Genomic DNA, 55,804 nt, shown 5'->3' on the forward strand with positions numbered 1-55,804 from the left:
CGCATGGTTCAGGTCCATGTGCCGCGAGGTGTGGGGGTTCGAGTCCCTCCGTGGGCACCAACGTTTTCTGGTTGTAGGGTGGACGGATTTTTGTCCACGCGGAAGTCAGCGTAGAGTTAGCAGTAATCAGTGCCCACGTGGCGGAATTGGTAGACGCGCATGGTTCAGGTCCATGTGCCGCGAGGTGTGGGGGTTCGAGTCCCTCCGTGGGCACCAACGTTTTCTGGTTGTAGGGTGGACGGATTTTTGTCCACGCGGAAGTCAGCGTAGAGTCAGCAGTAATCAGTGCCCACGTGGCGGAATTGGTAGACGCGCATGGTTCAGGTCCATGTGCCGCGAGGTGTGGGGGTTCGAGTCCCTCCGTGGGCACCAGAATCTACCTTCGGTTTTCGGACTGCATGTCCCGCAAAACGCCGTAGCCTTTGAAACAGGGTTACGGCGTTTTGCGTTAACCGCTCCCTTTTTATCGCGCCGCCAGGTCATCCAGGATCGGGCAGTCCGACCGATCATCGCCATGACATGACATCGCCAGGGTTTCCAAGGTGCGGCGCATCGATTCCATTTCCGCGATCTTGCGATTCAGTTCGGCAATATGCGATTGCGCCAGCGCCCGCACATCGGCGCTGGCCCGGTGTTTATCTTCCCACAGCGCCAGCAAATCCCTGATCTGGTCCAGCGAAAAGCCCAGTGCACGGCCGCGATGGATGAATTGCAGCACCCGCACGTCCGCTTCGCTGTACAGCCGATAACCCGCCTCGGTGCGGCGCGGTTCTTTCACCAGGCCGATCGATTCATAATGCCGGATCATCTTCGCGGTCACGCCGGACACGCGCGCGGCGTCACCGATATTCAGGCTGGGATGCATGCCGGGAGTCGGGCTGGACGCAGATTGCATGGGATTCTCCTGTTGTTTCCAGACCCAAGCATACACCTTCCCACGATGGGAAGCTCAAGCGGCGCTTGACTTGCGGCCGCGAACGTCCGAGCATGCAAGCATGCAGATTCTTCGACCCGCGGCACTCGCGACCGCACTCGTGCTCATCCTGTCCTCGGCCCTGGCGGCGCCAGCACCCTATTACCAATGGCGCAGCAAACTCACCGGCGAACTCGCCTGTTCACAGACGCCGCTGGGCGAAGGCTGGGAAAAATCAAACGGCCCCTATCGGGACATGCGTTGCGAAAAACTCATTGTTGTTAAATAATGAAAATGGAAGACGCGGTGTGTTGACGAACATCGCCGCCACACTTCATTACACATAACAGAGCATCCACTGAGGAGACACCCATGTTCACCAGCCCGGAACAGTTCGCCAACGCCACGAAAACCCTGTTCGACCTCCAGATGCAGACCTTCAACGCCCTGGCCGGCAAGACCGTCAAGGGCGTCGAGCAAGTGGTGGCGCTGAACATGAATGCGGCCAAGAGTTCGCTCGACACGACGATGGCGGCCGGCCGCAGCATGACCGAAGCGGCCCAGGCCGGCAATCCGAAAGCCGCCTTCGACACCCTGGCCGCGCGCATGCAGCCGGCGGCCGGCGTCACCAACGCCGCCGAGTACGCCACCCAGCTCAAGGCCATCATCGACGAAATGCACGACGAGTTCCGCGGCGCCGCCGACGCCCACGTGGCCGAAGCCAAGAATACGCTGTCGGCGCTGATCTACGACGTGACCCAGAACGTCAAGCCAGGCTCGGAGAATGCGGTCGAGATCATCAAGGCCGCGATCGAGAATGCGTTCAAGGGCTACGAGCAGGTGACCCAGGCCACGCGCCAGGCGGTGCAGACCGTCGAAGCGCAATTCGACCGCGCCAGTTCGATGGTCACGCCGGGCGCCGCCAAGACTGAACAAGCCGAATGATCATCCCATCCGGCGTCACGGCGCCGGATGCTCGATCCCCAGCAATTCCTCGAGACGCGCCAGCGAGGCGTCGTCCTTGATCACCGACCGCAGCCACGCGTGCAGCGGCTGCTCGCCCCAGCGCGCCGCCTTTTCGGCCAGGTAGGCCACGGGGCTGTGCGGCTCGGTGCGCCGGAAGAATGCGGCTACCTGCCGTAGTTGCGCCAGCGCCTGGTCGCGGTGCTGTAGCGGACTGTCGATCCGCAGCGCCAGCCCGAGCGCCGCGCCGGCGCCGCTGACCATGATCGCATCGGGCAGCGTCTGCCCCGCCCCCGCGGGCGCGGCGGGCGTGATCAAGCCGACCACGTCACGCACGACCGCGCGCCCCGAGCTGAACCCGGGACCGTCGGCGCCGAGCCGGACATCGACCACCCCTTCCAGCTCCTCCAGCGCCGCCAGGCAGGCTTCGCAATCGGCCAGCAGCGCCTGCACGAAGGCGGGCGTGGCGCGCGCACGCGCCGTATCGAGCTCGGCGACCGCGTCAAGGCCCCTGGCGCGCGCCACGTCACGCGCTTGCAGGGTCAGCGCGCCGCCCTCGGCCAGCGGCATCGTCTTGACCAGCGGCGCGATCCGGCCCGCCAGCCACGCCAGATTGCCGATGCGGCGCTCGAAGCCATCCTCGTCGGCCTGCGGGTGCAGCCCATCCCAATAGCGTTCGCACAGCGCCGCCACCAGGTTCAGGCCATCGGCCAGGCCGCGCATGCCGGCGGTTCTGGCGTTCGCCTCGGCCAGCCACACGGCCAGTTGCAAGTCCTTGCTCCGGGTTTCGAGCAGCGCCGTGCAGCGCTTGCCGACCAGCTTCCAGTCGGCTTCCTTGAGCGCCGTGACCCAGGCGCCCTGCTCCAGCGAGGGATCGTCGGCCAGGCGCGCACGCGCGATCTCGTCGACCTCGGGCGAGAAGGCCAGGTCCTCGCCGCAGGGATTGCCGGGCGTGATCGGCGCCAGCAACGCATTGATGTTCAACATGGCGTCCTCCTCAGGCCTGGGTCGGCTCGATCAGGTACTTGAACTTGCCGGCCCTGGTTGCGCCAACCTTCACGCGGGCAATGCCGCCACCCTCGGCCATGCGTGCCAGCACGCTGTCCGCGATCTCGGGCAGCAAGCTGCCGTTCAAGACGTTGTCGACGTTGCGCGCGCCAGAATCGACCTCGGTACAGCGCATCAGGACGGCGGCCACCAGCGCCTCGTCGTACTCGAACCTGGCCTGGTGGTTGTCTTGCACGCGTTCCCCGATGCGCGCCAGCTTGAGGCGGATGATATCGGCCAGCACCTCGTCGCCGATCGGATAGAACGGCACCACCGCCAGGCGGCCCAGGAAGGCCGGCTTGAAGTGCTTCATGAGCGCGGGCCGCAGCAGGTCGGACAACTGCTCGGGCGTGGGCATCGAGGCTGGCGGCTGGTTCAGGCAAGCCTGCATCACTTGGCTCGAGCCGGCGTTCGAGGTCAGGATGATGACGGTGTTGCGAAAGTCGATCTGGCGTCCTTCGGCGTCGTCCATGACGCCCTTGTCGAACACCTGGAAGAACATCTCGAGCACGTCGGGATGGGCCTTCTCGGCCTCGTCGAGCAGCACCACGCTGTAGGGATTGCGCCGCACCGCCTCGGTCAGCACTCCGCCCTCGCCGTAGCCGACATAGCCCGGCGGCGAACCCTTCAGGCCCGAGACGCTGTGCGCTTCCTGGTATTCGCTCATATTGATGGTGATGAGCTTGCGCTCGCCGCCATACAGGATGTCGGCCAGCGCCAGCGCGGTCTCGGTCTTGCCAACGCCCGAGGTGCCGACGAACAGGAACACGCCCTTCGGCTTGTTCGGATCGTCCAGCTTGGCGCGCGCGGTGCGCACACGCTGGGCCACGACGTTGCTCGCGTGCCGCTGGCCCAGGATGCGCTCGTCCAGCATGGCCTGCAGGCTGACGACGGTGCGGATCTCGTCCTTGACCATGCGGCCCAGCGGAATGCCGGTCCAGGCGGCGACGATCTCGGCCACCGTATGGCCGTCGACCTGCACCGGTACCAGCGGCGCCTCGCCCTGCAGGCCGCGCAGTTTCTCATTCAGCGCCTGCAAGTGCTTCGCGCCGCTCCCGTTGTCCCTGCCCGACTGTGTCACCCCAGCAGCTTCCAGCTCGCCGCGCAAGACGCCGATCTGGCCGGCCAGGACCTGTTCTTCTTCCCAGCGCCGCTGCAGCATCTCCTGTTCGGCCGCGGCGCTATCGCGCTGCAGGCCCAGGGTCGCCAGCACCTCGTCGTGGCTGCCGCCGGCGCTGGCGTCGCGATTCAAGGCGCTGATCCGGGCGTCCAACCGCTCGATGCGGCGGGTGCAGTCTTCCAGCAGCGCCGGCGTGGCGCTTCTCCCCAGCGCCACCTTGGCGCAGGCCGTGTCCAGGACGCTGATCGCCTTGTCCGGCAGCTGGCGTCCGCTGATATACCGGTGCGACAGGCGCACCGCCTCGGTGATCGCGTCGTCATAGACCCGCACGCCGAAATGACGCTCCATCAGCGGCGCCATCGCGCGCAGCATGGCCGACGCCGTGTCTTCGTCAGGCTCCTCGACCTTGATCACCTGGAAGCGGCGCGCCAACGCGGCATCCTTCTCGAAGTATTTCTTGTACTCGCCCCAGGTGGTGGCCGCGATCGTGCGCAGCTCGCCGCGCGCCAGCGCCGGCTTGAGCAAATTGGCGGCGTCGTTCTGGCCAGGGGTGCCGCCGGCGCCGATCATGGTGTGGGCTTCGTCGATGAACAGGATGATCGCGTGCGGGCTTTTCTTCACTTCGTCGATGACATTCTTGAGCCGGTTCTCGAACTCGCCTTTCACGCTGGCGCCAGCCTGCAGCAGGCCCATGTCGAGCGTGTGGATCTCGACGCCTTTCAATACATCGGGCACGTCGCCCTGGGAGATGCGCAGGGCCAGGCCCTCGACCACGGCGGTCTTGCCGACGCCGGCCTCGCCAGTCAGGATCGGATTGTTCTGGCGCCGCCGCATCAGGATGTCGATCGCCTGGCGGATCTCCATGTCGCGTCCGATCACCGGATCGACCTTGCCGTCGCGCGCGCGTCCCGTCAGGCAGGTGGTGTACTGGTCGAGGGCGGGCGTGGCGCGGGTGGCGGCCTGGGTCAGTTCGGACGCTGCATCGGGCCCGGCCGCAGGCATCTCGGGCGCCGTGCCGGGCGCCTCGCTCGAACCACGTGTCAGGCGCTCCAGGTCATGCTTCAAGCGATCGAGCGGAAAGCGCGCGAAGAGCGGCGAGGCGCGTTGCGCCAGCTGGGCCAGCGACGGTTCGGTCAGCAGCGCCAGCAGCAGGTGGCTGCTGCGGATCCGGTTCGGCTGGCACCCGTTCGGCGCAATCGCGAGAGAGGCGATCAGCCAGGCATGCTCGAACAGCAGCGGCAAATGGCGCGCAAACACCGGCGTGCGCGCGCTGCCGGTAGCGATGCGCCCCACTTCGCGCCGCAGGTCCGCTTCCAGGCCGGTGAGGCTGATGTCGCACTGGCGCGCGATCGCGGTAAGGTCGCTGTCCGGCTGCTCGATCAGGCCCAGGAACAGGTGCTCGACGTCGACCTCGTACTGGCCCAACCCCACGCAGATGCTGGCGGCGCGGGTGGCGGCCGCGCGGGTGGTGTCGTTCAGCTTGGAGATGAGCGTCTTGAGGTTGATGTCCATCGTGTCTCCTGATCGGTTATGGTGGGCTTCAGCCGCGCGCGGGCCGGGCGGTCCGCTCGATCTCGTAGTGCAGCGACGAAGGCTGCAGCACCGCATTGAAGTTGACCGGTTCGAGCAGACCGTCGACCGCCAGCCGCGCACGGATCGCGAAGTGCAGGCGATTGACGTCGCCCGCCGCCGGTTCGAGCACGGCGCGCACCTCCTGCAGGCGCGGCTCGTGGGTCGCGATCGCATCCTCGATACTGGCGCAGACGGCGGCGCGGTCGATGCTGCTGGTCAGGCAAAAACCGGCGAAGTCGATCAGGCCGTAGTGCAGGATCGAGGCGCGCGCTGCCGGGTAGCCGTCCAGGTGCGCGACGTCGAGCGCGATGCGCGTGTTGAGCAGGGCTTCGAGGTCGCGCGCGACACTGTCCTTGATCTGATCGACGCCTAGCGCCGCGCTGGCGGCGCCTGGGTCGACCATCAGGCGGTCGAGCAGGCCCGGCGTGTATGCTTTCATGCTGCCTCCCGGGCAATATCGGTGCGCGGCGGCGCGCGGCATGCACCGCGTGGCCGCCGCGTGAACCGAACGGCGAACGTCGCTCAGACGACCTTGTTGGCCGCCAGGTCCCAGCCTCCGGAGGTGTTACCGCCAGCGCCGCCGGTCACTTTTTGCTGGGTGTACTTCCATTTGATCTTCGAGAATTTCAGGCCGACCTGCTCCTGGATGATGCTGCCTTCGGCCACGCTGGGGCTGATGCCGCCGATCAGGACGTTCTCGAGCTCGATCTCGAAATACCTGATGCGCTCGCCCTGACCGTCGGCGCGCATGAATTCCAGCCTGGCCCTGGGGATCGTCTTGCCGGCCGAGCAGGTCTGCAGCAAGATCGGCGACGCCAGGTCGGCCAGCTTGGTCAGGGCGATCTCCTGGTGCTCGCAGCGCTCGGCCGTGTGGCCGCCGCCGGTGGACGCCGTGGCCGAGCGGGGCTGGGTCACGCCCCACGAGACCGAGGTGCACTCGATCCAGTCCTTGTGCCTGTCGTCCATCGATTCGCCCTTGATCCCGTCAATCTGCAGGTACACGTCAATTGCCATGTTCTACTCCAAGTAGGTTAATGATGATTTCTAGCTTTTGGTCGACTGCGGAAGCTCCGCGACCAAACGGAGCGAAACGGAGAGTTCGTCGAGCTGGAAGTGCGGCCGCAGGAACGACACCGCGCGGTACACGCCGGGACGGCCCGGCACCTCGGACACCTGCACGCTGGCTTCGCGCAGCGGGAACTGCGCCTTCTGGTCCTGGCTCGCGTTGTCGTCGAGCAGGACATATTGCGTCAGCCAGCGGTTCAGGTAATCCTCGACGTTGCTGGCGGAGGCAAAGCTGCCGATCTTGTCGCGCATCATCGACTTCATGTAGTGGGCGATGCGCGAAACGGCGAAGATGTACTGCAGCTGCGATGACAGCACGGCATTGGCATTGGCCGCCTCGTTGTTGTACCTGCGCGCCTTCTGGGCCGACTGGGCGCCGAAGAAGGCGGCATACGAGGTGTTCTTGCAATGCACCAGCGAGATGAAGCCGAGGTCCGACAGTTCCTTCTCGCGGCGGTCGGTGATCGCGACCTCGGTCGGGCATTTCAGCGCGACCTCGCCCTCGTCGGTCTTGAAGGTGTGGGTCGGCAGATTCTCGACCAGGCCGCCGCCTTCGACGCCGCGGATCGCCGCGCACCAGCCATAGTCCTCGAAAGCGTGCGTCAGCCGGGCGCCGAAGGCATAGGCCGCGTTGCACCACAGGTACTTGTGGTGTTGGATTGCTGCATACTGAGCACGCCTAGCTTGAGCTAGATCAACACGCGCATTGGTGCTCTCGTCATCATTGGATGATGCCTACCTACCAAAGCCCAGCGCCCCGTATCTCGGCTGCTCTCCTGGCGACAGCCTTGGCCCTGTGCGAGATTCACGGCCCCTACTATGCGAGATGCTTCCTGGAAGAGTGCGGCGTGGACAGTAGCGTGATTACGGAGCTGCTGAACGAAGGCGATACTCCCGGCCTCCTGGCCCTCCATGTGTCCCCACAGTAGCCACTAATCCGGCCTCCTGGTCAACACCCCGGATTGTTTAGCACCGAACCTCGCTCCCCTTCTTCTTTGACGCGTGAAATTCGCTCCGAAGCACCACCAACCGGCAACCATTGCCACTGCGAAATACCCCCCGTTTTACCTACTTTGGCCGATCCGATTATTTTGTAACAGGCGCTTGACAGGCCGGAGCTGATGTGATCAAAACTTGACAGATGAGGACAGCTAGTGTACAATTCATGGGTAAGGCAAGTTTCTCGCAATTCCCGCTCGACCCCTCCAGTTTCAATCCCGATTGACTCAACCTAATTAATCCTATTCAGCACAGGAGCTACACCTATGGACGCAACAAACGCAGTACCGGCATTCGGTGGCCGTAAAAAGACACCGGACTACTATTCAAAAATTTCAAACATCGTTCGCATTTTGAAAGGCAAGGCACCGCTGAGTATCATCGCCCTGCACCTCAATTCCCAGGGAATGACGACACCGACCGGCCTACCATTCAATCGTGATCGCCTAATCCGTTATATCAAATCGAACACAATCTAAATAAGGAAAATTATCATGGCAGCAAAACAAGCAGTAGAAATTCAAGAATCGACACCACTGGCGGAAATTGTCAAACGCCCGGACACAATTCAAGTATTCGGCCCAGCAAATCTTGTGCTGGATGAGTACGCCGTACACGCTAGGAACGGTTACAGGCTCCTGCCGGATGCCCTAATCCACTACTTCCCGAACGGCACTATGTCGATCACGCTTTGCTTGGGCGAACCGCTGGCGCTGGCTGTTCAACGCGCAAAAGAGAGCATCGCCCGTGAGCAAGCAGCAGAGACGGCACGCTTTGAAAAGCGAGTCACCGAGGAAGCCGCACGCCGCATCGCAGCCCAGGCGCAAGCTGAACTGGACGCTCGCATTGCAGCAGTCGAAGCTCTGGCCGAAGCAGAAGTAATCCGCGTCCGTGCTCAAGTCGCAGAAGAGCGCGCTCGTATCACCGCCGCCCAGTAAGACCCTGCCTCCGTAGCAGGAGCGCATCCCCGCCGACCCCGGCACCAGTAGCAAACAATCGAATCCGCAGACCGTAATCCGGCCCCCACCTGGAGCTACCGTTGCGTCTGCGCTTTCGTCACTATCGAAGGAAGAACTATGTATATGACAGACCAAGCAGCAAATGAATTCCGCATTACGGAGAGCCGGTCCGTATCACTCTCAGATCATGCACTGAGCCTGCTACGTGCCATGACCAAGCATACCGGCATGAGCGCCCGTGATGTAATTGAAACCGCTCTGTCAGGCTATAGCCGTGCATGGAAGGAGTCGGAATGAATGTACGCCGTATTCCTAATACCAACCGTCAGAAGCTGACAGCGTCGAACGGAAGCGCAATCGAACGAAGCTACGTGTATCTACCTGCTTCGGTTTGGGCACAGCTTCAAGAAATGGCACGCAGCAGCGAAACGTCAGTATCGAAAATCATTCAATCTTTTGCCATCAGTGGCACAGTCAATTCAAAGGAAAAAAATGCAGAACCAACCAACAACACCAACAACACCAACAACACCAATTAATGCTGCCGATAAGGCGCTGATTAAACTGTATGTAACGTACCTGAAAGAACGAGGTTTCTGCAAGATTGATGACAGCGCCTCAAATCAAACTCGACTCTTTAATCGTTACACTGGCGATATGCTTTACCCAGTTTTCATCCAGAACGATTTTGACAAATGGTGTGATGCGAACGGTCACAATGTGGCGTATCCAGGCGCTAACTATATCATGCGCACTCTGACACACGTTGTGGGGCATAAATTCGACCCATCGGGTGGTGCGTATTCGACCGATGCTAAATCAGGATTGAGCTACGTTAATATATGCAAGAAGTATGTGCCGACAACTACAGAAAGTGATGTCGATCCGTTGTGGCATGAATATTGGGAGCGCTTGATCGGCGATCCAATCCAACGTCATCAAGCCTTGCAGTGGATCGCACACATTTTCCAGCGACCTTCTGAGCGACCATCCTACCACTTGCTTTGGCCTTCCGATCCCGGCACTGGTAAAGGTTATTTGATTGAGTCCGTACTGCAACCGCTACTTCTACATACTGAAATCGCAGCTTCGTATGAGAAGGTAATGGGTAGGTTTTCCACGATGCTTGAAACTAGCTACCTCGTCCTTCTCGACGATTGCAAGACCTCAAGTGACGCCACACAAACAAAGCTGAAGTCGATTCTATCTGAGGAACGCCAATACGTTGAACATAAATTTGCGCAAGGTAAAATGGTTCCGAGCTATACCCGCTTCATTCTGGCGTCCAACGAAGCTCGACCTTTGTACCTTGATCCAGACGAGCGCCGCTGGCTTGTCTTTGATCGTTTGATTCACAGGGTGGATGGATCGGAAACACAACAGTTCATCTCTCGCCTTGATGCATGGATTAAAAGCAAAGGCGCACTGGACAGAGTTTATAACTGGTTTATGCAATACGATCTTGCCGATTTCAACCACAAGCGCGCACCGAAATCCAGGGCACTAGAGGCAATGGTGGCACTGAGCGTTAATCCACACGAAGAATTTACAGCAGGCTTTATCAAAGATAATGTAGCGTTCACACTTAAAGAGCTTCAGGACGCTTTGCTTGCTGCCGGATTGACGAAAGTAAAACCTGCCCACGTTCCACATATCATGTCAAAACTTGGATATACAAAATCGCAGATTCAATTCGATGGCGAGCGGCCCATGTATTACTATCCAATGAATGTGAGGCCGGATCAAGTGCAAGGGTTGCGCAATAGTCGTGCAAGGGCAGTGCAAGAGTCACACGTAGCAAATCCCCCTTTCTAATCAACGACTTACGCAAAGTGCAAAGGGTGCAATAGTGCAAGCACCGTCACCATTAATACGAAGTGCGATCTTTTCCGCACTGAGGAATGAAAGGAAAAATCACATGGCTTACAAATCGCCAGAACAGAAAGCAGCAGAGATACTACTCCCACTTGGGTGTATTCACCAGAACGATAAACTCATGCCGTACAGCTTCCTAGACAAAGAAGGCACAGAATTTAGAGCTATGGCTGACTTCTACCATCCTGGCCTGGACCTATATATCGAAATCAAGGATAGCCATTTGAATGGCAAGACCAGCAAAGCGAAAGCAGAGAATGCTTATAATCGGATCGAACCATTTCGCCTACGGCAATCCCCCACATTTCATCAGACTAGAAATCAATGGAATCATGCCGCACCGAAACATGCAATTGTTCAATCAACTGTTGGCTCACCTCAGTATGCGATTGTGTTTACTCGAAATCCTGATGCAGAAACGCTTGGAAGGATTTTTAAGCAAGGCGTTCAAGCGTTTAGCCTATGTCGATTTGCGGGAATGCTACAACTCCAATTGGAAATTTCGTAAACTATGTACAGTCGCTTAATCCAGCTATCAAGATTTAGACGCAACGCACACACTCGCAAACTGTTTTCCTAGCGCCGTTATATGCAGAAACTTTCTGCCAAACTCACATTTATATTTACCATCATCTTCAATAGCCTTCTTATATGCCTGAGCTTTATTGGAGTTTTCCAGTTCGTCGTATATTCCTTCTGCGGTATAGTGTCTGTCGTCAGGAATTTCTGCGAGTCCCAGTCGAACTAGATTATCAAGATATGCAGGCACCAAATCTAAATGTTCGCATCCAGCTTGCTCGCCCAGGATAGAGTAGTTTGACAACAGTACCGCATAAGAGGAAGTAAGCCCAGATTCGACACTTTCGATCCGTTTAATATCAATTATCGGCATATATCGTGTCCGAGGAAACATATCGACGATCTTCGCCTCATCGGGAGTCAGTTGCTTAATAATTTCGGTAAAAGCGGGATGTGCTTTAGTAGCACTATCTTTATCCATAGATGCGGCTAACAAATTCGCATATAAGTCGCTTAACTTCTCTTCTGACCCGGCATAGCGCAATGCTTCGATAATAGGGCCGGCCACGCTAATTTGTGGAGTAATGATGTTCTCTGGAGGAACATTCCTAAGGCGTGCCTCGACCTTAGGGAAAAACTTCTCTTTGATCTTGTCGAATCCCCATATAACGCCTTCTAACGGTGCAAGCGCAAGATTCACAGTTTTAGCGACGGTGAGAAGTCCTTTACCTAACTCCTGTGCAGCCGGCTGCACCATGTCCGGGTAAATGGGGACTTCTTTAGCTACCGCTGCAACCGCATTAATTACATCCGACGTTGTGCTACTGCTTTCATCACCCATTTATTCACCCTCAGCTTTTCTCAATGTTCACCAACTCTACACCACACCACAAAGAAAAGGAACAACATGATCGAATCACTTCGTAGGCGCCAAGCCAAGCAAGCCCAGGCAACGCCGACACCATCCAACCTAGTAGCGGCACAGATGGCCACTCCAAGAGTTCCAGCGCGCCGATGGAGCGATCCAGACCCCGGATGCTACATAGCGCATAGGCCAGCGCAAGCGGCCCCGAAGGTTAGTCCATCGACTCTCGACGCCAAGATGGTAGCAAGGTTGGCCCAGGCAGTGCGCAAATAGATCGTCACAGACCGTGATCGTAACCTTCAGACAAAATTGCGCTGATCTGCTCTAAAAAGGCGTGAATCTCGGTATAACGTGCATCGCAGAATGTTTCCTCAACGCTTGGAGGCCAACGCCGTTCATCGACATCGGCCATTGCTTCCTTTGACAGCACTAGTACGCTGTTATAATTTCGAGCGAACGTTGAAGACGGCCGCACTTCACGTTCTTTGGCCGGGAGTTTTTCTAGCGCTCGGATCATTCCGGTTACTTGGTGTTTCGCCTGATTTGCAGTAATAGTCATTTGTTTCCTGTGTACAGTATGTTTAGTGGAATTTTAGCGAGTTCGTTCAATGACGTGGAGATTTATCCTCTCGGTCCGCTATTTCTGCGCCATTACTGCGAATCGTGCTCTCTGCATCTTTTCATTGAGTGCGAGATAACGTTCCTGTGCTTCGCTGTCACCGTGGAACCTATACATTGGCCTACTGAACTTGTAATACTCTTCCGACTCATTCAGCGTCAAGCCAACAAAGATTTCGTTCCCTACGTTATCTGTGGATAGCATTCGCATCCAGTCCAAGTATTCGCGCTCTCCAGGGGTAAAGTTCATGTTGTCTCCTATATCAAGGGTAAGGCCGCCTCAAATTGATACGACACCAACATAAATTAAAGTTAAAACAACTAGTTGTCAATGCGCAATTATTGCACAGTAGCTAATTTTCCACACTGAGGAGTCTTGTTGCAACCACTAAACGGTCGTATAATGGTCGCAACAGCCAGCCAACGACCGAAAGCCAACCATGAAGCCAGCAGTTTTCTACATCCGGTGTTCGACCAAGGAACAGGAAACGAGCGGCCTCGGTCTGGAAGCTCAACGCGCTGCCCTGGACAAGTTCGCAGCAGCCGAAGGATACGAGGTAGCAGGCGTGTTCATTGAAGCGATGAGCGCCGCCCTGGACAGCGACAGCCGACCGGCCCTCAAGGAAGCCCTGGCCCTGGCGAAGAAACTGAAAGCGCCCGTGATGGTGTCCAAGCTGTGCCGACTGTCCCGTGATGTGGCCTACATTGCCACGCTCATGGCCCAGCGTGTCCCGTTCCTGGTAGCGAACCTCGGTGCGGACGTTGACAACTTCATGCTCCACATCCATGCAGCGATGGGCGAACAGGAACGCCGGATGATCGGCACCCGGACCAAGGAAGCCCTGGCCGCTCTGAAAGCGCGTGGTGTGAAGCTGGGAGCGATCCAGCACAAAGACCCGCAGGCCATCGTAGTGGCCCGTGCCAAGGGCAACGCCAGCAACGCGGCCCGTGCCGCTGAGTTCGTAGCCAAGATGGCCCCGAGCATCCAGCAGCTCCAGTCCCAGGGATTGACCCTGAACCAAGTAGCAGCAGAGCTGACCCGGCGTGGTGAGAAGACCCTGAACGGCGGCGAATGGCACAAATCGACCGTTTCCCGGTTGATGAAGGCAGCGCAGGCCGCATGAGACGCCACAGGAAGCGTTTTACGGCGTCGGTTGATACCGACATAGCCTGAATAGCTCCTGACACCTCTCAGACACCTTTAAATCGGTCCTGGGCGGTACTGCCATTTCGATATTTCGCAGGATATTGACAGGTTTCTGTACCAGTGGCAAACCCGGTTAAGCCACGCTGGACACCCCCGGATATTATTTCTCCGTGGTAACTCCCCCAGGCCGACAGGCCCACTCTGAAATTTTCGTTTTTTCAAAATTCGCCCTGGAGAGTGTTCCTGGCCGAACAAAGTGTACGAACCGCTGTCACTTCTTCGGACTGCTTGCGTACTTCTCAAGCGACCAGCGCTCCACAGTGGCATCCCACAACTCTTGATGCGGCTCCACCTTACGTACGAGCGCAGGTTGCCTCAGAACTCGATCAATGACATCAGCCGGGACATCCTGGTCACGCAGTAGCGATTCTGCACGCTCTACACCCAGCGTAGCGCAGATTTTCAAGGCAGCGTTCACGTAAGCAGCTGTCACATGGTCTTGCCTATCGTACGGGGTAGGAAGATCGCTAGACATTTCACGCCTTTGGCGAGTTGGAGGGGAGTGCTGTCTGAATTCTACGCGACAATACCCTTTAGTCCAGACTGAGCCGTGGAAGCTACTCCTTCCGGTGCTTCGCCCGGATTGTGCGGAAACAAAAGACTTGACCGGTGGAAAGATAGCTGCTACGATACCGCCCCGAGCGAGCGTTAGCGAGCGAGGGAACATAAGTATATAAGTACCGAAGGTACAGAACAACTTATTACTTTAATAATAAGTAGTAATAGAATAATAAGAACTTCCCGAGTGAGCGTAAGCGAACGAGGGAAGGAGGTAAGGTCAAATTTAGAGATATGCCAATGGCACCTTACTAACTATCGCCAATGGCGAATATCTCTAAGAGTACTTACAGCTCGTACGGTGTTAGTCCTCCGGCAACGTCAAAGGAACTTCACGGTACACAATCTCGCTCGCTTCTGCCTCAGGATCGTAATACTGCTGGGTGATTCCGTAGGCTGATTCGCCATCGTCCAGTACGTACTCCGCTCCTTCCTCGATGTCCGGTACGGGCGACGTAACGCCCCATGGCGACGGCTCAGTCATCCGAACCGTAGTCCAGTAACTTCCCTTCCTGATCGAGCCTACAAGGCCGGGTATGACCGCCTGTGAGCCTTTAATGTCATCGGGCGACGTGCACTCTAGTGGCATGTAGCCGATTTTCCCATCGGCCACGGCAAACGCCCACTGAGGAATGCCGTTCTGCGCAACCACGTAGCCTTGAGCCATATGTACGGTGATCTTCAGACGCATCAGAAGGGCGTTCACACGTTGACGTACTGCCTCATCGCTGAAGTCCAGCTTCGCCATGAAGCCCCGGTGGTCCGTAGCCTTGACGCTTGCCATTTCCTCGACCTTGGCACGCTTGCTTTCCTCCAGCGCTCGTACTTCCGTCTCGACCTCAAGCGCCAGCCCGACCAGCATGTCCGAGGTTGGGTTCCTGCGAACCTGATCCCATAACGAGTCGTACCGCTGCTTCGCTTCCGTGTGCTGGTTCTCCAGCACCTGTAACTCTCGCTCCAGCTTGTCTGGATCATCGTCAACTAGGCTCATCGACTCCAGGTACGGAAGGATCGCTTTCAACACTTCCTCGCCTTCGTCAAGCCGGACATTCTTCGCTCCGTCGCACTGGCTGTAGCGCTTCTGGCTGCACATGAGGTACTTGGCACCACGCGGCAGCAAGTGCATCGAGCTACCACAGGCTCCGCATCGTGCCACCTTCTGATACACGTTGAACACCGCTGCCTGTCGGGTGATCTTGCACGTCCGACGCTGCACAACTGCCCGGTTCGCCCGGTTGAATATTTCCTCCGACACCACAGCCGGGAAGTAGTCGGGAATCGCTGGCCCACCGTCATCAGGCTCAAATACGCCTATGGCAACCTTACTCTTGATGATCTTCCCGATGGTGCTGACTTGCCACGTTACACCTCGTCCGAATCTCGGTACGTTACGCTCGTTAAGAATCTTTGCGATCCTGATGTTGCCATGCCCGGTTACGTACAGATCGAAGATTTCCTTCACAATTGGCGCTCGCACAGGACACAATTCGTAAGCAGTTTCGTGTGGCGTCCTGTCCTTCTCGTCCTTGAGTACGAGCCACTTGCTTACTGCGGCCCCTACGTGATGCTTCGACTCTCGGGCCTGCTTGAAGCGCTTCAACCACTCACTCTTTCCGTAACCGCTCTTGTTCTCGCTCTCAGCATGGGCGGCGTCCATCTGCCCGAGTGCTCGTTGCAAGTCCGTACCTGTACTGTTGCTGTCGTAGACGGCAGGACGTGGCTTGAGTGTAACCACGCGGATGCCCTTGTCCTTGACGAGCTTCTTCAGCAATGTCACCGCGTTCCATGGATCGTCACGGCTCATCCTGTCGAAGTGCTCAATGACGAGGTACGACCCTGGCTCGATCTTCCCAGCGTCAACCATGGCTATGAACACGCCCAACGCACCATCTTCCTGATTGACGCCCCGAAACGCGCTGATGGCCTCGTCGGCAAACTCTTCCACAAGCTCCGCTTCGTTCTTCTTGCACCACTCCCTCGCGGCGTCCTGCTGACGCTTAATTGAAGTTCCCTGGCGCTGCATGTCGCTGCTGAACCTCGCGTAGTTGTATGCCTTGATCATGGAAAGTCTGAAAGTGAAGTTGATGCAGCATTCTATCACTGCCAGTATCTGGAGTGGTCGCTGCCGTCCACATCCTCGACGTAGTTGAAACCCTCGGTGGTCATGCCGTCGGCCGGGTGATACGGCAGGCGGCCCAGGAAGCGCGGCAGGCACAGGCCGACGTAGCGCGAATCCTCCGACTCCCTGAACGCCTTCCACTTCGCGTATTCGACGGTGTCGAACACTTTGGCCAGGTCGCGCGGCCGGCCCAGGTCGCCGAAGCCCTCGACCCCGAACAGCCCGGGGCTGCTGGAGGTGATGAACGGCGCGTGGCTGGCGGCGGCAACATGCGACATCTGCTCGAGGAAGTAGATGTCCTCGGGCTGGCGCGAGATCTCGAAGTCGCCGATCAGTGTCCCGTAGGGCGCGCCGCCGAAAGTGCCGAATTCTTCCTCGTAGATCTTCTTGAACATGGTGCTCTGGTCGAACTCCATGGCCGACTGGAAGTCCTTGACCAGCTCGCGCTTGCTGGCATTGAGCATGCGGATCTGCAGGTTGGCGCTCGTGGTGCTGTTCCTGACCAGGTAACCCAGGCCGGTCCAGCTGCGTTCCAGTGCCTGGAACTCGGGCGCGTGCATGATGGCCGAGAGCTGGTCCGAGATCATCCGGTCCAGCTCCGCCAGGCGCGCGTCGATCGTCGCCGACAGGTTCGACGAAATGACCATCGTCCCCTGCATCACCTGGGTCACCAGTTCCGAGATCAGGTCGCGCGCGCGTTCGTGCTCGCTGCTGGACGCGGCCACGCGGCTCTCCTCGACGATCTGGTCGAGCAGCGAGGCGTCCAGTTCGGGGGCGGAGGTCGCAACACCTGCAGCCTTGGTCGATTCGAGTACCGCCGCCATCTCACTCTCCCCTTTCGTCGTCGCCGCGCGCCTTGCGCAGGCTATCGAGTTTTTCGGTATTGCCCAGCACCTCGGTCAGGATGTCTTCGAGCTTGTCGTTGCCGGCCAGTTTGTTGCGCAGGTCGGCCAGCTTGGTGCGCGCTTCCAGCAGGCCGGCCAGCGGCGCCACCTGGCGCACCACGGATTCGGGGCGAAAGTCATCCATCTTGCGAAACTGCAGCTGTACACCGAACTGGCCGCCTTCCGGCGACAGGTGGTTCTCGACCTTGAAGGTGGCGACGGGAGCGACGCCGCCCAGCACCTCGTCGAAATTGCCGGCATCGACGTTGACGAACTTGCGGTCCTTGAGGCGCTTCTTCTCGGACTTGGGATCGAGGCCGAAGTCGCCCACAACGCCAACCACGAAGGGCAGCTCCTTGTTCTCGATCGCGTCGCCGATCTCGACGTCATATGTCATCTGCACGCGCGGCGCGCGCACCTTCTGCAAGCGTTTTTGTACGCTCTCGCTCTTGGCCATGTCGACTCCCGGTGGGTGGATCACTTCAGCACGTCGAACGGATTGCCGCTGCTGGCGGCCGGACGCTGCGGCGCCGCGACGGCGGACGGGGTCGGCGTCTTGCGGGACGGGGTCGGGCGCGCGGCCGGACGCGGCGCGACCAGCACCTCTTCACCCAGGCTGGTGCGCAGCAGCTTGGCCAGGTCTTGGGCTTCGCTACGCACCGACCCTTGCAGATTGTTCTTGCGGGTCAGGTCGGCCAGGGCCTTGCTGGCCACGCGCAGGCCGCTGACGGCGAGGATGCTGTAGGCCAGGGTGTCGTCGGGGTCGCGCGCCAGCGCTTCCTGGGCGCTGCTGATGGCGTCGCCGTACTGGGTCGCGTCGAAGCGGATCTGGGCCATGCGCACCCACGGTTTCTTGTCGACCGGATGCGCCACGCTGGCCATCCTGAGCAGGTCCACGGCCTTCTCGCTCTGCCCCGCAGCGAGTGCGGCATCGGCTTCGGCATAGATGTTTTGGGACACGACGGCGCGCTTGGCGGTCGCGTCGGTGCCATCGGTGGCGCACCCGGCCAGGGCGGCGACACCGACCAGCAGGGGTATCAGGCGTTTGCGGATCATGTTCGGCTCTCCAGTGGGTGAACGAGCCCCCATTATTCGCATCGGGCTTTCCGAGAAGTTGTGCACTGTCAATGAAAAGCGAGTTCAACAGGAGACCGTTACCGGGCGCCGTTGCAACTCGCTTACGTTTGCGCGATGTCAGCGCGGCGCGTCGCGGATGGGATTCAATCCAACGCTGATGCGTGAGAACAACTGCGAGGAGTATGGCGATGACGATGTCCCACCGCATGAGCCTGCTGGTCGTGGCGGCCGCGCTGGCCGGCTGCGGCGGCGCCGCGCTGGCGCCGCTGGCCAATGGGGCGCTGGAGGCGGCCGGCCTGCGCAAGCCGCCCGAGCTGGCCGAATCGCACAAGCCGCCGCGCAACGTCCCGCTCAAGCTGCACGCCGCCACGCGCCTGAATGTGAACGCCGGCGGCCAGCCGCTGGCGTTGGCCGTGAGGCTGTACAAGCTGCGCCAGAAGAATGCCTTCGAAGGCGCGCCGTATGCGACCTTCCTCGATCCGCGGCTCGAGCGCGAAAGCCTCGGCGCCGACCTGGTCGAGGTGCGCGAGATCATGCTGATGCCGGGCCAGCGCTACGAGGTGACCGAAAAAGTGGCGCGCGAAGCCGGCCACCTGGGCGTCGTGGCCCTGTTCCATACCCCGGCGGCCGGCCGCTGGCGCACGGCGGTGAGCAGCATCGACGCCGAACGCGATGGCCTGAACATCGGCCTGCTGGCCTGTGCGATGAGCGTGGGATCGACCACGACCGGCTACTCCGCGGCACCGCCCTCTGTGCGCTGTCAATAGTCGTTTGCAACTTTCCTGCAAGCTGGTTCTTTCAGAAAAGCGAGGGAGGCAATGTGAGCATGCCATCCAAGGTCTTGTGGGGCGAGGGATTGTTCCTGCGGCCCCAGCACTTCCAGCAACAGGACCGTTATCACGAGGCGCGCTTGAACCAGACCGCCTGCGCCCTGCATCCCTATTGCTGGGGGGTGCGCAAGCTGGCGGTCGATCTCGACGCGCTGCGCAGCGACATCCTGCGCATCGACGAGCTGTCGCTGCTGTTTCCGGACGGCGAAGTGGTGCGCGCGCCGGGCGCCGACGTGCTGCCGCCGCAGGTGCGTCTGGGCGACCTGCCGCCGGCGCTGCAGACGGTCACCTACCACGCCGCTTTGCCGGCGCTGCGCACGCATGGCGACAACTGCGCCAACGGCCTCGATGCGCTGGAAGCGGTCGAGGTGCGCTTCGGGCGCATCGAGCGCGAGACCCAGGACCTGTACACCCAGGCCGCCGACGCCCCGGTGACCTACCTGCGCAAGGCGCTGCGCCTGGTGGCAGACAGCGAGCCGCTCGAAGCCTACGAGAGTTTTCCGCTGCTGCGCCTGCGCCGCGTGGCCACTGGCGGCTTCGAGATCGATCCCGGCTTCGTCCCGCCCAGCCTGTCGATCGACGCCGTCGGCAGCCCCGGCGCCGGCCTGTACCTCGGGCTGGCGCGGCTGATGGAAAAACTGCTGGCCAAGGTCGGCGCCTTGTATGGCGACCTGCGCGAGCCGAGCCGCAACGTGGTCGAGATCCGCGGCGGCGACGTGTCCGCGTTCTGGCTGCTGCACACGGCCAGCGCGGGCTACGCGGCGCTGGCCCATTACCTGCACCATCGCGAGCTGCATCCCGAACGCCTGTACGGCGCCATGCTGGAGCTGGCTGGCGGCCTGATGACGTATTCGCGCAACTACCGTCTCGAAGACCTGCCTTCCTATGTCCACGCCGATCCCGGCCCGCAATTCGCGCGCCTGGACGGCATCATCCGCGATCTCCTCGACACCGTGATTTCATCGCGCTACTTCACCATCGCCCTGCACAAGGACCGTCCGTCCTACTACCTCGGCGCACTCGACTCGGGCCGCATCAATCCCCAGACCACCTTGTACCTCGCGGTGGCGGCCGACATGCCGGCGCTGCGCCTGGTCGAGGCGGTGCCGCTGCAGTTCAAGATCGGCGCTCCCGAGGACGTCGACCAGTTCGTGCTGTCGGCGCTGCCCGGCGTGAAGCTGGTGCACGCGCCGCAGGTGCCGAGCGCGATTCCGGTGCGGCCGGACACCTGTTACTTCGTGCTGGAAGGCCGCGGCGCGCTGTACGACGCGATGCTCAAGGCCCAGTCGATCGCGGTGTATGTGCCCAACGGCGTGCGCGAGTTGCGCCTCGAGCTGATCGCGGTGTCGGCATGAGCGCCTTCGTCGAGCGCCGCGCTGCGCACAAGGGCGACACCGCAAACCGGCGCCAGCGGCTGGTGGACATCATGTACGAAGGCTTCCATGCGCTGTTCCTGCTCAAGAACGGCTGCGGCCCGCAGGACAAGGGCGCCTTCGCCGACAATATGACGGCCTTCCTGGCCGACGTCGACCGCAGCGCCAAGGCGCTCGGCATCGCCGCCGAGGACGTGAGCGCGGCCAAGTATGCCTACTGCTCGGCGGTGGACGAGATCATCCTGCGTTCGACCTACGAAGTACGCGAGGCCTGGGAGACCCGCCCCCTGCAGCTGCGCATATTCGGCGACCAGCTCGCCGGCGAGCACTTCTTCCACCGGCTGGAGGATTTGCGCGCGAAAGGCGCGCAGCAGGTCGAGGCGCTCGAGGTCTTCCACATGTGCCTGCTGCTGGGCTTCCAGGGCCGCTATGCGCTGGACGGCAAGGACAAGCTGGACTACCTGGTGGCGCGCCTGGGCGACGAGATCGCCCGCATGCGCGGCCGCACGCGCGGCTTCGCGCCGCATGCCGGGCGGCCCGACCAGGTGGTCAACCGGCTGCGCAGCGACCTGTCGCTGTGGGTGCTGGCCGCGGTATTCACGCTGGCGGGGATGGGGGCCTACCTTGGCTTTCGCACAGTGCTGGGCAAGGAATCCGCGCTCGCGCTGACGCACTACAACGATCTGGTCAAGCTGCCGCCGAAGACGGCGCATGTGACCATCACCCTGCCGTGATCCAGTTTTTCAGTTAGCAGATGCCCGTCTTTCTCGCGCGGGCGGGGATCCAGGTCTGCGTGCAGGCCGGAATTCTGGTTCCGGCCGCGCACATTCCTTGGATTCCCGCCTACGCGGAAATGACGTGGCGCAGGGCGCGGGCTACGTGCGCAGGGGCGCAGTGCTACGTACGTAGAGCGAGGGCCGCGTGCGTACGGCGCGGGCTGCCGTGCGCGCGGCGCGAGACTATTTGCTCAAGGCGCCGTCCAGACCCTACTGGATCACCTTGAACTCGATGCGCCGGTTGCGCGCCCTGCCCTCGGGCGTGCGGTTGTCGGCCACCGGCCGGTCCGGTCCCTCGCCCGACACCGCGATCGATTCCTGGGCGATGCCCTGGCCCACCACATAAGCCTTGACCGCCTCGGCGCGCGCCTGGCTCAGCGACAGGTTGGCGGCGCGCGAGCCGGCATTGTCGGTGTGGCCGATCACCTCGACCTTCACGCCACCCAGCTTCTTGAGCGCGTCCGCCATCTGGTCCAGCACCCCGGTGCCGGCCGGCGTCAGGCTCGCCTGGCCCGATTCGAACTCGATGATGCGGTTGGCCAGCGCCGCGTCCAGCACGCCCTGCTGCGACACGTTCACGCGCAGGCCGTTATTGACCGTATAGGTCGGATTCAGGCTGGCCGCGATCGCGCCGGCGATCTGCTGGCGCTGTGCCTCGCTGGCCACGTCGCCGCGCAGGCTGACACGGTTGCCCTCCACTTTCAGCTGGCCATCCTTCACCAGGCGCAGGTTCGGTCCGATCAGGCTGCCCACGTAGTTGTTCCAGTTGGCCGGCGTCGATACGGCGCCGACCGACAGCTGGTCGACCACCCGCGGGGCGCCATACACGGTGCGCAGACGCTCGAGCAGCGCGGCCTTGGTGGCTTCGTCGGCCACCATGCCGCTGACCACGACCGGCGCCTCGGCGACGGGCGGCGTCCCCGCCGCCGGCGGCAGGACGGCGCTGAACCCGAACATGCATGCGAACATGGGCACGAGGATGCGAGGTTTCACGTCAGGCTCCAATGAAGGTCTTCATGAACAGCTCGCGCGCCAGCGCCAGCGGCAGGTCGGGCTGGGCCAGGTGACTCGCTAGCTGGCGCACGTCGGCGTCGAACTGCAGCTGTTCGTCGATCCAGTCCGTGTCCACCAGCCGCACCTGGAACTCGGCGCCGACCAGTGGGTCGATCATCGCGCGCAGGGTCTCGGCCAGCGCCGCGCAAAAACCCACCACCAGCACCGGCCGCCCTTCCTGGCGCGTGATGAACAGCGCCAGGTCGAATTTCGCGCGGCGCAGGAAAGGGGCGATCAATTCGAGCCAGAAGGCCGCCACCGGATAGCGCGCCGCGGCATCGTGCGGCAGCGGCAGCACCAGGCTTTTGTGCAGCTCGGCCGGCTGGCTGTGCATCACCGGCTGCAACAGCAGTCCGAGCGCCAGCACCAGGCGCGCTGCGCCACAGCGCTCCAGCAAGGTGTCGAGCGAGGCCAGCGTGCCTTGCTCCATCCAGCACGCCAGCGCCGCCTCGTCCCCGAGCTCGATCGCGCTGTCGGCGATCGCCTGCAGATAGGTCGCCGGATCGCCTTCGCGCAGCACCTTGGGGCAGATCTCTTCCAGGAACATCCACAGTGGCGCGAAGGCGAGCGGACAGCGCGCGACAAAAGCCGCCGGATCGGCCACCGCCTGCGTGCGGGTGGCGAGGAAGGGAAAGCGCCGCCCCGACTGATCGCGGCTGGCCAGAAGGTGACCGGCCACCGCGTGGTGGCGCGCCGGACCGACCAGGGCGAAGCTGACCGGCGCCATCGCGTCGTAGTGGAAGCGCCAGCGCGCATCCGATGGCAGCAGGGTCATCACCTGCGCCAGCCAGGCGTCGAGCATGCCGATCACGGCCGGGTCGTGGGCCAGCTTGACGAAATCGGCGCGCGCCGGCACCTTGCCGAAGTAGCCGATGCGGTCCGCCCGCATCATTGCGCTCCCGCGCTGGCCAGCGCCGGCGCCGGCTCCGGCGAAGGCTCATAACGCCCGACGATGGCCGGCGGCAGCCGCAGGCCGCGGAAGCCCTGGGCCTGGCCCTGGCCGCCGCCGTTCGACTGCGGGCTGCTGACGATCTTCAGGTCGACCGCCACCGACACGTTATTCGCCGTCCAGCGCAACTCGAACACACCGCCGTCCTTGCGCGTGCGCCGGGCCGACTCGAGCAGGCGCTGCAGGCCGAACTGGCCGGGCTGATTGAACAATTCCACCGCGCGGCCGTCGAAGGTCACCGCCGTGACCCGGGCGCCGGAGAGGCCCTGTGGCCCCGGATGAACCATATTGCTCCAGGCCGGCGGCGTGTTCCGGTAGCGTAGCTGCTGGCCGTCGATCTCGAGCGTGTATTCGAGCGTGCCGGGCGCGCTCAGAGGCAGCACCTGGAACACCGTCTGGGCCGCGCCGCCGGCGGCGACGCCGTTGTTCGACAGCGGCGCCACCCAGCCGGGGAACGACGCCACCGCCTGCGGCGCCAGCGAGATGCCGATGTCGGCCCAGGTGCGCGCCGCCAGCACGTCGCCGCGCCGCACCACCAGCGGACCCATGGCCGTGTTGACGAACTTGGCCACCGCGCCTTCCGGGCCGAACACCTGGCCGATCTCGCCCGGCGTGGCCTCGATGCCGGCATCCTGTGCGAACGGGTACTTGGTGGCCAGGGTGCGACCGAAGGGCTCGACCACCTGCGCCTGCCAGGTCTTGTTGATCTCGGCCTCGGACGGCAGCACGATCATGGCGAAAGTCTGCGTGAGCGGGCGCACCAATAGCGGACGCAAGGCCTGTTTCTGGCTGTCGCTCATCCCGGTCAGCATCTGCTCGTCGACGTAGCGCAGGGCATCGGCAAGTTCGGAACCGCTGCCTTCCAGCGTCTGCTGCATGAACTGCTTGGCGCCCGGTCCGGGGTCACCCTGGTTCTTCAAGGCGTTGAGCCGCGTGCGCAGGCGCGACAGGGCGTCGAGATAGCCGGTCATCAGTGACGCTTCCTTTTCCCTGGCGCCGACCAGGCGCGCCACGCCGGCGAATTCGCGGCCGATAGGGCCGCTGCCCTGTCCTTGCTGCTGTTGCTGTTGCTGGGCCAGCAGCTGGGACGGGTCGACCGAGTCGGCCAGCGTGCGCGCATCGGACGGCGCGCGCCGCAGGATCACCTGCCTGAACCACGCCATGACGCCACGCTCGGTATTTCCGGCGGGCGAGCGCAACCCGCCCGGGTTGTCCCAGGCCGTCTCCTCGTGGATCGTGCGCAGCAGCTTGGCGATCGGGGAAGCCTGCGGGTCGCCCAGGCGGTTCATGGCCTGCACGCTGGCGTCGAAGCCGCGCAGGTCGGCGATCGCGACGCCCTGCACGAACCTGGTCCACTCGCGCGCATAGTCGGCTTTATACAAGTCGATCAGCGCCTTCTGGATCTGCTCCGGGCTGCCTTCCAGCGTCAGGTCATCGCGCGCCGTGGTCTTGAGGACCCAGTCGACCGTGTTCAGTTCCTTGCTGGAGGCGTCGCGGATCGCGTCGAGCACGAACTTGTCCCAGGCCGCGCGGGTGAAGGCGCCGCTGACGGCGTGGCTGCCGGCCACCAGGGCCGCATCCTGCTCGCCAACGATGCGCGCCACGGTCACCGCCGGAAAGCGCGTGGCGGCGCGGGTCTTGATGTCGGCAAACACGCGCTCGCGCGCCGGTGTGCCGCGCACCACCCGCCGCAGGTGTTCGCGGCTGGTGTCGAGCAGGCCCAGTTTGGTCTTGACCTGCGGCCAGGCCGGATCGTCGATGTGGGACAGGTGGAAGGTCATAAGGCGCTCGGCGCTACGGATCATCTGCTCGCGCGGCATGCTGCCGCGGTTCGCTTCCAGCCAACCGCGCCAGTAGCGGGTCAGCTGGTCGTTCAGGTGGCCCGGTTCGGCGAGCACCTTATTGCCCAGCATCAGATAGGTCTTGAGGGCGTTATACGCGTCACCGACATTGGTGGGCGAGGCATCCTGGTAGGGCTGGCCCGGTCGCGCGGTCGGCGTCGCCACCTGGCGCGACGGATCGAGGCCGGCCGCGTTGCTGTTCACGTCCGTCAGCATCGTCTCGAGCGCGCCGGTGACCGGTTCGACCATCACGGCGCGCACGCCGGCGAAGTATTCGTCGCGCAGCTTGCGCGCCAGGCTGTCGCCCTGGTACAGGCCGAAGCCCAGCGCCCACGGTTTGTCCTCGGCGTAGCGCTCGAGCTGCTCGATGCGGTCTTGCAGGATCTCGAGCGCTTCCAGGCGCGACTGCAGGTCGATGCGGCCGGCCTGGAGCTTCATGACCTTGTCGAGGTCGGACTGGACGTTGGCGACCAACTGGCGGTTGCCGATGGCCGACCACGACCAGCCGCCCATCGCGCATCCCAGCAGCATGGTGGCGGCAAAGAAGGCGCCCAGTTTCCAGCGCGCCGCCGCCGGATTGGTGTAGCGCTTGACCAGTTCGCGGTCGGCGAAGATCACCTTGCCGAACAACTCGAGCAGGAAGTAGCCCGACTGCGCGCCCGACTGCGCGCCGGACTGCTCGCCGGACTGCTCGCCAGTACCTTCGCCGCCTTTCCTGTCGTGCAGCGCCAGGTCGAAGCGGCTGGCCACGCGCCGGCTCGACAGGTCTTGCACGCTACCTTCCTGCAGCGCGCTGGTGAGATAAAAGCCGCGGAACACGGGCTTGAACTGGTAACTGTTTTCCTCGAACAGCGTGGCGAGGAAGGCGCGCAGCGGGGTACGCAGCGCGGCAAACTCCAGCGGGAAGGTAAACACGCCCGAGCGCATCGCCGTGCTGCGGTTGGCGCCCATGCCGGCCAGGCTCATTTCCTTCAGGCCGTCGACCAGCTCGTCGAAGTGCTCGTCGAAGAAGGCCAGCACGTCCTGCGGCGTGCTGCGCCGGTTGTAGCGCAGGGTCGCCCCCCAGGTGCGCTCGCGCTCGGCCTTCTCGCTGTCGTGGAAAAAGTCGAGGAAGCCGGCGACCAGGTCGGCCTTGGTGAAGATCACATACACCGGCGCGTGCACGCCCAGGCGCTCGGTCAGTTCCTGCACCCGGGTGCGCAGGTTCTTCGCCAGCTCGTGCGAGACGGTGGCCGGGCCGGCCATCAGTTCGGCCACGCTGACGGCGATCAGGATGCCGTTGATCGGCGCGCGCTGGCGATGTTTCTTGAGCAGGTCGAGGAAGCCGAACCACTCGGCGCGGTCGTCGTCCTGCATCGAATAGCGGCCGGCGGTGTCGAGCAGGATGCCGTCGGTGGTGAAGAACCAGTCGCAGTGGCGGGTTCCGCCCACGCCCTGCAGCGCCTTGTTGCCCGGGATCGGGAAGGTCAAGCCCGAATGGACGATGGCGCTGCTCTTGCCGGCCGCCGGGTTCCCGATGACCATGTACCACGGCAGCTCGTATAGCGCCGCCGCGCCGCGCATCAGGCCCAGCTTGGAGCTCTTGATGGTGCCGACCGCCTCCAGCAGGTTCTTGCGCAACACCGCGACATCGTCCTTTCCGCCATCCTTGTCTGCCGCGCCGGCGATGGCGCTGGCCAGCTTGCGCGCCTTGCGCGCGCGCCACGCGCGCCGCGACATCCACCAGACGCCCCAGCAGGCCAGCAAGGCCAGGGCCGCGATCGCGGCCCACACGACGCCAAGGCCGAGCAGGCCGGCGCCGATCACCAGGATGGCCGCCAGCACGGCGATGCCGGTCGCGGCGAGCACGCGGCTGTCGGTCAGGAACTTCCAGAGTCGTGCCATGGCGGGGCCTCTTGTAAAAAAAGCTCACAGGAAATGGTCGCACGCGCCTACAAGGCGCCGCTTGACTCTGCGCAACGCGGCCAAAATTCCGAAAATCGCACAACAGCCGTGCGCCCACGCCGGCTCAGCGCCCCATCACGCCACGCATCCGCAGTTCGATGTGGCCGAAGTCCATCATCTTCCAGCGTCCACCCCAGGTCAGTCCCAGCGATTCGGTCACCTGGCCGTACAGCTGGTAGCCGCGCATCGCCCATGGGTCTTTTTCCGAAATCACCAGCTTGCCGTCGCGCAGGAAGGCGCAGTCGGCGGCCAGGCCGAACTGGTGCCAGCTCTGGAAGGCGCGCGCATTGGTGACGTGGCCGCCGGCGGCCGCCAGCTCGTCCTGGCGCGCCGGGCTGCGGTAGCCTTCGAGCAGCGCCATCTCGTAGCCGTGCTGTTCCTTCATGATCTTGAACGCCAACAGCAGCCGCTGGTTGAAGTCGGGATGCAGCAAGCCCCAGTTGCGGCTGGCATTGACCAGCATCGGCCGCACCAGTTCGACCTCGGTCGTGGTGAACGCCCCGGGCGGCGGCGCCATCGGCGGCACCAGCTGTTCGCCGGCCAGCAGCGCCGCCACCTGCTCGTCGGGCAAGGCGGCGCTGCCCTCGTACGCCGGCAGCATCGCCGGATTGCTCAGGGCCAGCGCCAGCAGCGACGGGATCAGGACCGCCGGCGCGCCGATCGCCAGCAGCACGCGGTGGCGGACGAAGCCCTCCCGCAGTCCCTGCAGCACCCGCTCGCGTAGCGCCAGGGTCAGGCTGTCGCGCATGGCCGCGGCGGCGCGCGTGGCGGCATCGCGGCCGCTGACGACGCGGTCGGCCAGGCCCCGCACGGCCTGCACGCCGCGCGATACCAGGGACTGTCCGCCTGGAAAAAGAACGAGCCAAGCCAGGCCGGATGCCAGACAAACGTACAGAAGGGCGACAAAGATCAGCATCGGACTCCCCAGGATTGTTTCTAATCAGCACAGGAGAAGCCAATCTTAGGAGTAATGTCGTGCGTCCATCAGACGAAAATCAAGACAACCGCATGCATCCCCATCTGCGTCCCAACCTGATGTCGTCTTCCCGCCGCGGCGGCCATGAAGACAGCATACTTGCCAAGCTCGAGCGCGCGCCGGCGCGCCGCGGCGCGGCCGGCAACGGTGCGCGCCTGGCGTGGTATGGGATGGCGGCCGTGCTGGCGCTGGGATTGACGGCGACCCTGGCATGGCTGGCGAAAGGCGCCGTTCCGGCGCCGCTCGAGATGGCGCGTACCGAGGCAGTTCCTCCTGCGGCGGCGAGCGCGCCGCCAGCGCATGCGCCGGCCGCGACGGCCCTGATCGTCGATGCCGCGCCGGCGTCCGCCCTGGCGCCGCAGGCTGCTCCGGAGCCTGTCCTGGCGCCGCCCGCTCCGGCGCCCGTTCCTGCGCTGCGCCTGCTCGAACCGGCGGCCGCCCGGCCCGCCCCGGCCAGGCTTGCGCCGGCGCAGGTCAAGGCGCCCCCGCCACGGCGTCCGGAGCCGCGCGCGGGGGCGGGCGCCCGTCTTCGCGCGTCGGCGGCGCAAGGCCGGGCAGGAGCAGCGCCGCGCCAGTCCTCGCGGCCGCCCCGCACCGTCGACCCGGCGCGCCCGGGCGCGGCCCAGGACGACAGCGACGTCGCCCTGATCTCGGCCGTGATCTCCCACGCCGACTTCCACGCCGGGCCCGGCGAAGGCGAGGCGCCCGTCGCCTGCGCCGACGGGCCCTGCCGGACACGTCCGGCTCGCTAGCAGCGTTGTAAAAACGCCCGCGCTCGGTGCCGATGCGGGCAAACTGCCAGGCGATCGCGGCCGGAAAGCGCTATACTGTATATAAGTACAGGTGGGCGTTTGGTCATGATCAGGGTGTTGGAAAACGAGTTTTATTATCTGGATAACTTCCAGCGCGTTCTCGATTGGATCGGCGAACGCTATGGCGACCTGCTCGACGACGGCGAACACGCCTTCCTGGCCGCCTTCCCCACCCTTCCGCACAGCGCGCGCGCGCTGTTCGTGCGCATGGTCATGCGCAAGGGGAATCTGTTCCGCGCCAGCAAACTGAGCTATGCCGAGATCGGTTGCCCGGTCGAGGCCGCCAGACACCTGCTCGGCACCGGCTGGATCGAGGCCGACCCCGAGCTTACCCTCGACGAGTTGTTCGACCTGCTGTCCAAGCCCGAGCTTGCCGACGCCTTCGGCGCGCAATTGCAGCGCAAGAGCGCACGCAAGGAAGCGCAGCTCGACGCCCTGCGCCCCCTGTTCCCCGCAGCGCGGCGCTTCTCCGCCTGGCATCCGGCCTGTCCCGACGTCGCCTGGCGCATCCTGGTCAAGCCGTTGTGCGATCGCCTGCGGCTGGTCTTCTTCGGCAACCTGCACCAGGGCTGGACCGATTTCGTGCTGTCCGACCTGGGCCTGTTCCGCTACGAGACCGTCGATATCTCGCCGGCCTCGCGCGGTTTCCGCCGGCGCGTCGACGTCGACCACTACCTGCAGCTGCACGCCTGCCGCGAACGCTTTGCCGCCGGCGAGGACGTGGACGAGGTGGTGCGCGACCTGCCCCTGCACGCCTTCGACAACGACTGGCTCGAGAGCCGGCGCGAGAAGCTCGTGTTCCACATCGGCCAGCACTACGAAAAACTGAAGGATTGGGACGGCGCCTACGCCGCCTATGCGCGCTGCCGCTTTCCCGGCGCGCGATCCCGCGCAATCCGGGTGCTCGAAAAACACGAACGCTTCGACCAGGCCCACGCCCTGCTCACGCTGGCCCAGGCAGCGCCCGAAAACGAGGCCGAGCGCCAGCACCTGGCCCGTATCGCGCCGCGCCTGGCGCGTCGCCTGGGCCACGCGCGCCTGGCCCCGCGCGGCAAGACGGTCGTCGACCGCATCGACCTGCGCCTGGCGCCGCCGAATGGCGAACGCTGGGTGGAAGGCGCCGTGCGCGGCCACCTGCATCAGGACGACGCACCGGTGTTCTATGTCGAGAACGCGCTGGCCAACACCCTGTTTGGCCTGTTGTGCTGGCGCGCCGTGTTCGCCGCCATCCCCGGCGCCTTCTTCCACCCCTTCCACCGTGGTCCGGCCGACCTGCACAGCGCCGACTTCCACCAGCGCAGGCAGCCTGAATTCGCCGCCTGCCTGGCGGAGCTTGACAGTGGCAGCTATCGCGACACGATCCGCCGCAACTATCACGAGAAAACCGGCTTGCAGTCGCCGTTCGTGCACTGGGACGGCATCACGCTCGACGTCATCGAACTGGCGCTGGCCTGCATCCCGCCGGCCCACCTGCGCAAGTGGTGCGAACGCATCCTGGCCGACATCAAAGAGAACCGCACGGGTTTCCCCGACCTGATCCAGTTCTGGCCGGGCGAAGGCCGCTACCTGATGATTGAGGTGAAGGGCCCGGGCGACCGCCTGCAAGACAACCAGCTGCGCTGGATCGACTACTGCGCCGCGCATGGCATGCCGGTGTCGGTGTGCTATCTGCAGTGGCTCGAATCGACCGGGATGGCGGCGTCATTGGCGGCTTGAGATTACGTGAGCTACACCATCGCCGTACGCGCCCTGTGCGAGTTCACCGCCAAGCAGGGTGACCTCGACCTGCGCTTTACCCCCTCCCCCAGCGCCCAGGAAGGCCTTGCCGGTCACGCCGTCGTCGCCGGCCGGCGCGGCGACGGCTATCGCAGCGAAGTCACGCTGTCGGGCGACTGGAACGACCTGCACGTGCGCGGCCGGGCCGACGGCTACGATGCGAACGAAAACCTGGTCGAAGAGGTCAAGACCCACCGCGGCCGCGTAGACGCCATTCCCGACAACCACCGCCAGCTGCACTGGGCCCAGTTGCGCGTCTACGGCCACCTGATGTGCCAGGAGCTCGGCATGGACTCGGTCAACCTGGCCCTGGTCTACTACGACATCGGCAGCGGCGTCGAAACGGTGCTGCGCGAGACCCGCGACAGCGCCTGGCTGGGCACGCACTTCGCGCAACTGTGCGAACGCTTCTCGCAATGGGCCGCCAGCGAAGCGGCGCACCGGGCGGCGCGCGACGCAGCGCTGGGCGCGCTGCGCTTCCCGCATGCCGATTTCCGTCCGGGCCAGCGCCAGCTCGCCGAGAGCATCTACCGCGCCAACGCCAGCGGGCGCTGCCTACTGGCCCAGGCCCCGACCGGGATCGGCAAGACCGTGGGCAGTCTGTTCCCGGTGCTCAAGGCCATGCCGCGCGAGAAGCTGGACAAGGTCTTCTTCCTGGCCGCGAAAACACCCGGCCGGCGCCTTGCGCTCGATGGCGCCGCGACGCTGTGCGCCGCCAGCCAGGCGCCATTGCGCGTGCTCGAACTGACCGCGCGCGACAAGGCTTGCGAGCATCCCGACAGGGAGTGCCATGGCGAATCCTGCCCGCTGGCGAAAGGTTTCTACGACCGCCTGCCGGCGGCGCGCACGGCCGCGGCCGGGTTGCCGGTGCTGGACCGCGAAGCGCTGCGCGAGGTCGCCCTGCGCCACGAGGTCTGCCCGTACTACCTGGGCAGCGAAATGGCGCGCTGGTCCGACCTGATCGTCGGCGACTACAACTATTATTTCGACGGCAGCGCGATGCTGTACGCGCTCGCGCTGAACAACGGCTGGAAGACCGGCGTGCTGGTGGACGAGGCCCACAACCTGGTCGGCCGGGCGCGCGGGATGTACAGCACCGAACTCGATCGCGAGATGCTGCGCCTGGCGCGCGCGGATGCGCCAGCTGGCGTCAAGAAGGCGCTGGAGCGCGTCGGCCGCGCCTGGACCGCGGTCGACAAGACGGCACCGGCCCCTTACCAGCTGCTCGACAAGGTGCCGTCCAAGCTGGTCGACGCCTTGCAGGAAGCCGGCAGCGCCATCAACGAACACCTGGCCGCCTTTCCCGGCCCGCTCGACCCCGACCTGCAGCGCTTCTATTTCGACGCCATGCAGTTCGTGCGCCTGGCCGAATCGTTCGGACCACACTCGCTGTGCGACCTCGCACGCGATGCCGACCGTCCCACCCTGCGCGATTCGACCATCTGCATTCGCAACGTGGTGCCGGCGCCCTTCCTCGGCCCGCGTTTCGCGGCCACGCATTCGAGCACCCTGTTCTCGGCCACGCTCGGGCCCTGGCACTACTGCCTCGATACGCTCGGCATGCCGGACGACACGGCCTGGGTCGAGGTCGAGTCGCCGTTTTGCGCCAGCCAGCTCGAAGTCCACGTGGCGCACGGCATCTCGACCCGCTACCAGCGGCGCGCCGCCTCGATCCAGCCGATCGCCGAACTCATCGCGCGCCAGTACCACGAACGGCGCGGCAACTACCTGGCCTTCTTCAGCAGCTTCGACTACCTGGAGCAGGTGGCGAACGCGCTGGCGCGCCTCGACCCGGGCATTGCCGCCTGGCGCCAGGAGCGGCGCATGAGCGAGCACGAACGCCAGGGCTTCATCGACCGTTTCACGCCGGACGGCGCAGGTATCGGCTTCGCGGTGCTGGGCGGCGCCTTCGGCGAAGGGGTCGACCTGCCGGGTGAGCGCCTGATCGGCGCCTTCGTCGCCACCCTCGGCCTGCCCCAGGTCAATCCCGTCAACGAGCAGTTGCGCGAGCGGATGCAGGCGCTGTTCGGCGCCGGCTACGACTACACCTATCTGTATCCCGGCATCCAGAAGGTGGTGCAGGCGGCCGGCCGCGTGATCCGCACCGAGCAGGATCGCGGCGTGGTATGGCTGATCGACGACCGCTTTGCCCAGCCGGGCATCCGCGCCCTCATGCCTGCGTGGTGGGAACTCGATTCACGGCGGTAGTCTTAGCGAAGTTCAGGCGAGCAGTTCCCGCACCTTCTGGTAACCGCTGCGGCTGATCGGCAGCTTCACGCCGCCCTTCAGCACGGCGCAATGGTTGTCCTTGCTGACCGGCTCGATGCGCTCGACCGCGCCGACGTTGACGATGTACGAGCGGTGGATGCGCACGAACATGGCGCCGTCGAGCTGCGCTTCGAGCTCCGACAGGCGCTGGTGCTTCAGGTAAGCCTTGCCGCCGGCGCAGATCTGCACATAGTCGTCCTGGGCCTCGATATAGTCGATGCTGCCGCTTGCGACCACGTGCACGCAGGCGCCGTCACGGATCAGGATCCGTTCGATCGGCTGCTGGCGCGCCTGCGCCTCTTTGATCACCGCCGCGATCCGGGCCGGCTGCGGCGAACGCAGGCGCGCCTGCGCCAGTGCCTCGGCCAGGCGCTCGCGCGAAAACGGCTTGAGCAGGTAGTCGACCGCATGCACCTCGAACGCGCGCAGCGCGAACTGGTCGTAGGCGGTGGCGAAGACGTAGTGCGGCTTGCTGCCGGCCAGCTCCACGACCTCGAAGCCGTCCAGCTTCGGCATCTGGATGTCGAGAAAGACGAGATCGGGCGCGTGCTCGGCGATCGCCTTCACCGCCTCGAAGCCGTTGGCGCATTCGCCCACGATCTCGATCTCGGGATGCGCCGCCAGGTATTCGCGCAGGACCGCCCGCGCCAGGTATTCGTCGTCCACGATCAGGGTTCGCATCCCTCAGTCTCCTGTGTCCGCGGGCAGCACCAGGTCCACCCGGAAGGTATTGTCCACGCGTGTCGCATGCACGCTCGCTTCGATGCCATAGGCGGCCAGCAGGCGCGCGCGCACATTGGCCAGGCCGATGCCGCTACCGGCCCCTGCGCCCCCCGCGTCCGGATCGACGCCGTTCTCGACCCGCAGCTTGAGTTGCGAACCGGCCCGCTCGGCCCGCACCCGCACCACGCCACCTTCGAGCAATTGCCCGATGCCGTGCTTGACCGCATTCTCGACCAGCGGCTGCAGGATCATCGGCGGGAGCAGGCAAGCCGCGGCATCCACGCCGACCTCGCGCTCGAAGCCCAGGCGCGGTCCGAAGCGCACCCGCTCGATCGCCAGGAAGCGCTCGACCAGCGCTACCTCGGCCCCCACCGTCACCTTGCGGTGCGCCTCCAGTCCCAGCGTATGGCGAAAGAAGCCCGCCAATTGCAAAGTCATGTCGCGCGCCGCACCGGCATCGATGGTGGTCAGTGCGCTGATCGAATTGAGGCTGTTGAACAGGAAGTGCGGGTCGATCTGGGTGCGCAGCATGCGCAGCTCGGCGTCCTGGGCCAGCAGCCGGAGTTCGAGCTCGCGTCGCTCCAGGCCCCGCGCGCGCTCGAATTCCAGCGCCAGGTAGTTGGCACAGGCGCTCATCCCGTACAGCAGCACGCCAACCCCGAACATCACCGCCGTCAGGGGCCGCGACATCACGACACCCTGACCTTGCGGCGCCAGATACTGCCACCACGCGGCCCAGCCCGACGCCGCAGCGCACCACAGCAGGGCCGCGCACACGGCGCTGAGAAAGAACACGCCCAGCACCGCCGGCGTGGCCTTGCGCCCGAGCGGATAGGCACGGCACAGGTAATAGGCCGAAAAGCCGCACACGGCGGCATACACCAGCACCAGCGGCAGCGCGAACAGCAGACTGGCGGCGACGCCGGCGCCGCTGGTCGCGTCCAGCAACCCGGCCAGCATCAGCCCCAGCATCAGCCAGGCGGCGAGGTATAGCGCGGCGCTGCGCCGCGCCCAGAAGCCGCCGCCCATCAGTTGCGGATTTCCACGCCACCCATGATCGCGTAGCCGCGAATGACCAGCCGCTTGCTGTTGTCCGGCGGCGCGATGGTCTTCTCCTCGAAGCCGCCCAGGATCGGCGTGCCCTGCAGGATCACCGACCAGTCGGGCGGACACTTGATGGTCACGCCGCCCCAGAACGCGAACACATTGATCACCGCCTCGCCCTGGATCGAGGCGCCGCGCATATCAAGTTCGCAGCCGCCCATCACCGCCGTGATCTCGCCGCCGCGGAAGTTCTGGGTGGTGACGCGGCGCTCGTAGGCGCCGAGGATGGCGGTCACGTCGAGGACCTCGCCGGCGCCGGCAGCAGTAGCGGTAGCCACTGGTGCGCCATCGAGCATCGCCACGCCGCTGTCGAGTGCGCGCTTGTTGCGCACCGCCTTCGCCACCAGGAAGCTTCCCAGACCGATCAGTACCAGCGGCCAGACCGTGCGCCAGCTGAAGTCGATGATGTCCATCCGATCGAGCATCAACAGGATGCCGAAGCCGACCAGGCCGGCGCCGAGCAGGGTGCCGCCCTGGGTCCGGGTATCGCACAGCTTGACCGTGCCGACGATGACGAACAACATCGGCCAGAACGAGAAGGCGCGGTGCATGTCGACGACACCGAGGTTATCGAGCAAGAACAGGAGGCCCATCGCGATCACGAGCAGGCCAAGCACGACCTGGCCCGCGGCTCCCCTCGGCTGCAGGTCATTTTTCATGACGGCTCCTCTGGTTGTTGGCGAAGCGGCGCGCGATGAACGGATCCAGCACCAGCTTGACGCCCCACATCAGGATGAACAGCGGCCAGCTGTTGCGGAAGGTCAGGCCGAAGGCGTTCTCGAACACGGCGAACAGCCACAGGCCGGTGAACACGGTCCACAACCCGTTGCTGAATTCCTTCGGACTCGGGTAGCCGATGGTCTGGCCGATGCCGACCACGACCAGCAGCAACGGCGCGTAGTGCCAGTAGTCCTGGGCGTCGATATAGTGCAGGCGGTCGAGCAGCACCACCGCGCCGACGACGATCAGGAGCAGGCCCCACAACACCTGCTTGCGCCAGCGATAGGCGTCTTCGGATTCCATTGCATCACTCCTCTCGTTATCGAACTGGATACACGATAGCAAGCAACAGGGCAATCGCGAAAGCGCTATTCGGCGAACGGCGGGTGGCGAGCGGCGAATGGAGAGTGCGCGCGGCGGGCGGCGAGCAGCAGCGAAAAGCGGGAAGGATGGACGTAAAAAGCCCGCCTCGCAGGCGGGCCGTGTACGGCGCGGGGGTGGGTCAGGCTGCGCTTTGCGCTTGCTCGCGCTGTGCCTGGCCTTTTGGCTGGTTGCGATACTTGGCGCGGGCTTCGGCCTGGCGCACGGCTTCGCGTGCCACGTTGGTACGCTTGATTTCGAGGCGTTCTTTCTTGCCGCGGTGCTGGGCGATGTGTTTGCTGCCGATCTTGCTGGTCATGGATGTCTCCTGTGGTGGGCTGGGCGCCGCGTCCTGGCAGGACGTCGGCGCGAAAATCGTTGGTGCGAGGTGGCGCGTCAGGAGCGGTTGGCGCCCATCTTGACATCGGCCGGCATCAGCATGCCCCAACCAAGCTGGCGCCGGATTTCTTCCGGCGTCGGCGGCGGCTCCGGATCGCGCGATCGACGCTCGAGATAGGCGCGCACCAGGTGCTTGGGTGGATGCTTGACATCGGACATGACGGCCTCCGCTTCCGTTGCGGGACGGCGCCTGGACTGCTGGTGGCGGCGCCCCTGAATTTGGTGCCGATCCTCGAGGCGACCGGCTAACCTGTTGAGGTTTCGGATGGCTGCGAAGCGAATCGCGCGTTTCCTCACTCAGACAGGTGCATCTTATCGAAACCCTGCCAGATACACCGTTAGGTGACGCACACTTCGCGCGTCAATACTGTCAGCTGGAACAGGTGACATATTAATGACTGCGGCGCGCATGAAAAAAGGGGAGCCGCAGCTCCCCTTTCGTCACGTGATGGCGACGATCAGAACTTGTAGCGCAGGTTCAGGTAGTACTGGCGGCCGCTGACATCGAGCTTCTGCTGCTCTTGTTCGCTATAGCGATACTGGGCGCGCTTGGCGTTGGTCAGGTTGGTCGCGCTGAACGCGAGTTCCAGGTTGTCGGTGAAGTAGTAGTTGGCGGAGAACGCCAGCGTGGTCACCGCGTCGGCGTAGGTCGGCGCGGTCGGCATCGCGATACCGTTGATCACCGACAGGCCCTGGCTGTTGGCGGTCGGCGAAGGCGCGGTGGTGCTGTTGACGTATTCACCCCGGTAGTTCGCCACCAGGCGCGACGACAGCTTCGCATCTTCGTAGTAGAGCCCGATATTACCGGTCCATTCGGAAGCACCCACCATCGGCCGGCCATCGTCGACCTTGGTCTTGGCGCGGCTGACGTTCGAGGTGAAGCCGAAGTTGGTCTTGCCGAACGGCTGCTCGTACTGCAGCTCGATGCCGTTGATCTTGGCGCCCTGCTGCGATGCCGTGTTGATGAAGAAGGTCTTCACAGTCTGGTCGCGCGGGTCGAGCAGGTCGACGGTGGAGCTGCCCACGGCGCCGGTCTTCGGATAGCCGTCGATCGACGAGTGGAACACGCTCACTGCAACGATCGAACGCGGCGCGAAATACCACGACCACGACAGGTCGATATTGTCCGAGGTTTGCGGCTCCATGTCCGGATTCGGGCCGGTCACGCGGCAGCCGGTGGCGTCGCAGCCAGGGGTGCCGAAGCCGCTGCCGAGCAGGTTGTAGTTCTGGCGGCCGATGGTGCGGCTCACGCCGAAGCGCGCCAGCATGTCGTTGCCCATGTCGTAGCGCAGATTCAGGCTAGGCAGCCAGTTGTCGAAGGTGCGCTTGGTCGGCGTTTTGTAGTACATGATGCCGCCCAGCGGATTGAACGGCACGCCGTCGAAATAGGCGGTGGCGTCGCCCGCGTCGGTGATCGCGCCGGGGTAGGCAGCGCAGGTGACCGGAGGCTGGCCGGGCTCCACGCGCTGGCATGCGCCCGCCGGGATCGGGGTCGCGATGTTCGCCTTGACTTCGGTGCGCGTGAAGCGCACGCCGAGGTTGCCCGACCAGCGTTCGCCTTCGAGGTTGGCCATCACGTAGGCTGCGCTCTGGCGCTCCTGCATGTCGATTTCCGAATTCACGCGGCGTTCCCAGGCGTCGCTGGTGACCTTCGTGTTGTTGGCGATGTATTCCTTGATCGCTTCCGGGGTATAGGTGAAACCGGTGTTGTCCCAGCCTGCAGGGCCATCGAGGCCGTCGCCGAAATCGCCGGGGAAGGCCTGCCAGCCGGTGGTCGGCGTCGGCGTGTTGGAGACCACGCGCCCGCTGACCGGATCGACGGTGATGCCATTGCGGAAGGCCGGGCCGCGGCGCCCGCTGGTGCGCTTGTGGTCCGCGAAGCGCACACCGCTTTCGAGCGACTGGAAGATGCCGCGATCGAGGCGATACTCGGCGTCGAACTGCGCGCTCCATTCCTTGTCGACGGTCTTCACGCCCGACGCCGCGCGGTCGACGATGGTATAGCCGCTGCCGTCGGGGTTCAGGCCCGGCTGGTTGCCGCCGGCATTGTGGTATTGGACGAACGGCGCGTCATGCAGGTCGCCCAGCGCGTACGAGATGCCGGTGCCATAGCGCGCCAGCGTGAGGCCTTGATCGAGCTTGGTCTGGCCGACGCCGCGGGTCGCCGACAGCAGGGTCTTGACGGTCAGGTCGTCATTGACACGGTACTTGGCGTCGAGGTCGAGGAACGAGCTTTCCGCCTTGGCGCCGTCGCGGAAGAAGCCTTCCGAGTTGCCGACATACTGTGGCGTGGTCCCGTCGGGGAACACGATGTCGGCGGCCTTCAGCACCTTGAGCGGATGGCCGTAGACCGTGGTCTCGTCGACGATCACGGGATTGCGGATCTGCGCGTACACGCGCTGGCCCCTCGAGTTGGTGTTGGCGGCGGCGGCCACCGTCGAACCGAGAGGCTGGTTCTTACCGAGCAACATGGAGTAGATGGCGCTCGAACCGAGGCGACCGTGGTTGTCCGCATCCATCGCCGAATGGAAGCCGGTCATGGTCACGTCGAGGTCGCGGTTCGGCTTGAATTGCAGCGACAGCATGCCGCCCTTGCGGTCGCGCACCGATTCCACGAACTCCGAACTCATCGAGCCCGGCAGGCGCACGCCATTGAGATCGGCGGCGGTGTAGCCGGTGCCGGCGAGCGAGGCGTCGGTAATTCCCAGCATGGTCGAGGTGTTGATCACGTCCCAGCCGCTATTGGTGCCGTAGGCAAAACGCGAGACCGAGTCGCGCCGCACATGGCGTTTTTCGGCGAACAGCGCGGCGAGCACGCCGAAGGTGCCGGCTTCGTTTTTCCAGGTGACCGAACCGTTCATGTCCGGCGCATAGCGGCCCGGCAGGTCGGCGTAGCTGGCGCCGACGCTGACCACGCCCGAAAACCGCTCTTTCTGCGACAGCGGCTTCCTGGTACTGACGTTGATGGTGCCCGCCAGGCCGCCGTCGACGATATTCGCCTGGGAGGATTTGTAGACGACCGCCTGCTGCAGCACGTGCGACGGCATCAAGGACAGGCTGGTCGAGCGCGAGCTCGAGGCCTGGTCGGCCACGTACCAGTCGGCGCTGCTGACGGCGTGGCCATTGAAGATGATCAGCGACATGTCCGGGTTGGTGCCGCGCATCGACACCTTTTCCGCCTCGTCGTAGTCGGTACGGACCGCGACGCCGGCGAGGCGCTGCAGCGAATCGGCCAGGTTCTTGTCCGGCATCTTGCCTACATCCTCGGCCGTGATCACTTCGACGTTGGCCGATGCGTCCCGCTTGACCGACAGGGACTTGGCCAGCGAGGCACGGATACCCGTCACTTCGACGGTCTGCATCGGTACGTCCGCGGTGGCTTCCTGCGCCATGGCCGGCAAGGCTGCAAGGCTCCAGACTGCCATCGATACGGCCGCTGCGAGCGGCTTCTGCTTGAACATCTTCTCTCTCCTGGGAATAGTGCTATCGTTATTGCTTAAGGCAGACTTAGGGCTGCCATGCTTCGAGTATTCATGATCCATCGCGTCCGTGAATAATCACTTGTGTTCGCTTCTATATAACTTGAAGGAATGTACACAATCGGCGCCTTGCGAAGGTTATGGCCGGGTGAAGAAATTTCATTACCCAGACCGGGCGCACAAGATTAGCGTGACGTTTTTCCCCCACATTGATGAATGCCATGCGCCTTGCCTGCCTGCTGCTTGCCAGCGCCGTCCTGACCGGGTGCGCCACCGCTCCGGCCACCAAGCCCGCGCCACTCCCCATCCCCGGTGCGCCGCCGGCGCCGCCCCCGTTGTCCGCCCTGCTGCAAAAGCAGGTCTACCAGATGACGCCGTTCGAAGCGGGCCAGTACATCACCCATATGCAGGGCGCCGAGCCCGACCTGCGCAAGCGCATCGCCGCGATCGGCCGCAAGAACATCGGCCAGCCCTATTCGCTGAACCTGCTGGGCGAGTTCCCCTATGAGCTGCACGACAGCTTGCCGCTATATAGTCTGGCGCAGAGCGATTGCGTGGTGTTCGCCGAGCACACCTATGCGATGGCCTTGTCCGGCTCGTGGGAAGAATTCTTCTGGATGCTGCAGCGGATCCGTTACCGCGATGGGGTGATCGGCGTGGCCACGCGCAACCACTACACCGAGATGGACTGGAACGTGGCCAACCACTGGCTGGTGACCGATGTCAGCGCCGACCTGGCCGGCGCCGGCGGTCCCGCTTACGACATGAAGGTCGACCGCGCGCGCTTTCTGCGCACCCGCCACGGCACCGTGCGCGACATTCCCGTGCAGACCAGCCGTCAGGCCTATGTGCCAAAGGAACAGGTGGCGGCCATCGCCAGCCAGTTGCAGGAAGGCGATTTCGTCAACGTGATCTCGACCCGCGACGGCGAATACTGGGCCTCGCACGTGGGCCTGGTCGTGCTGGGGCCCGACGGCGAGCGCCATTTCCTGCACTCGGCCGAGCCAGCGGTGCGCGAGGAGACCTTCGAGTCGTACATCGGGCGCACGCTCGAGCGCCAGGCGCGCAATGCACGCGCGGGCAAGCCCGGCCAGACCCTGGCCGGCTTCAAGTTCCTGCGCCTGAACGAACAGGTCACGGTGCCGCCGATGGCGCCGCAGCCACGTCCCGGCCACTCCTGATACCGGCACTGCCTTGCCGCGTTCCAGCCTGCCGGGCTGGAACGCCTTCTGCCTTTCGTTTCCATCAGCTGATTTGCTGACCCGCCTGTCCTTAATTCGCCTGCAATAAATATATAGCCCGCAGTAATTATTATCTGCGGCGTTTATCTTTATTACTTCTGATATCGGTTTCATAGCTCAGGATACTCTATCCCTGAAGGCTGTTGAGTGATCTCAAGCCACGCACCCAATCGTGAACAGATAATAAACTTATAAGTACCAGGTCCATTCAATTACCGCGCAAGCATTCAAATGCCTGGTAATGCAATAAGCCATTATTTTGCATGCAATAACACGTCGTTCTCTTTCAGCGAGAAGCCGATCGCCATGTTAATTCAGCGCCACAGCCTGCCCAGCCAGCTTTGTAGCAAGATTGTTTCCATGCATCGTAGCGCCAAGGTGGGCCTGGCCGTGATGGTCGACCTGATTGCCCTACCAGCATGTTTTTTAATCGCAATGATATTGCGCGGTGGCGATTTGCAGCTGGCAAAACAATTTGGTCCAAGCTCGTATTTACTGGTCGCCGTGCTCACGATAGCGGCATTCTGGCTATCCGATCTTTACCGCGCCGTTATTCGCTTTATCGACCATCGCCTGCTCACCCTTACCGGGCTCGCATTGGCCATTGCCATATTGTGCGCCTATCTGACCCTGGTATTCCTCAATGAAGCGCGGTTCCCGCGCAGCGCGCTGGCCATATATTGGTTCATCGCCTTTTCCTATGTCGTCGTATCACGCATCGGCGTGCGCAAGCTGTTGCGCAGCAAGCGCGGTCCCTGGGCCGGCAATGCGCTGGCGGTCGCCATCTACGGCGCCGGCGAGGCCGGCGCCCGGCTGGCCCAGACCATGCGCGACGACGACGACTACCGTCCCCTGTGCTTCTTCGACGACAAGCGTGCGCTGAACGACCGCACGGTCGCCGGCCTGCGTGTGTTTCACACCTCGCGGCTGGTCGAACTGGGCGCCACGCTCGGTATCCGGACCATCGTCATTGCCCTGCCCGCCGCCGCACCCGAGCGCCTGCGTGAACTGATGCAGCGCCTGGGCCAGGCCGGCGTACCTACCAAGATCCTCACCCGCCTGGTCGACCTGGCAGACGACAAGGCCCATGACAAATCGGCGCTGCGCGACGCCATCCGCGAGATCAAGTTCGAAGACCTCCTCGGCCGGCCGCCAGTACCGCCGCGGCTCGATCTGTTCGCGCGCTGCGTGCGCGGTAAAGGGGTGCTGGTGACGGGCGCTGGCGGTTCCATCGGCGGCGAACTGTGCCGCCAGATCGTCACGCTGAGCCCGGCGCGCCTGCACCTGATCGACCACTCGGAGTACGCGCTCTACACCATCCGGCAAGAGCTGGCGGCGCGCTTTCCCGACCTGCCCATCCACGCCCACCTGGGTTCGATCTGCAACGCCGACCTGGTCGAGCGCGTACTGGCCGCCGGCGGCATCGATACCATCTACCATGCGGCGGCCTACAAGCACGTGCCGCTGGTCGAGACCAATATCGTCGAGGGCCTGCGCAACAATGTGCTGGGGGCCCAGATCATCGCCGCCGGCGCCGCGCGCCATGGCGTGCATACCTGCGTGCTGATCTCCAGCGACAAGGCCGTGCGGCCGACCAATATCATGGGCGCCAGCAAGCGCATCGCCGAACTGATCTTCCAGGCGGCGGCCACCCGCGCCAGCGGCGGTGGCGGCGGGGCTGGCAACGGATCCGGCAACGCTTCCGGCAACGGCAGCGGCACCACCTTCTGCATGGTCCGCTTCGGCAATGTACTGGGCTCCTCGGGTTCGGTGATCCCCTTGTTCCAGCGCCAGATTACGCGCGGCGGGCCGGTCACGATTACCCACCCCGAAGTCTCGCGCTACTTCATGCTCATCCCGGAGGCGGCCCAGCTGGTGATCCAGGCCGGCGCCATGGCCAAGGGCGGTGACGTGTTCGTGCTCGACATGGGCGAACCGGTGCGCATTCTCGACCTGGCGCGCACCATGATCGCCATGCACGGCCTCACCGAGCGCACGTCCCAGCAGCCGCGCGGCGACATCGAGATCCAGTTCGTCGGCCTGTTCCCCGGCGAGAAACTGCAAGAAGAGTTGTTGACCGACGGCACAGTCTTCCCCAGCGAACACCCACGCATCATGCGCATGAAAGAAAGCGCGCTGCGCCCCAGCGTGCTCGAGACCTGCATCACCTGCCTGATGATGGCCTGCAAGACCCACGAGCGCGGCCCCATCGAGTCGATGGTCAAGGCCATCGTGTCCGAATACCTGCCGTCGACGCCGGTGCAACTGCCGCCGGCGCCGGTCGAGGAGCCGGCGCCCGAGAGCCTGATCCGCAAATTCGTGCCGTTCCGGATCTAGCGCGCCGGTCCCGGTCACGGTTGTCATACCAGCCCTATCGTTACTGTCGAGGAACCCATGCGAGACGAAAACCAATCAGTTTACCTGGAGCAGCTGCTGGCTCGGCTGCGCGACCGGCACGCCGTGATCGGCATCATCGGCCTCGGCTATGTCGGCCTGCCGCTGGCGCTGCGCTACGCGGCCGAGGGCTTCCGCGTCCTGGGGATCGACGTCGATCCCGACAAGGTCACACGGCTCAACCGCGGCGCCAGCTATATCGCCCACATCGGCGCCGCGTCGATCGAGGCGGCGCGCGCCGCCGGCTTCGTGGCCAGCACCGATTTTTCGCGCACGAGCGAGGCCGACGCGCTGGTGATCTGCGTTCCCACCCCGCTCACCGCCTACCGCGAACCCGACCTGTCGTTCGTGACCGGCACCGTCGATTCGCTGCTGCCGCATATGCGTCCCGGCCAGCTCCTGTCGCTCGAGAGCACCACCTATCCCGGCACCACCGAGGAAGAACTGCGCCCGCGCCTGGAGTCGCGCGGCCTGCACGTGGGCCAGGACGTGTTCCTCGTGTTCTCGCCCGAGCGCGAAGACCCGGGCAATCCCGATTTCCATACGCGCACCATCCCCAAGGTGTGCGGCGGCTCGACCGATGCCTGCCTCAAAGCCGGCCTGGCCCTGTACCGCGCCGCAATCGACACCGTGGTGCCGGTCAGCTCGACCCGCGCGGCCGAGCTGACCAAGCTGCTCGAAAATATCCACCGCGCCGTCAATATCGGCCTGGTCAACGAAATGAAGATCATCGCCGACCGAATGGGCATCGACATCCACGAGGTGATCCGCGCCGCCGCCACCAAGCCGTTCGGCTTCACCCCCTATTACCCCGGTCCCGGCCTGGGCGGGCACTGCATCCCGATCGACCCCTTCTACCTCACCTGGAAGGCGCGCCAGTATGGCCTGCACACCCGCTTCATCGAGCTGGCCGGTGAAATTAACAGCGATATGCCGAACTGGGTGGTCGGCAAGGTGGTCGACGCCCTCAACGAGCGTGGCCGCGCGGTCATGGGCAGCCGCATCCTGGTGCTGGGCATCGCCTACAAGAAAGATGTCGAGGACATGCGCGAGTCGCCGTCGGTGGCGCTGATGGAGCTGCTGCGCGCGCGCGGCGCCGCGATCGACTATTCCGACCCGCACGTGCCGGTCTTCCCGCGCATGCGCGAACACCGCTTCGAGCTGTCCAGCGTCCCCCTCACCCCGTCCTCGCTGGCGTCCTATGACGTGGTGTTGCTGGCCACCAGCCACAGCGCCTTCGACTACGAGCTGGTGCGCCAGTACGCCAACCTGATCGTCGATACGCGCGGGGTGTACCCGAACCGGCTGCCAAACGTCGTGCAGGCCTAGGGGCCGGCATCCGGTCATCCGCGCCGCCTTAGACGATTCGTCCAGCACGACTCGTTCAGCCTGACGCGCCCTGGCCGATCCACATCCGATCCACGCCCGATCCACGCCCGACCCATTTACGCCACCGTCACACCCGGAGCCCCGCATGCGCCACTACCCTCCTCCCATCCTCGACCGCAAGATCCGGTTCGCCCTGATCGGCTGCGGCCGCATCTCCCGCAACCACATGGACGCCGTACGCGAACACGCCGACCGCTGCGAACTGGCCGGCGTCTGCGACATCGACCCGCGCGCGCGCGAAGCCGCCGCCGCCGGCACCGGCGCCCGGCCCTATGCCAGCCTCGACCACATGCTGGCCGAGCTCGATGCCGACGCGTTCGTGCTCGCCACCCCGTCCGGCCTGCATCCTGGCCAGACGGTGCGCATCGCCCAGGCCGGGCGCCACGTCATCACCGAGAAACCGATGGCCACGCGCTGGGAAGACGGCAAGCGCATGGTCGCCGCCGCCGACGCGGCCGGCGTACGGCTGTTCGTGGTCAAGCAGAACCGCCGCAACGCGACCCTGCAACTGCTCAAGCGTGCGGTCGAGAAGAAACGCTTCGGCCGCATCTATATGGTCAACCTCAATGTGTTCTGGAGCCGGCCCGAGGAGTATTACCGCAGCGCCGGCTGGCGCGGCACCTGGGAGTTCGACGGTGGCGCCTTCATGAACCAGGCCAGCCACTACGTCGACCTGCTCGAATGGATCGTCGGCCCCATCGAAAGCCTGCAAGCGTATACCGCCACCCTGGCGCGCGACATCGAGGTCGAGGACACCGGCGTGATGAGCCTGCGCTGGCGCAATGGCGCGCTGGGCTCGATGAATGTGACCATGCTGACCTGGCCGCGCAACCTCGAAGGCTCGATCACCATCCTCGGCGAGCACGGCAGCGCTCGCATCGGCGGCGTGGCGGTCAATGAAGTCCAGCAATGGGAGTTCGCGCACGCCGACCCAGACGACGCACTGGTGACCCAGGCCAGCTACCAGACCACCTCGGTCTACGGCTTCGGCCATCCGCTCTACTACGACAATGTCATCCGCGTCCTGCGCGGCGAGGCCGAGCCCGAGACCGACGGCCGCGAAGGCCTGAAGTCGCTCGAGGTGCTGGTCGCCGCCTACCGCTCGGCGCGCGACGGGCGCCGCGTCGCCCTGCCACTGGAGTACTGACCATGGCCGTCATCATCCATTCCAGCGCCATCGTCGACCGCGGCGCCCAGCTCGGCGACGACACCCATGTCTGGCACTTCGCCCACGTCTGCGCCGGCGCCCGTATCGGCGCGGCCTGCTCGCTGGGCCAGAACGTCTTCGTCGGTAACGACGTCAGCATCGGCAACGGTGTCAAGATCCAGAACAATGTCTCGATCTACGACGCCGTCACGCTCGAAGACGATGTCTTCTGCGGTCCCAGCATGGTGTTCACGAATGTCTACAATCCGCGCGCCGCGGTGCCGCGCAAGCACGCATACCGGCGCACGCTGGTGCGGCGCGGAGCCACGATCGGCGCCAATGCCACCGTCGTGTGCGGCGTCACGATCGGGCAATACGCCTTCGTCGCCGCCGGCGCCGTCGTCAACCGCGACGTCGCGCCACATGCGCTGGTGGCCGGCGTGCCGGCACGCCAGATCGGCTGGATCAGCCGTACCGGCGATCGCCTCGCCCTGCCGCTCACCGGCAATGGCGAGGCGCGCTGTCCCCACACCGGCGAACCCTACGTTTTGCAGGACGGCGCCTGCCGGCCCGCCAGCTCGTCCTTTGGCGCCGACGCCTGGCGCGCGCTAATCGAGGCCGACACCGGCACCGGCGCCGGCCTCAGCCCCAGTACCAGCACCACCACCAGCACCACCACCAGTACCGCACGAGGCTAACCATGGAATTCATCGATCTCAAATCGCAATACCTCGCCTCGCGCGCGCTGATCGACGGCCGTATCCAGGCCGTCCTCGACCACGGCCAATACATCCTGGGCCCCGAGGTCGCCGAGCTCGAGGCACGCCTGGCCGCCCGCACCGGCGCGCGCCACTGCATCACGGTGTCCTCCGGCACCGAGGCGCTCGTCATCGCCCTGATGGCGCTCGGCATCAAGGCCGGTGACGAGGTGATCACCACGCCGTTCTCCTTCATCGCTGCCGCCGAGGCCGTACTGCTGGCGGGCGCCACTCCGGTGTTCGTCGACGTCGAGGCCGCCACCGGCAATCTCGACGCGCGCCTGGTCGCCGAGCGCATCACGCGGCGCACCCGTGCCATCATCCCGGTGTCGCTGTATGGCCAGCCGGCCGACATGGACGGCATCAACGCCATCGCCGAACCGTATGGCATCGCCGTCATCGAAGACGCCGCCCAGAGCTTCGGCGCCACCTATCGCGGCCGCCAGAGCTGCCATCTGTCCACGATCGGGTGCACCAGCTTCTTCCCGAGCAAACCCCTCGGTTGCTATGGCGACGGCGGCGCCCTGTTTACCGACGACGACGCCCTGGCCCAAGCCATGCGCGAAATCCGCGTCCACGGCCAGTCGCGCCGCTACGTGCACACCCGGCTGGGCGTGGGCGGACGCATGGACACGCTACAGTGCGCCGTGGTGCTGGCCAAGCTGGAGCGCTTCGACTGGGAAGTCGAACAGCGCCGCCGCGCCGCCGCCGCCTACGACGCACTACTGTGTCACCAGGTGCCCGTGCTCACGGTGCGTAAGGACCGCAGCAGCGTCCATGCCCAGTACACGGTCCTGGTCGACGCGCGCGAGCGGGTGCGCGGACTGCTCTTCGCAGCCGGCATCCCGACCGCCGTCCACTATCCGGTGCCGATCCACCACCAGGCCGCCTACGCCCACCTGGCGCGCGGCGCAGCCTACCCGGTGGCCGAAGGGCTGGCCAAGCGCGTCCTGAGCCTGCCGATGGGACCGTTCCTCGGCCACGCCGACGCACAGCGCGTGGCCATTGCGCTGCTCGACGCCTGCCGCCAGGTCCGCGACGGCGCGCCGGCCGGCACGGCTGCCGATGCGCACCCGTTGGCGAGCTCCACGGCAAGCCCGGTCGAAAGCCCGGTGGAAAGCGCGGTTGCCAGCCTTGCTGCGGGCCTGGCGGCCGGCCTGCGCTCGTGCCCGGTCTCGAGTCCGGCGTCAAGCCCGAGCGCGACGGCGGCCACGCTGCACGCACCAGCGACCACCCCGGCCGTCGCTTCATGAAGACACTGCCGCCTTTCTGGCGCCACGTCGCCACCGTCCTCGGCGGCGCCATCGGCGCCCAGGCCCTGCCGCTGCTGGCGGCGCCGCTGCTGACGCGCATGTGCACGCCGCAAGAGATGGGCGCCTACAGCGTCTGGCTCGGCGTGATCGCGCTGTCCGCGATCGGCGCCACGTTGCGCATGGAGGCGGCAATGATCCTCGACCATCAAGAAGCGCATCAGCGCACTTGTTTTCGGGTTGTGTTCTACAGCGCCACCATCGCCGCATTGCTGCTGACCTTGCTTGCCACCGCCGTCCGGCTGGCCGGCTTCGAACCGGCCCTGCACCTGCCCTGGGCGGCCCTGCTCACCATCGGTGCCGGCGCCTGGCTCACCGCCTGCATGCAGACCACGCTGGCCTACGCCACATCGCACAACGCCTTCGGCATGGCGGCGCGCGCCAAGGTGGTGGGCGCCGCCGTCATCGTCCTTACCCAGCTCACCCTGCTGTACGCCGGCCTCGGCGGGTCGGGGCTGATCGCCGGCCACTTGTGCGGCCTGCTGGCCGGCTACCTGTGCGCGCGCCGCCTGCTGCATCCGCCGCGCGCCCCCATCGCCTTGGTGCCGGATGCCGACCAGCTCGCCTACCTGCGCCGCCACCAGGCCTTCTGGCGCTATTCGCTGCCGTCGAACCTGCTTAACGGCGCCGTCAGCCAGTTGCCGCTATTCCTCATCGGCATGCGCCACGGCGCCATGGCCGCCGGCCTGTACGCACTGACCCAACGCGTGCTGTCGGCCCCGGTCTCGCTGCTGGCGGCGTCGGTACTCGAAGTCTTCAAACGCGAATCCGTACGCGAATTTCGCGAGCACGGCAATTGCAGCCGCACCTACCGCCACACCTTCAAGGCGCTGCTGGTGATGGGCATCGGACCGGCGTTGCTGCTGATGGCCTTTGCCCCCACCCTGTTCGCGACCGTGTTCGGTGCGTCCTGGCGCGAGGCCGGCGAGCTGGCGCAGCTGATGGCGCCACTGTTCCTGCTGAACTTCATCGCCAGCCCGCTGAGCTATGTGTTCTTCGTCGCGGGCCGCCAGAAAGCCGATCTGCTGTGGCAGGTGACGCTGTTCGCGACCACCCTCGGCGCCTTCCTGCTGCCGGGCAGCGCGCACGAGAACGTGCTGTGGTACGTGATCGGCTATTCCTGCCTGTACCTGGTATACCTGCACATGTCCTGGAACTGCTCGCGCAATGGGCTGGCTGCCGCATGACGATCCTGCCCGCCTCCGCCGCCGAACCGGAGCCCGACGCCTGGGCCCTGGCGCTGGGCCCGGGCCCCGACCGCCCCCATGGCGCGGCGCGCGCCCGGCGCGAACAATGGCTGATGATCGCCTGCTTCTTCATGCTGTTCCCGGGCTTTTTCTTCTATCACACCTTGCTCGGCACCGGCGCCACCGGCGCCTTCCTGGGCGGCTACTTCGCCCCGGTGGCGCTGGCCTTCGCCGCCCCGATGTGCCTGGTCTACCTGGGCCGCATGCGGCGCGATGCGCAGCGGCTGACCCTGGTCGACATCCATTACGGCGTCTTCTTCGCCTATTTCGTGGGCGTAGTGGTGGTCAATGGGGCCGCTGGCGCCAACCGCACCATCCTGGTCTACCACCTGCTCGCCATCCTGTTCATGGTGCTGGTCTACATCCAGTTCTGCTTCATCGACTTCGACAGCCGGCGGTTCCGCGCCATCGGGCTGCTGAGCCTGGCCGGGATGTCGGCCATCGTGTTTTCGTACTCGGTCGACGGCGTGTTCTACCTCGGCGCCCTCGGCATCGCCAAGGACGCCAGTGCCCTCGCCACCTACCAGGGTTTTTCGCGCTCCTACCTGTTTACCTACCTGGCGGTGGCCACCTTCACGCGCGGCCTGCCGCTGCGCCTGGGACTGCACGCCCTGGGCGCCGCCACGCTGTTCGTCAACACCGCGCGCAGCGAATTCGTGGCCTTGTTGTTCGCCATCCCCCTGATCGAGTTTTATTATTCGCGCCACAAGCTGGTCTTCGTGCTGGCCGGCGTATGCATCGCCACCACCCTCGGCCTGTATGTCGACCAGATCCTGGCCGCGCTGCCCTCGAATCGCATCCTCGAACTGTTCGACCTGTCGCACTCGACCTCGGCCAACAAGCGCCAGCAGCTCACCGTGCACGCCATGCAGTCGATCACCGCCCACCCGATCCTGGGCGACTATGGCAGCTACAAGCCCGGCCATTATTCGCATAACGCCCTGTCGGCCTGGGTCGACCTGGGACTGTTCGGCATGGCCTACGTGGCGGCGCTGGCCATTGTCCCGATCACGCCGATGTTCATCCACGAATATTTCGCCGCGCGCGGGCGCGCCCAGTTCCTGCAGGCCTTCGCCTTCGCCTGCGTGACCGTGCTGTTGCTGCTGACTTCACATTACTTCACCGACATGCTGCTCAGCGCCACCCTCGGCGCCTGCAGCCGCTATGCCCATGAGAGAAAACATGCCACGCATCGTCCACCTGACTTCGGCGCATCCGCGCCACGACACGAGGATCTTCGTCAAGCAATGCCGCACGCTGGCCAGCCACGGTCATGAGGTGTTCCTGATCGTGGCCGACGGCCTGGGCGACGAAGTGCGCGATGGCGTGCGAATCGTCGACGCCGGCCGGGCCCGTGGCCGCGCAGGCGCCGTCGTGCCGGGGCGGATCGGCCGCATGGTGTGGACCACGCGGCGGGTTGGCGCGCACGCCCTGGCGCTGGATGCCGATGCCTACCAGTTGCACGACCCGGAGCTGCTGCCGGTTGGCCTGCGCCTGCGGCGGGCCGGCATGCGGGTGGTGTTCGATGCCCACGAGGACGTGCCCACCCAGCTGCTCGACAAGCCCTATTTGACCCCTGGCGTCGCGCGCCTGCTGGCGCGTCTGTATGCGCGCTACGAGCGTCATGCCTGCGCCCGACTCGATGGCGTGCTGGCCGCCACCGCGCATATCCGCGAGCGGCTGGCGCTCTGCAATCCCTGCACGGTCGACGTCGCCAACTTTCCCCTTCCCGAGGAATTTTCACCCGGGCACGGCTGGGAGGCGCGCACCGAGGTGTGCTACGTCGGCAGCATCTCGGCAATCCGCGGGATCCGCGAAATGGTGCAGGCCTGCGCCTTGCTGCGCAGCCCGGCCAGGCTGGCCCTGGCCGGCAGCTTCGCCGACCCGGCGCTCGCGCACGACATGGCGCTGCTGCCGGGCTGGCCCCGCGTCCGCGCGCTCGGCCACCTCGATCGTGAGGGTGTGCGCCGGGTGATGGCGTGCGCCTTCGCCGGCCTGGTCACCCTGCTGCCGACCGCGAGCTACCGCGATGCGCTGCCCGTCAAGATGTTCGAGTACATGGCGGCCGGCATTCCCGTGATCGCCTCGGATTTTCCGCGCTGGCGCGCCATCGTCGAGGCCAGTGACTGCGGCCTGTGCGTCGATCCGCGCGACCCGGCCGCCATCGCCGCCGCGATCGACCGCCTGGCCCAGGACCTGCCCCTGGCCCGGCGCCTGGGCGCAAATGGCCGGCGCGCGATCGAACAGACCTATAACTGGAGAAACGAAGCACAAAAACTCGTCCGGTTTTACGCCGACCTGACGCGGCATCCATTGGCGCCCCATCTGGCGCCGACTTAGCATTGGGAAACCGAATGCAGGCATAGGAAACCATTCATGTCGCCAGACAATCCATCGTTTAAGCGAGTTCAATGCATTGCAGCGCGATTCACCTTATCGTTGTTTTACAGATCCCGGGTGAGAATATGTTCTTACAACACTACAACACATTTATTCAAGCCATTAATTTGCCGGTAGCAAACCTCTGCTTTCACGAGCAGATCGCACCGGACGATATCCGCACCACCTATCACGCTTTTACCCGCCCGCATCCGCGCTTCCGGTTCATCGGCGCCAAGACGGTCGGCGCGGCCTTGATCGACCTGTCGCGCTATGCCGACCGGCAGGCCTATCAAGAGCAGATCAAGGCAAAAAACCATGGCGGCTATCACGCCAGACGCGCACGCAGTCGTGGCTACCGTTTCCTCGATATCGACCGCAACGATTATGTCGACGACATCCACGCCATCAATACCTCGCTTGATAGGCGACAGGGCCGGCCGATGGACCGGAAATATACCGAGAAATGCGAGGCATTCAAGACCATGCCGCATTTCCGCCACCACGGCATTCTCGATTCACAAAATAAATTGGTCGCGTATGCGAGCCTCGCCATTTATGGCAATTTCGCCGCATTCTCGCAAATGCTGGGTATCCGTAATAACGACGGCATCATGCACCTGCTGCTGGTGGAAGCCATCAACCGCCTGATCGACGAAAAGCAAGTGCGTTACGTCATGTACGACACCTTCTTCGGGGCCCAGCCAGGCCTGAAGACCTTCAAGACCATCCTGGGCTTCCAGCCCTACCGCGCGCGGTACTCGCTGCAATAACCCGGCGCAATGAACACGCTCTTCAACCGCCTGTACGCCGACTACCTGATGCCCAGCCGCCTCGGCGCCTACGAGGCCCTACTGCGGGCGGCGAAGGATGCCGGATATGTCCAGGTTTCAGTGCGCTCCTTCTTTCGCGACCTGAACCGCCAGGCGCCGCCGCGCAAGACGCTGGTGCACCGCCATGACATCGACAGCGACTTGCGCACGGCAAAGAAGATGTTCGCCCTCGAGGCCCGCCACGGGGTCCGGGCCAGCTATTATTTTCGCCTGTGCACCCTCGACTACGGCTTCATGCGCGACATCGAGTCTGCCGGCAGCGAGGCCAGCTACCACTACGAAGAGGTGGCCGATTTCGCCAAGCGCCACCGCATCCGCGCGGGGGACGAACTGCGCTTGCGCTTTCCTGAAATCCGCGAGCTGTTCGCACGCAATGCCGGCCAGATCGCCGCGCGCCTGGGCGCGCCGCTGGCGACTGTGGCCAGCCATGGCGATTTCGCCAACCGCCGTCTCAAGGTGATCAACCACGAGCTGCTCCGTGATCATGCCCTGCGCAAGCGCTGCGGCATCGAATGCGAGTCCTACGACGCCGAGCTGTTGCGCGGCTTCGACATGTACATCAGCGACCGCAAGCATCCGGTCTACTACCTGCCGATGTCGCCCTTCGCCGCCCTCGGCCATTACGAGCGCATCTGCATGCTGACCCACCCGGTGCAATGGGAAACCAACTGGATCGAGAGCACCCGCTGCAACTGGCGACGCCTGGTCGAAGAGATGGAGTGGCGGATATGACGCATCTAAATATACTTCTCATCAATCACTACGCCGGCTCGGTCCATCACGGCATGGAATACCGCCCGTACTACCTGGCGCGCGAATGGGTGCGCGCCGGGCACCGGGTGCACGTGGTGGCAGCCTCGCATTCGCACCTGCGACGCCAGGCGCCTTCCATGGCCGGCCGCGACCGTAGCGACGAAGACATCGACGGCGTCCACTACGTCTGGCTGCGCACACCCGCCTACGCCGGCAACGGCGCCGGCCGGGTGCGCAATATGCTGGCCTTCGTGGCGCGCCTGTGGCGCGAGGCGCCGCAACTGGCGCACAGCGTCGCGCCCCAGGCGGTGATCGCCTCCAGCACCTATCCGCTCGATATCTGGCCGGCGCACCGCATTGCCCACCTGGCCGGGGCGCGCCTGCTGCACGAGGTGCACGACCTGTGGCCGCTGTCGCCGATGGAACTGGGCGGCCATTCGCGCCATCACCCCTTCATCATGCTGCTGCAGGCGGCCGAGAACCACGCCTGCCGCCACGCCGACGCCATTGTCTCGATCCTGCCCCGGGTGCGCGAGCACCTGGAGGCGCGTGGCATGGCGCCGCACAAGCTGCACCTGGTCCCGAACGGCGTCGATCCGGACGAATGGCCAGCCGCCACCACCCGTGCACCGCTTCCAGGCGCGCCGTCGCAGGGGCCGGAAGCCCTGCCTCCCGGCGTCGCTGCCCTCCTTGCCGGCCTGCACGCCGGCGGCCGGACGATCGTCGGCTACGCCGGCAGCCACGGCGTGGCCAATGCGCTCGACACCCTGATCGACGCCGCCCACCTGCTGCGCCAGCGGTCGGTTGCCTTCGTGCTGGTCGGCGCCGGGCCCGAGAAAGAGCGGCTGCGCCGGCATGCGCGCGCACTGGGACTCGATCACGTCTACTTCGCCGATCCCGTCCCCAAGCGTACCGTGCCGACCCTGCTGGCGGGTTTCGACATCGCCTTCCTCGGCTGGCGGCGCCAGCCGCTGTACCGCTTCGGCATCGCGCCCAACAAGCTGCTCGACTACATGATGGCGGGCTGCCCGGTGCTGCATGCGGTCGAGGCCGGCAATGATCCGATAGCGGTAACCGGCTGCGGCGTCAGCGTGGCCCCCGACAATCCGTCCGCCCTGGCCGATGGCCTCGTGCGCCTGCTGGCGCTCGACCCAGGGACGCGCCAGGCGCTGGGCGAGCGCGGCCGCAGCCATGTGCTGGAGCACCTGAGCTATCCGGTCCTGGCCCGCCGCTTCCTGACCGCACTCGCACCGGAGACCCGCCATGCATGACCAGACGCCAAGCATTCCCACCGACGCCCCCCCCGGCGTCGCGCACGATGTCGCCGACGGCAATGGCGGCGGCAACACGGACACCTTTCTGCCGTTCGCCTTGCCCGACATCGGCGAAGAAGAAATTCGCGCCGTCGAGGCCTGCCTGCGCTCCGGCTGGATCACCACCGGTCCCGTCACGCGCAGCTTCGAAGCCGCCTTCGGCAACTACCTTGGCGGCGAGGTCGAGGCGATCGCCGTCAACTCCGCCACCGCCGGCCTTCACCTGGCGCTGGAAGCGGCCGGGGTCAAGCCGGACGACGAGGTGATCGTGCCGACCATGACCTTCACCGCCAGCGCCGAAGTCGTGCGCTATCTCGGCGCCCGCCCCGTGTTCGTGGATAGCGACCCGCACACCCTCAACCTCGACCCGGCCGCCGTGGCCGCGGCCATCACGACGCGCACGCGCGCCATCGTCCCGGTCCACTTCGCCGGCATGGCGGCTGACATGGACGCCATCGGCCGGCTCGCGCGGCGCCACGGCCTGCGCGTGATCGAGGACGCGGCGCACGCCTTCCCGACCCGTCACCGCAACCGGCTGGTGGGCACGCTCGGCAGCGACGCGACGGTATTCAGCTTCTACGCCAACAAGACCATGACCACCGGCGAAGGCGGGATGGTCGTCACATCCGATCCGCGGCTGGCCGAGCGGATCCGCTGCATGCGCCTGCACGGCATCAGCCGCGACGCCTTCGACCGCTACGTCGCGCGCACGCCGTCCTGGTACTACGAGGTCGTCGCGGCCGGCTTCAAGTACAACCTGAGCGATATCGCATCCGCGATCGGCATCGAGCAATTGCGCAAGATCGACCGCTTCCAGCAGCGCCGCGCACAATTGGCGCACCGCTACGACGAGGCGCTGGCCGGACTGCCCCTGGTGCTGCCGGCACGTCCGGCGCCGGGTTCCGGCTCGACCCATGCCTGGCACCTGTATGTGGTACGCCTCGACCATCCGGCGCGGGACCAGGCTGGCCATGGGGCGGCGGGCAGCGGGCGCGACGCGCTGATCGTCCGGCTGGCCGAGCGCGGCATCGGTGCCAGCGTGCACTTCATCCCGCTGCACCGCCAGCCCTACTGGCGCGACAGCTGCGGCCTGCGCGCCGCCGACTTCCCGATTGCCGAAGCCGCCTTCGGGACGATCCTCAGCCTGCCCCTCTACACCCGCATGCACGACGCCGACCAGGAGCGGGTGATCGCGGCGTTGCACGACCTGCTCCCATGAGCAAGCGCGCGTTCGACCTGGTGGCGGCGCTGGCCGGCGTGCTGCTGCTGTCGCCGCTGCTGCTCGTGATCGCCCTGT

49 protein-coding genes, 3 tRNA genes and 3 pseudogenes (2 of these 55 only partly in view) are annotated in these 55,804 nt (G+C 64.5%); 31 read left to right on the top strand and 24 right to left on the bottom strand.

The genetic code is table 11. The annotated features are described in order from the left end of the window. The 3 genes from AC56KW_RS22830 to AC56KW_RS22840 form a co-directional block, all read left to right on the top strand. Positions 1-60: transfer RNA gene (locus tag AC56KW_RS22830), tRNA-Leu, on the top strand (it extends 125 nt beyond the left edge of the window). A gap of 71 nt (positions 61-131) precedes the next feature. Beyond that, positions 132-216 (top strand) — tRNA-Leu (locus AC56KW_RS22835). Between the two features lie 71 nt (positions 217-287). Further along, a tRNA-Leu gene (locus tag AC56KW_RS22840) sits at positions 288-372 on the top strand. Positions 373-463: 91 nt separating this feature from the next. Here the strand turns inward: AC56KW_RS22840 and cueR are convergent. Next, positions 464-895, bottom strand: coding sequence for a Cu(I)-responsive transcriptional regulator (gene cueR / locus AC56KW_RS22845; RefSeq protein WP_497172925.1), 432 nt, complete (start codon positions 893-895; stop codon positions 464-466). A 100-nt stretch (positions 896-995) separates the two neighbouring features. On the opposite strand from cueR, the gene AC56KW_RS22850 reads away from it, so the two are divergent. Further along, the gene (locus AC56KW_RS22850) at positions 996-1,202 is read left to right on the top strand and encodes a hypothetical protein (protein ID WP_497172926.1); all 207 of its coding nucleotides are present in this window, start codon (positions 996-998) and stop codon (positions 1,200-1,202) included. 83 nt (positions 1,203-1,285) lie between these two features. Further along, on the top strand, positions 1,286-1,858 hold the full coding sequence (locus tag AC56KW_RS22855; protein WP_497172927.1) for a phasin family protein: 573 nt from the start codon (positions 1,286-1,288) through the stop codon (positions 1,856-1,858). 15 nt (positions 1,859-1,873) lie between these two features. Here the strand turns inward: AC56KW_RS22855 and tssA are convergent, their stop codons facing one another. The 5 genes and pseudogenes from tssA to tssC (AC56KW_RS22880) form a co-directional block, all read right to left on the bottom strand. Then, on the bottom strand, positions 1,874-2,863 hold the full coding sequence (gene tssA / locus AC56KW_RS22860; RefSeq protein WP_497172928.1) for a type VI secretion system protein TssA: 990 nt from the start codon (positions 2,861-2,863) through the stop codon (positions 1,874-1,876). A gap of 10 nt (positions 2,864-2,873) precedes the next feature. Further along, positions 2,874-5,555 carry a type VI secretion system ATPase TssH gene (tssH, locus tag AC56KW_RS22865; protein WP_497172929.1) on the bottom strand — a complete coding sequence of 894 codons (2,682 nt, stop codon included), beginning with the start codon at positions 5,553-5,555 and terminating at the stop codon, positions 2,874-2,876. Positions 5,556-5,583: 28 nt separating this feature from the next. After that, positions 5,584-6,054 carry a type VI secretion system baseplate subunit TssE gene (tssE, locus tag AC56KW_RS22870; RefSeq protein WP_497172930.1) on the bottom strand — a complete coding sequence of 157 codons (471 nt, stop codon included), beginning with the start codon at positions 6,052-6,054 and terminating at the stop codon, positions 5,584-5,586. Positions 6,055-6,137: 83 nt separating this feature from the next. Beyond that, positions 6,138-6,629: an Hcp family type VI secretion system effector gene (locus AC56KW_RS22875; protein ID WP_497172931.1), complete on the bottom strand. Its 492-nt coding sequence runs from the start codon at positions 6,627-6,629 to the stop codon at positions 6,138-6,140. 30 nt (positions 6,630-6,659) lie between these two features. After that, positions 6,660-7,334: pseudogene (gene tssC, locus AC56KW_RS22880) on the bottom strand (type VI secretion system contractile sheath large subunit); the annotation flags it as partial. Positions 7,335-7,945: 611 nt separating this feature from the next. Here tssC (AC56KW_RS22880) and AC56KW_RS22885 point away from each other — a divergent pair. The 5 genes from AC56KW_RS22885 (at position 7,946) to AC56KW_RS22905 (ending at position 11,021) form a co-directional block, all read left to right on the top strand. Then, positions 7,946-8,158 carry a hypothetical protein gene (locus AC56KW_RS22885; RefSeq protein ID WP_497172932.1) on the top strand — a complete coding sequence of 71 codons (213 nt, stop codon included), beginning with the start codon at positions 7,946-7,948 and terminating at the stop codon, positions 8,156-8,158. A gap of 15 nt (positions 8,159-8,173) precedes the next feature. After that, on the top strand, positions 8,174-8,617 hold the full coding sequence (locus AC56KW_RS22890) for a hypothetical protein (protein ID WP_497172933.1): 444 nt from the start codon (positions 8,174-8,176) through the stop codon (positions 8,615-8,617). 314 nt (positions 8,618-8,931) lie between these two features. Continuing rightward, on the top strand, positions 8,932-9,177 hold the full coding sequence (locus tag AC56KW_RS22895) for a hypothetical protein (protein WP_497172934.1): 246 nt from the start codon (positions 8,932-8,934) through the stop codon (positions 9,175-9,177). Next, positions 9,131-10,453, top strand: coding sequence for a primase-helicase family protein (locus AC56KW_RS22900; protein ID WP_497172935.1), 1,323 nt, complete (start codon positions 9,131-9,133; stop codon positions 10,451-10,453). Before AC56KW_RS22895 ends, AC56KW_RS22900 begins: the two co-directional genes overlap by 47 nt. 103 nt (positions 10,454-10,556) lie before the next feature. Continuing rightward, positions 10,557-11,021 carry a hypothetical protein gene (locus AC56KW_RS22905; protein ID WP_497172936.1) on the top strand — a complete coding sequence of 155 codons (465 nt, stop codon included), beginning with the start codon at positions 10,557-10,559 and terminating at the stop codon, positions 11,019-11,021. Between the two features lie 27 nt (positions 11,022-11,048). Here AC56KW_RS22905 and AC56KW_RS22910 read toward each other — a convergent pair whose 3' ends face one another. The 3 genes from AC56KW_RS22910 to AC56KW_RS22920 all read right to left on the bottom strand — a co-directional run bounded on the left by AC56KW_RS22910 (position 11,049) and on the right by AC56KW_RS22920 (position 12,765). After that, positions 11,049-11,873 carry a DUF4393 domain-containing protein gene (locus AC56KW_RS22910; RefSeq protein WP_497172937.1) on the bottom strand — a complete coding sequence of 275 codons (825 nt, stop codon included), beginning with the start codon at positions 11,871-11,873 and terminating at the stop codon, positions 11,049-11,051. Positions 11,874-12,174: 301 nt separating this feature from the next. Then, positions 12,175-12,456 (bottom strand): hypothetical protein, encoded by a 282-nt coding sequence (locus AC56KW_RS22915; RefSeq protein ID WP_497172938.1) that lies wholly within the window; start codon positions 12,454-12,456, stop codon positions 12,175-12,177. A 78-nt stretch (positions 12,457-12,534) separates the two neighbouring features. Continuing rightward, complete coding sequence (locus AC56KW_RS22920; protein ID WP_497172939.1) at positions 12,535-12,765, bottom strand: hypothetical protein; 231 nt, start codon at positions 12,763-12,765, stop codon at positions 12,535-12,537. 190 nt (positions 12,766-12,955) lie between these two features. Between AC56KW_RS22920 and AC56KW_RS22925 the strand changes: the two genes are divergently transcribed. Continuing rightward, complete coding sequence (locus tag AC56KW_RS22925) at positions 12,956-13,639, top strand: recombinase family protein (RefSeq protein WP_497172940.1); 684 nt, start codon at positions 12,956-12,958, stop codon at positions 13,637-13,639. Between the two features lie 945 nt (positions 13,640-14,584). Here the strand turns inward: AC56KW_RS22925 and AC56KW_RS22930 are convergent. The 4 genes and pseudogenes from AC56KW_RS22930 to AC56KW_RS22945 all read right to left on the bottom strand — a co-directional run bounded on the left by AC56KW_RS22930 (position 14,585) and on the right by AC56KW_RS22945 (position 18,339). Next, positions 14,585-16,342 carry a recombinase family protein gene (locus AC56KW_RS22930; protein ID WP_497172941.1) on the bottom strand — a complete coding sequence of 586 codons (1,758 nt, stop codon included), beginning with the start codon at positions 16,340-16,342 and terminating at the stop codon, positions 14,585-14,587. Between the two features lie 44 nt (positions 16,343-16,386). Next, positions 16,387-17,223, bottom strand: a pseudogene (tssC, locus tag AC56KW_RS22935) (type VI secretion system contractile sheath large subunit); the annotation flags it as partial. Between the two features lies 1 nt (position 17,224). After that, on the bottom strand, positions 17,225-17,740 hold the full coding sequence (tssB, locus tag AC56KW_RS22940; protein WP_497172942.1) for a type VI secretion system contractile sheath small subunit: 516 nt from the start codon (positions 17,738-17,740) through the stop codon (positions 17,225-17,227). Between the two features lie 20 nt (positions 17,741-17,760). Next, positions 17,761-18,339, bottom strand: coding sequence for a tetratricopeptide repeat protein (locus tag AC56KW_RS22945; RefSeq protein WP_497172943.1), 579 nt, complete (start codon positions 18,337-18,339; stop codon positions 17,761-17,763). Between the two features lie 209 nt (positions 18,340-18,548). Here AC56KW_RS22945 and tssJ point away from each other — a divergent pair, with 209 nt between their 5' ends. The 3 genes from tssJ to icmH are packed head-to-tail and all read left to right on the top strand — an operon-like array spanning position 18,549 to position 21,297. Next, positions 18,549-19,127, top strand: a complete 579-nt coding sequence (gene tssJ / locus AC56KW_RS22950) for a type VI secretion system lipoprotein TssJ (protein WP_497172944.1) — start codon at positions 18,549-18,551, stop codon at positions 19,125-19,127. Between the two features lie 53 nt (positions 19,128-19,180). After that, positions 19,181-20,545, top strand: coding sequence for a type VI secretion system baseplate subunit TssK (gene tssK, locus AC56KW_RS22955; RefSeq protein ID WP_497172945.1), 1,365 nt, complete (start codon positions 19,181-19,183; stop codon positions 20,543-20,545). Continuing rightward, positions 20,542-21,297 (top strand): type IVB secretion system protein IcmH/DotU, encoded by a 756-nt coding sequence (gene icmH / locus AC56KW_RS22960; protein WP_497172946.1) that lies wholly within the window; start codon positions 20,542-20,544, stop codon positions 21,295-21,297. Before tssK ends, icmH begins: the two co-directional genes overlap by 4 nt. Positions 21,298-21,549: 252 nt before the next feature. Here icmH and AC56KW_RS22965 read toward each other — a convergent pair whose 3' ends face one another. From AC56KW_RS22965 to AC56KW_RS22980, 4 genes are all read right to left on the bottom strand, one after another. Beyond that, positions 21,550-22,308 (bottom strand): OmpA family protein, encoded by a 759-nt coding sequence (locus AC56KW_RS22965; RefSeq protein ID WP_497172992.1) that lies wholly within the window; start codon positions 22,306-22,308, stop codon positions 21,550-21,552. Positions 22,309-22,333: 25 nt separating this feature from the next. Then, positions 22,334-23,284 (bottom strand): type VI secretion system-associated protein TagF, encoded by a 951-nt coding sequence (gene tagF / locus AC56KW_RS22970; RefSeq protein ID WP_497172947.1) that lies wholly within the window; start codon positions 23,282-23,284, stop codon positions 22,334-22,336. Beyond that, on the bottom strand, positions 23,281-27,066 hold the full coding sequence (gene tssM, locus AC56KW_RS22975) for a type VI secretion system membrane subunit TssM (RefSeq protein ID WP_497172948.1): 3,786 nt from the start codon (positions 27,064-27,066) through the stop codon (positions 23,281-23,283). Before tssM ends, tagF begins: the two co-directional genes overlap by 4 nt. Before the next feature lie 124 nt (positions 27,067-27,190). Continuing rightward, positions 27,191-28,042 carry a M15 family metallopeptidase gene (locus AC56KW_RS22980; RefSeq protein ID WP_497172949.1) on the bottom strand — a complete coding sequence of 284 codons (852 nt, stop codon included), beginning with the start codon at positions 28,040-28,042 and terminating at the stop codon, positions 27,191-27,193. A 92-nt stretch (positions 28,043-28,134) separates the two neighbouring features. Between AC56KW_RS22980 and AC56KW_RS22985 the strand changes: the two genes are divergently transcribed. The 3 genes from AC56KW_RS22985 to AC56KW_RS22995 all read left to right on the top strand — a co-directional run bounded on the left by AC56KW_RS22985 (position 28,135) and on the right by AC56KW_RS22995 (position 32,898). Then, on the top strand, positions 28,135-28,854 hold the full coding sequence (locus tag AC56KW_RS22985; RefSeq protein WP_497172950.1) for a hypothetical protein: 720 nt from the start codon (positions 28,135-28,137) through the stop codon (positions 28,852-28,854). Positions 28,855-28,959: 105 nt separating this feature from the next. Further along, positions 28,960-30,630 (top strand): VRR-NUC domain-containing protein, encoded by a 1,671-nt coding sequence (locus tag AC56KW_RS22990; protein WP_497172951.1) that lies wholly within the window; start codon positions 28,960-28,962, stop codon positions 30,628-30,630. 6 nt (positions 30,631-30,636) lie between these two features. Further along, entirely contained in the window at positions 30,637-32,898 is a 2,262-nt protein-coding gene (locus tag AC56KW_RS22995; RefSeq protein WP_497172952.1) for an ATP-dependent DNA helicase, read from the top strand. Between the two features lie 12 nt (positions 32,899-32,910). Here the strand turns inward: AC56KW_RS22995 and AC56KW_RS23000 are convergent, their stop codons facing one another. From AC56KW_RS23000 to AC56KW_RS23030, 7 genes are all read right to left on the bottom strand, one after another. Beyond that, entirely contained in the window at positions 32,911-33,639 is a 729-nt protein-coding gene (locus AC56KW_RS23000; RefSeq protein WP_497172953.1) for a LytR/AlgR family response regulator transcription factor, read from the bottom strand. A 3-nt stretch (positions 33,640-33,642) separates the two neighbouring features. Further along, positions 33,643-34,710 carry a sensor histidine kinase gene (locus AC56KW_RS23005; RefSeq protein ID WP_497172954.1) on the bottom strand — a complete coding sequence of 356 codons (1,068 nt, stop codon included), beginning with the start codon at positions 34,708-34,710 and terminating at the stop codon, positions 33,643-33,645. Then, complete coding sequence (locus AC56KW_RS23010; protein WP_497172955.1) at positions 34,710-35,444, bottom strand: LiaI-LiaF-like domain-containing protein; 735 nt, start codon at positions 35,442-35,444, stop codon at positions 34,710-34,712. Before AC56KW_RS23010 ends, AC56KW_RS23005 begins: the two co-directional genes overlap by 1 nt. Further along, positions 35,434-35,808, bottom strand: a complete 375-nt coding sequence (locus AC56KW_RS23015; protein WP_497172956.1) for a LiaF transmembrane domain-containing protein — start codon at positions 35,806-35,808, stop codon at positions 35,434-35,436. Before AC56KW_RS23015 ends, AC56KW_RS23010 begins: the two co-directional genes overlap by 11 nt. Before the next feature lie 199 nt (positions 35,809-36,007). Continuing rightward, entirely contained in the window at positions 36,008-36,184 is a 177-nt protein-coding gene (locus AC56KW_RS23020; RefSeq protein WP_497172957.1) for a hypothetical protein, read from the bottom strand. Positions 36,185-36,261: 77 nt separating this feature from the next. Further along, positions 36,262-36,423, bottom strand: a complete 162-nt coding sequence (locus AC56KW_RS23025; protein WP_497172958.1) for a hypothetical protein — start codon at positions 36,421-36,423, stop codon at positions 36,262-36,264. A 299-nt stretch (positions 36,424-36,722) separates the two neighbouring features. Further along, the gene (locus AC56KW_RS23030) at positions 36,723-39,725 is read right to left on the bottom strand and encodes a TonB-dependent receptor (protein WP_497172959.1); all 3,003 of its coding nucleotides are present in this window, start codon (positions 39,723-39,725) and stop codon (positions 36,723-36,725) included. A gap of 239 nt (positions 39,726-39,964) precedes the next feature. Between AC56KW_RS23030 and AC56KW_RS23035 the strand changes: the two genes are divergently transcribed. The 14 genes and pseudogenes from AC56KW_RS23035 to AC56KW_RS23100 form a co-directional block, all read left to right on the top strand. After that, positions 39,965-40,924: an N-acetylmuramoyl-L-alanine amidase-like domain-containing protein gene (locus AC56KW_RS23035; protein WP_497172960.1), complete on the top strand. Its 960-nt coding sequence runs from the start codon at positions 39,965-39,967 to the stop codon at positions 40,922-40,924. Positions 40,925-41,344: 420 nt separating this feature from the next. Then, positions 41,345-43,321, top strand: coding sequence for a polysaccharide biosynthesis protein (locus AC56KW_RS23040; RefSeq protein ID WP_497172961.1), 1,977 nt, complete (start codon positions 41,345-41,347; stop codon positions 43,319-43,321). A gap of 57 nt (positions 43,322-43,378) precedes the next feature. After that, positions 43,379-44,707: a nucleotide sugar dehydrogenase gene (locus AC56KW_RS23045; RefSeq protein ID WP_497172962.1), complete on the top strand. Its 1,329-nt coding sequence runs from the start codon at positions 43,379-43,381 to the stop codon at positions 44,705-44,707. 145 nt (positions 44,708-44,852) lie between these two features. Further along, a complete protein-coding gene (locus tag AC56KW_RS23050; RefSeq protein WP_497172963.1) occupies positions 44,853-45,914 on the top strand; it encodes a Gfo/Idh/MocA family protein in 1,062 nt (353 codons plus the stop codon). A gap of 2 nt (positions 45,915-45,916) precedes the next feature. Then, a complete protein-coding gene (locus AC56KW_RS23055; protein WP_497172964.1) occupies positions 45,917-46,612 on the top strand; it encodes an acyltransferase in 696 nt (231 codons plus the stop codon). Between the two features lie 2 nt (positions 46,613-46,614). Continuing rightward, a pseudogene (locus tag AC56KW_RS23060) lies at positions 46,615-47,694 on the top strand (DegT/DnrJ/EryC1/StrS family aminotransferase); the annotation flags it as partial. Positions 47,695-47,837: 143 nt separating this feature from the next. Continuing rightward, positions 47,838-49,169 carry a lipopolysaccharide biosynthesis protein gene (locus AC56KW_RS23065; protein ID WP_497172965.1) on the top strand — a complete coding sequence of 444 codons (1,332 nt, stop codon included), beginning with the start codon at positions 47,838-47,840 and terminating at the stop codon, positions 49,167-49,169. After that, entirely contained in the window at positions 49,166-50,506 is a 1,341-nt protein-coding gene (locus AC56KW_RS23070) for an O-antigen ligase family protein (protein ID WP_497172966.1), read from the top strand. Before AC56KW_RS23065 ends, AC56KW_RS23070 begins: the two co-directional genes overlap by 4 nt. Beyond that, positions 50,412-51,569 carry a glycosyltransferase gene (locus AC56KW_RS23075; protein ID WP_497172967.1) on the top strand — a complete coding sequence of 386 codons (1,158 nt, stop codon included), beginning with the start codon at positions 50,412-50,414 and terminating at the stop codon, positions 51,567-51,569. Before AC56KW_RS23070 ends, AC56KW_RS23075 begins: the two co-directional genes overlap by 95 nt. A gap of 125 nt (positions 51,570-51,694) precedes the next feature. Next, a complete protein-coding gene (locus AC56KW_RS23080; RefSeq protein WP_497172968.1) occupies positions 51,695-52,381 on the top strand; it encodes a hypothetical protein in 687 nt (228 codons plus the stop codon). A 9-nt stretch (positions 52,382-52,390) separates the two neighbouring features. Beyond that, positions 52,391-53,173 (top strand): hypothetical protein, encoded by a 783-nt coding sequence (locus AC56KW_RS23085; RefSeq protein WP_497172969.1) that lies wholly within the window; start codon positions 52,391-52,393, stop codon positions 53,171-53,173. Continuing rightward, a complete protein-coding gene (locus AC56KW_RS23090) occupies positions 53,170-54,465 on the top strand; it encodes a glycosyltransferase family 4 protein (protein ID WP_497172970.1) in 1,296 nt (431 codons plus the stop codon). Before AC56KW_RS23085 ends, AC56KW_RS23090 begins: the two co-directional genes overlap by 4 nt. Beyond that, positions 54,458-55,726 (top strand): DegT/DnrJ/EryC1/StrS family aminotransferase, encoded by a 1,269-nt coding sequence (locus tag AC56KW_RS23095; RefSeq protein WP_497172971.1) that lies wholly within the window; start codon positions 54,458-54,460, stop codon positions 55,724-55,726. The genes AC56KW_RS23090 and AC56KW_RS23095 overlap by 8 nt, the downstream gene beginning before the upstream one ends. Next, positions 55,723-55,804, top strand: the beginning of a protein-coding gene (locus tag AC56KW_RS23100; protein WP_497172972.1) for a sugar transferase. It continues 509 nt past the right edge of the window; only the first 82 of its 591 coding nucleotides appear in the window; the start codon lies at positions 55,723-55,725; its stop codon lies beyond the right edge, outside the window. Before AC56KW_RS23095 ends, AC56KW_RS23100 begins: the two co-directional genes overlap by 4 nt.

The organism is Telluria sp. RT2P19, assembly GCF_059685725.1.

What these genes read in the sequence shown, in the direction of transcription:
- cueR (WP_497172925.1), bottom strand. Translation starts at nt 895, where the DNA reads ATGCAATCTGCGTCCAGCCCGACTCCCGGCATGCATCCCAGCCTGAAT.
- AC56KW_RS22850 (WP_497172926.1), top strand. Translation starts at nt 996, where the DNA reads ATGCAGATTCTTCGACCCGCGGCACTCGCGACCGCACTCGTGCTCATC.
- AC56KW_RS22855 (WP_497172927.1), top strand. Translation starts at nt 1,286, where the DNA reads ATGTTCACCAGCCCGGAACAGTTCGCCAACGCCACGAAAACCCTGTTC.
- tssA (WP_497172928.1), bottom strand. Translation starts at nt 2,863, where the DNA reads ATGTTGAACATCAATGCGTTGCTGGCGCCGATCACGCCCGGCAATCCC.
- tssH (WP_497172929.1), bottom strand. Translation starts at nt 5,555, where the DNA reads ATGGACATCAACCTCAAGACGCTCATCTCCAAGCTGAACGACACCACC.
- tssE (WP_497172930.1), bottom strand. Translation starts at nt 6,054, where the DNA reads ATGAAAGCATACACGCCGGGCCTGCTCGACCGCCTGATGGTCGACCCA.
- AC56KW_RS22875 (WP_497172931.1), bottom strand. Translation starts at nt 6,629, where the DNA reads ATGGCAATTGACGTGTACCTGCAGATTGACGGGATCAAGGGCGAATCG.
- AC56KW_RS22885 (WP_497172932.1), top strand. Translation starts at nt 7,946, where the DNA reads ATGGACGCAACAAACGCAGTACCGGCATTCGGTGGCCGTAAAAAGACA.
- AC56KW_RS22890 (WP_497172933.1), top strand. Translation starts at nt 8,174, where the DNA reads ATGGCAGCAAAACAAGCAGTAGAAATTCAAGAATCGACACCACTGGCG.
- AC56KW_RS22895 (WP_497172934.1), top strand. Translation starts at nt 8,932, where the DNA reads ATGAATGTACGCCGTATTCCTAATACCAACCGTCAGAAGCTGACAGCG.
- AC56KW_RS22900 (WP_497172935.1), top strand. Translation starts at nt 9,131, where the DNA reads ATGCAGAACCAACCAACAACACCAACAACACCAACAACACCAATTAAT.
- AC56KW_RS22905 (WP_497172936.1), top strand. Translation starts at nt 10,557, where the DNA reads ATGGCTTACAAATCGCCAGAACAGAAAGCAGCAGAGATACTACTCCCA.
- AC56KW_RS22910 (WP_497172937.1), bottom strand. Translation starts at nt 11,873, where the DNA reads ATGGGTGATGAAAGCAGTAGCACAACGTCGGATGTAATTAATGCGGTT.
- AC56KW_RS22915 (WP_497172938.1), bottom strand. Translation starts at nt 12,456, where the DNA reads ATGACTATTACTGCAAATCAGGCGAAACACCAAGTAACCGGAATGATC.
- AC56KW_RS22920 (WP_497172939.1), bottom strand. Translation starts at nt 12,765, where the DNA reads ATGAACTTTACCCCTGGAGAGCGCGAATACTTGGACTGGATGCGAATG.
- AC56KW_RS22925 (WP_497172940.1), top strand. Translation starts at nt 12,956, where the DNA reads ATGAAGCCAGCAGTTTTCTACATCCGGTGTTCGACCAAGGAACAGGAA.
- AC56KW_RS22930 (WP_497172941.1), bottom strand. Translation starts at nt 16,342, where the DNA reads ATGATCAAGGCATACAACTACGCGAGGTTCAGCAGCGACATGCAGCGC.
- tssB (WP_497172942.1), bottom strand. Translation starts at nt 17,740, where the DNA reads ATGGCCAAGAGCGAGAGCGTACAAAAACGCTTGCAGAAGGTGCGCGCG.
- AC56KW_RS22945 (WP_497172943.1), bottom strand. Translation starts at nt 18,339, where the DNA reads ATGATCCGCAAACGCCTGATACCCCTGCTGGTCGGTGTCGCCGCCCTG.
- tssJ (WP_497172944.1), top strand. Translation starts at nt 18,549, where the DNA reads ATGACGATGTCCCACCGCATGAGCCTGCTGGTCGTGGCGGCCGCGCTG.
- icmH (WP_497172946.1), top strand. Translation starts at nt 20,542, where the DNA reads ATGAGCGCCTTCGTCGAGCGCCGCGCTGCGCACAAGGGCGACACCGCA.
- AC56KW_RS22965 (WP_497172992.1), bottom strand. Translation starts at nt 22,308, where the DNA reads ATGTTCGCATGCATGTTCGGGTTCAGCGCCGTCCTGCCGCCGGCGGCG.
- tagF (WP_497172947.1), bottom strand. Translation starts at nt 23,284, where the DNA reads ATGATGCGGGCGGACCGCATCGGCTACTTCGGCAAGGTGCCGGCGCGC.
- tssM (WP_497172948.1), bottom strand. Translation starts at nt 27,066, where the DNA reads ATGGCACGACTCTGGAAGTTCCTGACCGACAGCCGCGTGCTCGCCGCG.
- AC56KW_RS22980 (WP_497172949.1), bottom strand. Translation starts at nt 28,042, where the DNA reads ATGCTGATCTTTGTCGCCCTTCTGTACGTTTGTCTGGCATCCGGCCTG.
- AC56KW_RS22985 (WP_497172950.1), top strand. Translation starts at nt 28,135, where the DNA reads ATGCATCCCCATCTGCGTCCCAACCTGATGTCGTCTTCCCGCCGCGGC.
- AC56KW_RS22990 (WP_497172951.1), top strand. Translation starts at nt 28,960, where the DNA reads ATGATCAGGGTGTTGGAAAACGAGTTTTATTATCTGGATAACTTCCAG.
- AC56KW_RS23000 (WP_497172953.1), bottom strand. Translation starts at nt 33,639, where the DNA reads ATGCGAACCCTGATCGTGGACGACGAATACCTGGCGCGGGCGGTCCTG.
- AC56KW_RS23005 (WP_497172954.1), bottom strand. Translation starts at nt 34,710, where the DNA reads ATGGGCGGCGGCTTCTGGGCGCGGCGCAGCGCCGCGCTATACCTCGCC.
- AC56KW_RS23010 (WP_497172955.1), bottom strand. Translation starts at nt 35,444, where the DNA reads ATGAAAAATGACCTGCAGCCGAGGGGAGCCGCGGGCCAGGTCGTGCTT.
- AC56KW_RS23015 (WP_497172956.1), bottom strand. Translation starts at nt 35,808, where the DNA reads ATGGAATCCGAAGACGCCTATCGCTGGCGCAAGCAGGTGTTGTGGGGC.
- AC56KW_RS23020 (WP_497172957.1), bottom strand. Translation starts at nt 36,184, where the DNA reads ATGACCAGCAAGATCGGCAGCAAACACATCGCCCAGCACCGCGGCAAG.
- AC56KW_RS23025 (WP_497172958.1), bottom strand. Translation starts at nt 36,423, where the DNA reads ATGTCCGATGTCAAGCATCCACCCAAGCACCTGGTGCGCGCCTATCTC.
- AC56KW_RS23030 (WP_497172959.1), bottom strand. Translation starts at nt 39,725, where the DNA reads ATGTTCAAGCAGAAGCCGCTCGCAGCGGCCGTATCGATGGCAGTCTGG.
- AC56KW_RS23035 (WP_497172960.1), top strand. Translation starts at nt 39,965, where the DNA reads ATGCGCCTTGCCTGCCTGCTGCTTGCCAGCGCCGTCCTGACCGGGTGC.
- AC56KW_RS23040 (WP_497172961.1), top strand. Translation starts at nt 41,345, where the DNA reads ATGCATCGTAGCGCCAAGGTGGGCCTGGCCGTGATGGTCGACCTGATT.
- AC56KW_RS23045 (WP_497172962.1), top strand. Translation starts at nt 43,379, where the DNA reads ATGCGAGACGAAAACCAATCAGTTTACCTGGAGCAGCTGCTGGCTCGG.
- AC56KW_RS23050 (WP_497172963.1), top strand. Translation starts at nt 44,853, where the DNA reads ATGCGCCACTACCCTCCTCCCATCCTCGACCGCAAGATCCGGTTCGCC.
- AC56KW_RS23055 (WP_497172964.1), top strand. Translation starts at nt 45,917, where the DNA reads ATGGCCGTCATCATCCATTCCAGCGCCATCGTCGACCGCGGCGCCCAG.
- AC56KW_RS23070 (WP_497172966.1), top strand. Translation starts at nt 49,166, where the DNA reads ATGACGATCCTGCCCGCCTCCGCCGCCGAACCGGAGCCCGACGCCTGG.
- AC56KW_RS23075 (WP_497172967.1), top strand. Translation starts at nt 50,412, where the DNA reads ATGCCACGCATCGTCCACCTGACTTCGGCGCATCCGCGCCACGACACG.
- AC56KW_RS23080 (WP_497172968.1), top strand. Translation starts at nt 51,695, where the DNA reads ATGTTCTTACAACACTACAACACATTTATTCAAGCCATTAATTTGCCG.
- AC56KW_RS23085 (WP_497172969.1), top strand. Translation starts at nt 52,391, where the DNA reads ATGAACACGCTCTTCAACCGCCTGTACGCCGACTACCTGATGCCCAGC.
- AC56KW_RS23090 (WP_497172970.1), top strand. Translation starts at nt 53,170, where the DNA reads ATGACGCATCTAAATATACTTCTCATCAATCACTACGCCGGCTCGGTC.
- AC56KW_RS23095 (WP_497172971.1), top strand. Translation starts at nt 54,458, where the DNA reads ATGCATGACCAGACGCCAAGCATTCCCACCGACGCCCCCCCCGGCGTC.